Annotated in this window: 55 protein-coding genes, 5 tRNA genes, 1 rRNA gene and 2 other annotated features (1 of these 63 running past the window's edge); of the genes, 5 read left to right on the top strand and 56 right to left on the bottom strand. The window is 44.0% G+C overall.

Annotated elements, in window-relative coordinates; translation table 11 throughout:
- The 21 genes from fusA to ispD all read right to left on the bottom strand — a co-directional run.
- Window positions 1-486, bottom strand: the 5' portion of a protein-coding gene (gene fusA, locus BLT29_RS10245; protein WP_090776231.1) for an elongation factor G. The gene continues 1,593 nt to the left of window position 1, outside the view; only the first 486 of its 2,079 coding nucleotides appear in the window; it begins with the start codon at window positions 484-486; its stop codon lies beyond the left edge, outside the window.
- 43 nt (window positions 487-529) lie between these two features.
- Window positions 530-1,000, bottom strand: coding sequence for a 30S ribosomal protein S7 (gene rpsG / locus BLT29_RS10240; RefSeq protein ID WP_090776230.1), 471 nt, complete (start codon window positions 998-1,000; stop codon window positions 530-532).
- Window positions 1,001-1,041: 41 nt separating this feature from the next.
- Window positions 1,042-1,461 (bottom strand): 30S ribosomal protein S12, encoded by a 420-nt coding sequence (gene rpsL / locus BLT29_RS10235; protein WP_090776229.1) that lies wholly within the window; start codon window positions 1,459-1,461, stop codon window positions 1,042-1,044.
- A 391-nt stretch (window positions 1,462-1,852) separates the two neighbouring features.
- Complete coding sequence (gene rpoC / locus BLT29_RS10230; RefSeq protein WP_090776228.1) at window positions 1,853-5,473, bottom strand: DNA-directed RNA polymerase subunit beta'; 3,621 nt, start codon at window positions 5,471-5,473, stop codon at window positions 1,853-1,855.
- 101 nt (window positions 5,474-5,574) lie between these two features.
- On the bottom strand, window positions 5,575-9,108 hold the full coding sequence (gene rpoB, locus BLT29_RS10225; RefSeq protein ID WP_090776227.1) for a DNA-directed RNA polymerase subunit beta: 3,534 nt from the start codon (window positions 9,106-9,108) through the stop codon (window positions 5,575-5,577).
- 263 nt (window positions 9,109-9,371) lie between these two features.
- Window positions 9,372-9,992: a class I SAM-dependent methyltransferase gene (locus tag BLT29_RS10220; protein ID WP_090776226.1), complete on the bottom strand. Its 621-nt coding sequence runs from the start codon at window positions 9,990-9,992 to the stop codon at window positions 9,372-9,374.
- Window positions 9,993-10,072: 80 nt separating this feature from the next.
- Window positions 10,073-10,435, bottom strand: a complete 363-nt coding sequence (gene rplL / locus BLT29_RS10215; protein WP_090776225.1) for a 50S ribosomal protein L7/L12 — start codon at window positions 10,433-10,435, stop codon at window positions 10,073-10,075.
- Between the two features lie 57 nt (window positions 10,436-10,492).
- Window positions 10,493-10,993, bottom strand: a complete 501-nt coding sequence (rplJ, locus tag BLT29_RS10210) for a 50S ribosomal protein L10 (protein ID WP_090776224.1) — start codon at window positions 10,991-10,993, stop codon at window positions 10,493-10,495.
- A gap of 61 nt (window positions 10,994-11,054) precedes the next feature.
- Window positions 11,055-11,189, bottom strand: a sequence feature (ribosomal protein L10 leader region).
- 40 nt (window positions 11,190-11,229) lie between these two features.
- The gene (gene rplA / locus BLT29_RS10205; RefSeq protein ID WP_090776223.1) at window positions 11,230-11,925 is read right to left on the bottom strand and encodes a 50S ribosomal protein L1; all 696 of its coding nucleotides are present in this window, start codon (window positions 11,923-11,925) and stop codon (window positions 11,230-11,232) included.
- 102 nt (window positions 11,926-12,027) lie between these two features.
- The gene (rplK, locus tag BLT29_RS10200; RefSeq protein WP_090776222.1) at window positions 12,028-12,453 is read right to left on the bottom strand and encodes a 50S ribosomal protein L11; all 426 of its coding nucleotides are present in this window, start codon (window positions 12,451-12,453) and stop codon (window positions 12,028-12,030) included.
- 148 nt (window positions 12,454-12,601) lie between these two features.
- Entirely contained in the window at window positions 12,602-13,138 is a 537-nt protein-coding gene (nusG, locus tag BLT29_RS10195) for a transcription termination/antitermination protein NusG (RefSeq protein ID WP_090776221.1), read from the bottom strand.
- A 65-nt stretch (window positions 13,139-13,203) separates the two neighbouring features.
- Entirely contained in the window at window positions 13,204-13,404 is a 201-nt protein-coding gene (secE, locus tag BLT29_RS10190) for a preprotein translocase subunit SecE (protein ID WP_090776220.1), read from the bottom strand.
- Window positions 13,405-13,657: 253 nt separating this feature from the next.
- Entirely contained in the window at window positions 13,658-14,290 is a 633-nt protein-coding gene (gene sigH / locus BLT29_RS10185; protein WP_090776305.1) for an RNA polymerase sporulation sigma factor SigH, read from the bottom strand.
- A gap of 120 nt (window positions 14,291-14,410) precedes the next feature.
- Window positions 14,411-14,926 (bottom strand): NYN domain-containing protein, encoded by a 516-nt coding sequence (locus BLT29_RS10180; RefSeq protein WP_090776219.1) that lies wholly within the window; start codon window positions 14,924-14,926, stop codon window positions 14,411-14,413.
- On the bottom strand, window positions 14,923-15,675 hold the full coding sequence (rlmB, locus tag BLT29_RS10175) for a 23S rRNA (guanosine(2251)-2'-O)-methyltransferase RlmB (RefSeq protein ID WP_437182642.1): 753 nt from the start codon (window positions 15,673-15,675) through the stop codon (window positions 14,923-14,925). Before rlmB ends, BLT29_RS10180 begins: the two co-directional genes overlap by 4 nt.
- Window positions 15,676-15,812: 137 nt before the next feature.
- Window positions 15,813-16,217, bottom strand: a complete 405-nt coding sequence (locus tag BLT29_RS10170) for a Mini-ribonuclease 3 (protein ID WP_090776218.1) — start codon at window positions 16,215-16,217, stop codon at window positions 15,813-15,815.
- Window positions 16,214-17,617 (bottom strand): cysteine--tRNA ligase, encoded by a 1,404-nt coding sequence (cysS, locus tag BLT29_RS10165; protein ID WP_090776217.1) that lies wholly within the window; start codon window positions 17,615-17,617, stop codon window positions 16,214-16,216. The genes BLT29_RS10170 and cysS overlap by 4 nt, the downstream gene beginning before the upstream one ends.
- Window positions 17,614-18,318, bottom strand: a complete 705-nt coding sequence (gene cysE, locus BLT29_RS10160) for a serine O-acetyltransferase (protein ID WP_090776216.1) — start codon at window positions 18,316-18,318, stop codon at window positions 17,614-17,616. Before cysE ends, cysS begins: the two co-directional genes overlap by 4 nt.
- A 51-nt stretch (window positions 18,319-18,369) precedes the next feature.
- Window positions 18,370-18,598: a binding site (T-box leader), on the bottom strand.
- A gap of 14 nt (window positions 18,599-18,612) precedes the next feature.
- Window positions 18,613-20,070 (bottom strand): glutamate--tRNA ligase, encoded by a 1,458-nt coding sequence (gene gltX, locus BLT29_RS10155; protein WP_090776215.1) that lies wholly within the window; start codon window positions 20,068-20,070, stop codon window positions 18,613-18,615.
- A gap of 79 nt (window positions 20,071-20,149) precedes the next feature.
- Complete coding sequence (gene ispF / locus BLT29_RS10150) at window positions 20,150-20,635, bottom strand: 2-C-methyl-D-erythritol 2,4-cyclodiphosphate synthase (protein WP_090776214.1); 486 nt, start codon at window positions 20,633-20,635, stop codon at window positions 20,150-20,152.
- Complete coding sequence (gene ispD, locus BLT29_RS10145; RefSeq protein ID WP_090776213.1) at window positions 20,628-21,320, bottom strand: 2-C-methyl-D-erythritol 4-phosphate cytidylyltransferase; 693 nt, start codon at window positions 21,318-21,320, stop codon at window positions 20,628-20,630. Before ispD ends, ispF begins: the two co-directional genes overlap by 8 nt.
- A 221-nt stretch (window positions 21,321-21,541) precedes the next feature.
- On the opposite strand from ispD, the gene BLT29_RS10140 reads away from it, so the two are divergent.
- A complete protein-coding gene (locus BLT29_RS10140) occupies window positions 21,542-21,847 on the top strand; it encodes a hypothetical protein (RefSeq protein ID WP_090776212.1) in 306 nt (101 codons plus the stop codon).
- 103 nt (window positions 21,848-21,950) lie between these two features.
- Here BLT29_RS10140 and BLT29_RS10135 read toward each other — a convergent pair whose 3' ends face one another.
- Window positions 21,951-22,346, bottom strand: a complete 396-nt coding sequence (locus tag BLT29_RS10135; protein WP_090776211.1) for a type II toxin-antitoxin system death-on-curing family toxin — start codon at window positions 22,344-22,346, stop codon at window positions 21,951-21,953.
- Window positions 22,346-22,606: an AbrB/MazE/SpoVT family DNA-binding domain-containing protein gene (locus tag BLT29_RS10130; protein ID WP_245701223.1), complete on the bottom strand. Its 261-nt coding sequence runs from the start codon at window positions 22,604-22,606 to the stop codon at window positions 22,346-22,348. Before BLT29_RS10130 ends, BLT29_RS10135 begins: the two co-directional genes overlap by 1 nt.
- 227 nt (window positions 22,607-22,833) lie before the next feature.
- On the opposite strand from BLT29_RS10130, the gene BLT29_RS13395 reads away from it, so the two are divergent.
- Window positions 22,834-22,977 carry a hypothetical protein gene (locus tag BLT29_RS13395; RefSeq protein ID WP_176763889.1) on the top strand — a complete coding sequence of 48 codons (144 nt, stop codon included), beginning with the start codon at window positions 22,834-22,836 and terminating at the stop codon, window positions 22,975-22,977.
- Between the two features lie 77 nt (window positions 22,978-23,054).
- Here the strand turns inward: BLT29_RS13395 and BLT29_RS10125 are convergent, their stop codons facing one another.
- The 7 genes from BLT29_RS10125 to BLT29_RS10095 all read right to left on the bottom strand — a co-directional run bounded on the left by BLT29_RS10125 (window position 23,055) and on the right by BLT29_RS10095 (window position 31,530).
- On the bottom strand, window positions 23,055-24,152 hold the full coding sequence (locus BLT29_RS10125; RefSeq protein WP_090776210.1) for a PIN/TRAM domain-containing protein: 1,098 nt from the start codon (window positions 24,150-24,152) through the stop codon (window positions 23,055-23,057).
- A gap of 150 nt (window positions 24,153-24,302) precedes the next feature.
- The gene (disA, locus tag BLT29_RS10120; protein WP_090776209.1) at window positions 24,303-25,373 is read right to left on the bottom strand and encodes a DNA integrity scanning diadenylate cyclase DisA; all 1,071 of its coding nucleotides are present in this window, start codon (window positions 25,371-25,373) and stop codon (window positions 24,303-24,305) included.
- Window positions 25,374-25,378: 5 nt separating this feature from the next.
- Entirely contained in the window at window positions 25,379-26,749 is a 1,371-nt protein-coding gene (radA, locus tag BLT29_RS10115; protein ID WP_090776208.1) for a DNA repair protein RadA, read from the bottom strand.
- A 222-nt stretch (window positions 26,750-26,971) separates the two neighbouring features.
- The gene (locus BLT29_RS10110) at window positions 26,972-29,425 is read right to left on the bottom strand and encodes an ATP-dependent Clp protease ATP-binding subunit (protein WP_090776207.1); all 2,454 of its coding nucleotides are present in this window, start codon (window positions 29,423-29,425) and stop codon (window positions 26,972-26,974) included.
- 21 nt (window positions 29,426-29,446) lie between these two features.
- Window positions 29,447-30,508: a protein-arginine kinase McsB gene (mcsB, locus tag BLT29_RS10105; protein WP_090776206.1), complete on the bottom strand. Its 1,062-nt coding sequence runs from the start codon at window positions 30,506-30,508 to the stop codon at window positions 29,447-29,449.
- Entirely contained in the window at window positions 30,505-31,041 is a 537-nt protein-coding gene (gene mcsA / locus BLT29_RS10100) for a protein-arginine kinase activator protein McsA (protein WP_090776205.1), read from the bottom strand. The genes mcsB and mcsA overlap by 4 nt, the downstream gene beginning before the upstream one ends.
- 27 nt (window positions 31,042-31,068) lie before the next feature.
- Window positions 31,069-31,530 carry a CtsR family transcriptional regulator gene (locus tag BLT29_RS10095; RefSeq protein ID WP_090776302.1) on the bottom strand — a complete coding sequence of 154 codons (462 nt, stop codon included), beginning with the start codon at window positions 31,528-31,530 and terminating at the stop codon, window positions 31,069-31,071.
- Window positions 31,531-31,706: 176 nt separating this feature from the next.
- Here BLT29_RS10095 and BLT29_RS10090 point away from each other — a divergent pair, with 176 nt between their 5' ends.
- Window positions 31,707-32,081, top strand: coding sequence for a VOC family protein (locus BLT29_RS10090; RefSeq protein WP_090776204.1), 375 nt, complete (start codon window positions 31,707-31,709; stop codon window positions 32,079-32,081).
- Window positions 32,082-32,170: 89 nt separating this feature from the next.
- On the opposite strand, the gene rlmH is transcribed toward BLT29_RS10090, so the two are convergent.
- From rlmH to BLT29_RS10045, 9 genes are all read right to left on the bottom strand, one after another.
- Window positions 32,171-32,665 carry a 23S rRNA (pseudouridine(1915)-N(3))-methyltransferase RlmH gene (rlmH, locus tag BLT29_RS10085; RefSeq protein ID WP_437182639.1) on the bottom strand — a complete coding sequence of 165 codons (495 nt, stop codon included), beginning with the start codon at window positions 32,663-32,665 and terminating at the stop codon, window positions 32,171-32,173.
- A gap of 127 nt (window positions 32,666-32,792) precedes the next feature.
- Entirely contained in the window at window positions 32,793-32,954 is a 162-nt protein-coding gene (locus BLT29_RS10080; protein WP_090776203.1) for a CxxH/CxxC protein, read from the bottom strand.
- A gap of 115 nt (window positions 32,955-33,069) precedes the next feature.
- Window positions 33,070-34,281, bottom strand: coding sequence for a S1C family serine protease (locus tag BLT29_RS10075; RefSeq protein ID WP_090776202.1), 1,212 nt, complete (start codon window positions 34,279-34,281; stop codon window positions 33,070-33,072).
- A 204-nt stretch (window positions 34,282-34,485) separates the two neighbouring features.
- Window positions 34,486-35,280 carry an MBL fold metallo-hydrolase gene (locus tag BLT29_RS10070; RefSeq protein WP_090776201.1) on the bottom strand — a complete coding sequence of 265 codons (795 nt, stop codon included), beginning with the start codon at window positions 35,278-35,280 and terminating at the stop codon, window positions 34,486-34,488.
- Window positions 35,277-36,173 (bottom strand): two-component system regulatory protein YycI, encoded by an 897-nt coding sequence (locus BLT29_RS10065; RefSeq protein WP_090776200.1) that lies wholly within the window; start codon window positions 36,171-36,173, stop codon window positions 35,277-35,279. Before BLT29_RS10065 ends, BLT29_RS10070 begins: the two co-directional genes overlap by 4 nt.
- 11 nt (window positions 36,174-36,184) lie before the next feature.
- Window positions 36,185-37,474 (bottom strand): YycH family regulatory protein, encoded by a 1,290-nt coding sequence (locus BLT29_RS10060; RefSeq protein WP_090776199.1) that lies wholly within the window; start codon window positions 37,472-37,474, stop codon window positions 36,185-36,187.
- Complete coding sequence (walK, locus tag BLT29_RS10055) at window positions 37,471-39,288, bottom strand: cell wall metabolism sensor histidine kinase WalK (RefSeq protein ID WP_090776198.1); 1,818 nt, start codon at window positions 39,286-39,288, stop codon at window positions 37,471-37,473. The genes BLT29_RS10060 and walK overlap by 4 nt, the downstream gene beginning before the upstream one ends.
- A complete protein-coding gene (gene yycF / locus BLT29_RS10050; protein WP_090776197.1) occupies window positions 39,289-40,002 on the bottom strand; it encodes a response regulator YycF in 714 nt (237 codons plus the stop codon).
- Between the two features lie 179 nt (window positions 40,003-40,181).
- Complete coding sequence (locus BLT29_RS10045; RefSeq protein WP_090776196.1) at window positions 40,182-41,624, bottom strand: polysaccharide deacetylase family protein; 1,443 nt, start codon at window positions 41,622-41,624, stop codon at window positions 40,182-40,184.
- Window positions 41,625-41,852: 228 nt separating this feature from the next.
- On the opposite strand from BLT29_RS10045, the gene BLT29_RS10040 reads away from it, so the two are divergent.
- Window positions 41,853-42,908 carry a DUF2332 domain-containing protein gene (locus BLT29_RS10040; protein WP_090776195.1) on the top strand — a complete coding sequence of 352 codons (1,056 nt, stop codon included), beginning with the start codon at window positions 41,853-41,855 and terminating at the stop codon, window positions 42,906-42,908.
- 44 nt (window positions 42,909-42,952) lie between these two features.
- Here the strand turns inward: BLT29_RS10040 and BLT29_RS13915 are convergent, their stop codons facing one another.
- The 15 genes from BLT29_RS13915 to guaB form a co-directional block, all read right to left on the bottom strand.
- Window positions 42,953-43,081: a hypothetical protein gene (locus BLT29_RS13915; protein WP_281241414.1), complete on the bottom strand. Its 129-nt coding sequence runs from the start codon at window positions 43,079-43,081 to the stop codon at window positions 42,953-42,955.
- A gap of 131 nt (window positions 43,082-43,212) precedes the next feature.
- Window positions 43,213-43,285, bottom strand: a tRNA-Thr gene (locus BLT29_RS10035).
- Window positions 43,286-43,292: 7 nt separating this feature from the next.
- Window positions 43,293-43,368: transfer RNA gene (locus BLT29_RS10030), tRNA-Phe, on the bottom strand.
- 20 nt (window positions 43,369-43,388) lie between these two features.
- Window positions 43,389-43,465 (bottom strand) — tRNA-Asp (locus BLT29_RS10025).
- Window positions 43,466-43,501: 36 nt separating this feature from the next.
- Window positions 43,502-43,573: transfer RNA gene (locus tag BLT29_RS10020), tRNA-Glu, on the bottom strand.
- Window positions 43,574-43,585: 12 nt separating this feature from the next.
- A tRNA-Lys gene (locus tag BLT29_RS10015) sits at window positions 43,586-43,661 on the bottom strand.
- A 181-nt stretch (window positions 43,662-43,842) separates the two neighbouring features.
- Entirely contained in the window at window positions 43,843-45,129 is a 1,287-nt protein-coding gene (locus tag BLT29_RS10010; protein WP_090776194.1) for an adenylosuccinate synthase, read from the bottom strand.
- A gap of 276 nt (window positions 45,130-45,405) precedes the next feature.
- Window positions 45,406-48,447 (bottom strand): efflux RND transporter permease subunit, encoded by a 3,042-nt coding sequence (locus tag BLT29_RS10005; protein WP_141769883.1) that lies wholly within the window; start codon window positions 48,445-48,447, stop codon window positions 45,406-45,408.
- 224 nt (window positions 48,448-48,671) lie between these two features.
- Entirely contained in the window at window positions 48,672-49,487 is an 816-nt protein-coding gene (locus BLT29_RS10000; RefSeq protein WP_090776192.1) for an ABC transporter permease, read from the bottom strand.
- A complete protein-coding gene (locus BLT29_RS09995; RefSeq protein WP_090776300.1) occupies window positions 49,484-50,476 on the bottom strand; it encodes an ATP-binding cassette domain-containing protein in 993 nt (330 codons plus the stop codon). Before BLT29_RS09995 ends, BLT29_RS10000 begins: the two co-directional genes overlap by 4 nt.
- Before the next feature lie 86 nt (window positions 50,477-50,562).
- Window positions 50,563-51,144, bottom strand: coding sequence for a TetR/AcrR family transcriptional regulator (locus BLT29_RS09990; RefSeq protein WP_176763887.1), 582 nt, complete (start codon window positions 51,142-51,144; stop codon window positions 50,563-50,565).
- A gap of 99 nt (window positions 51,145-51,243) precedes the next feature.
- Window positions 51,244-51,831 (bottom strand): pyridoxal 5'-phosphate synthase glutaminase subunit PdxT, encoded by a 588-nt coding sequence (gene pdxT / locus BLT29_RS09985; RefSeq protein ID WP_090776190.1) that lies wholly within the window; start codon window positions 51,829-51,831, stop codon window positions 51,244-51,246.
- A 37-nt stretch (window positions 51,832-51,868) separates the two neighbouring features.
- Complete coding sequence (gene pdxS / locus BLT29_RS09980; RefSeq protein WP_090776189.1) at window positions 51,869-52,753, bottom strand: pyridoxal 5'-phosphate synthase lyase subunit PdxS; 885 nt, start codon at window positions 52,751-52,753, stop codon at window positions 51,869-51,871.
- 103 nt (window positions 52,754-52,856) lie between these two features.
- On the bottom strand, window positions 52,857-54,182 hold the full coding sequence (locus BLT29_RS09975) for a D-alanyl-D-alanine carboxypeptidase family protein (protein ID WP_245701221.1): 1,326 nt from the start codon (window positions 54,180-54,182) through the stop codon (window positions 52,857-52,859).
- Window positions 54,183-54,320: 138 nt separating this feature from the next.
- Window positions 54,321-55,778 (bottom strand): IMP dehydrogenase, encoded by a 1,458-nt coding sequence (gene guaB / locus BLT29_RS09970; RefSeq protein ID WP_090776188.1) that lies wholly within the window; start codon window positions 55,776-55,778, stop codon window positions 54,321-54,323.
- 133 nt (window positions 55,779-55,911) lie between these two features.
- Between guaB and BLT29_RS09965 the strand changes: the two genes are divergently transcribed.
- On the top strand, window positions 55,912-56,850 hold the full coding sequence (locus tag BLT29_RS09965; RefSeq protein ID WP_090776187.1) for a YaaC family protein: 939 nt from the start codon (window positions 55,912-55,914) through the stop codon (window positions 56,848-56,850).
- A 155-nt stretch (window positions 56,851-57,005) separates the two neighbouring features.
- Here the strand turns inward: BLT29_RS09965 and BLT29_RS09960 are convergent, their stop codons facing one another.
- Together BLT29_RS09960 and rrf are read right to left on the bottom strand one after the other, a co-directional pair.
- Window positions 57,006-57,512 (bottom strand): GNAT family N-acetyltransferase, encoded by a 507-nt coding sequence (locus tag BLT29_RS09960; RefSeq protein WP_245701219.1) that lies wholly within the window; start codon window positions 57,510-57,512, stop codon window positions 57,006-57,008.
- 69 nt (window positions 57,513-57,581) lie between these two features.
- A 5S ribosomal RNA gene (rrf, locus tag BLT29_RS09955) occupies window positions 57,582-57,671 on the bottom strand; the annotation flags it as partial.

Raw genomic sequence — 57,671 nt, 5'->3', positions numbered from 1 at the left:
AATCGGATGCGCATTGGCTTGCAGACGATCACGCAATGTACCAACTGAATACATGAAATCCGCACCAGTCTTGTCCATCTTATTGACGAACACAATTCTCGGTACTCCATATGTTGTCGCTTGACGCCAAACGGTTTCGGTTTGTGGTTCTACTCCTGATTGGGCATCAAGAACAGCAACGGCTCCGTCGAGTACGCGCAACGACCGTTCAACTTCGACGGTAAAGTCTACATGCCCAGGTGTATCAATGATGTTGATACGATGCTCTTTCCATTGGGCGGTTGTCGCAGCAGAGGTAATTGTAATCCCTCTCTCTTGCTCTTGCTCCATCCAGTCCATTTGGGATGCACCTTCGTGTGTTTCACCAATTTTGTGCACACGACCTGTGTAGAATAAAATCCGTTCTGTTGCAGTCGTTTTACCGGCATCAATGTGAGCCATGATGCCGATGTTACGCGTATCTTTCAAGGAGAATTCTCTTGCCATAGTGTCTCTCTCCTTTCTGATCTACAAAAATTGATATCTTAACTTACCAGCGATAATGCGCAAAAGCTTTGTTTGCTTCTGCCATCTTATGCGTATCTTCGCGTTTCTTCACTGAAGCACCTGTATTGTTTGCTGCATCAAGCACTTCACCCGCAAGACGTTCTTGCATTGTCTTCTCACCGCGAAGACGGGCATAGTTTACTAACCAACGTAGACCTAGTGTCGTACGACGATCAGATTTCACCTCAATTGGGACTTGATAGTTTGCACCACCAACACGACGGGCTTTCACTTCAAGTACAGGCATGATGTTTTTTAATGCTTGATCAAATACTTCCATCGGATCTTTCCCACTACGTTCTTTCACGAGATCAAACGCTTGGTACAAAATCGTTTGTGCTGTGCCACGCTTCCCATCAACCATCATGCGGTTAATAAGGCGGGTGACAAGCTTAGAATTATAAATCGGATCAGGCAGCACATCACGACGTGTAACTGGACCTTTACGAGGCATAACTCCCCCTCCTTTCAATATTCAATAAGTGTGGTTTTACTTTATTTCTTGTCTTTCGGTCTCTTTGTTCCATATTTAGAACGACCTTGCATCCGGTTTTGGACACCAGCTGTGTCAAGGGCACCACGTACAATGTGATAACGCACCCCTGGTAAGTCTTTCACACGTCCGCCACGGATTAATACGACACTGTGCTCTTGCAAATTATGCCCGATACCAGGAATATACGCCGTAACCTCAATGGCATTTGTCAAACGCACCCGCGCATACTTTCGAAGCGCTGAGTTCGGTTTCTTCGGTGTCATTGTACCTACACGCGTACATACCCCACGCTTTTGCGGAGAAGAAACGTTCGTTTGTGCTTTTTTGAAGCTATTATAGCCTTTATTTAAAGCTGGTGAGTCAGACTTTTTCACTTTATCAACGCGACCCTTACGGATAAGTTGATTAATTGTTGGCATTCTTTTCATCCTCCCTTCTTATGTGCTCCAAGACCACTTACCCAGGTGGTTCATTTATAGACAAACAGAGTGATGCCCCTACGTAGTTTGCAGCAGCAATTCATTTTTATCTATCAAACCGCCATGATCTACATAAACAACTTGACTAAGCCTCTTGCGTTCATGCATACAACGACCATCATCTCTATTCATTTGCTTATCTCTTCCGCACTTGTTTAAGCGTACTTTCTAAGCAACGATGAAAAAGACTTTGGTAAAAGCATGTACACACAACCTTTTATGCCCAAATGTTCTCCACTATGTTAGGCAGAACATATTAAAAAGCACACTCAAGTATCATATCATCACACTCAGGGCTATGTCAATAGCCCTGATGCGATGTTATAAAAAATTATTCTTGTGCAACCATCTCTTCTGGTTGTGTCTGCTCTTCATGATCTGCTCGTTCATCATAAGAAGAATGGATACCAAGGCGACGGTATCGGTCTAATCCTGTTCCTGCTGGAACAAGCTTTCCGATAATGACGTTTTCTTTTAACCCAAGCAACTCATCACGTTTTCCTTTGATTGCCGCATCGGTTAGGACACGTGTTGTCTCTTGGAATGAAGCTGCTGATAAGAAAGAATCTGTCTCAAGCGATGCCTTCGTAATCCCGAGCAATACTGGACGACCAGTAGCAGGTCGTTTATTTGTCAATAACACATCTTTATTGACATCGTTGAACTTCTGGATCTCAATTAATGAGCCTGGAAGTACACCTGTATCACCGGCATCCACAATACGAATCTTACGGAGCATTTGGCGCACCATCACTTCAACGTGTTTATCACCAATTTCTACCCCTTGCATCCGGTATACCTTCTGTACTTCGCGTAGCAAATACGCCTGTACGCCATCCATACCGGTCACTTTTAACAATTCTTTTGGATCAATTGACCCTTCTGTTAATGGCTGGCCAGGAACAACCTGATCGCCTACAGCAACTTTCACTCTTGCTCCATAAGGAATAGCATATTGTTTTGTCTCAAGCTCATTTTGAACGGTTACTTCACGCTTGTCACTGTCGTTGACATCAACCACTTCCCCTGTCACTTCAGTGATCACAGCCTGCCCCTTTGGATTTCTCGCTTCAAACAACTCTTGAATCCTCGGCAAACCTTGAGTAATATCATCGCCAGCTACCCCGCCTGTATGGAACGTTCGCATCGTTAGCTGCGTCCCCGGCTCACCAATCGATTGCGCAGCAATGATCCCAACTGCTTCGCCGACCTCAACATCACTGCCGGTTGCTAAATTACGACCGTAACACGCTTTACACACGCCATGACGTGTATTGCATGTAAATACAGAACGAATCGTTACCGCATCAACACCTGCATCGACAATTTCTTTTGCACTATCTTCATTCATTTGTTCATTACGACGCACGATGACGTCATTTGTCTCTGGATGATACACCGTCTTAAAGGCCACACGACCGACAAGGCGATCATATAATCCTTCAATTGTTTCTGTTCCTTCTGTGATTGCTGCGACTTCTAATCCTCGGTCTGTGCCACAATCATTTTCGCGAACAATGACATCTTGGGCAACGTCGACAAGACGACGCGTTAAGTAACCAGAATCAGCCGTCTTCAATGCTGTATCCGCTAATCCTTTCCGCGCACCGTGAGTAGAAATAAAGTATTCTAGCACGGTTAAACCTTCTCGGAAACTCGACTTAATCGGTAACTCAATGATTCGTCCAGATGGATTTGCCATGAGACCACGCATCCCCGCAAGTTGCGTAAAGTTAGACGCATTTCCCCGCGCTCCAGAATCACTCATCATAAAGATGGGGTTACGCACGTTCAGTGTACTCATGAGTTTGCTCTGAATAACGTCTTTTGCCTCACTCCAAATGGAAATGACACGGTCATAACGCTCCTCTTCGGTAATTAACCCTCGACGGAACTGCTTTGTGATCCGGTCTACCTTCTGTTCAGCGTCAGCTAAAATTTCCTTTTTCTCAGGTAAAACAACAATGTCTGAGATGCCTACCGTAATACCTGCTCTCGTCGAGTAAGCAAAACCTAAGTCTTTCATTTGATCAAGCATTTTCGATGTTGCCGTAATCTTGAACTTCTTGAATACTTCCGCGATGACATTCCCTAAGAACCCTTTTCTAAACGGTGGAATCATCTCACGTTCTTTAAAAAGTGCCTTTACATCTGTATCACTTGGCACCATATATTTGGCTGGCGTCTCCACTTCCAAATTCTTTTGTGTCGGCTCGTTAATATACGGAAACGTGTCTGGGAGGATCTCATTAAATAACAACTTCCCAACCGTTGTAAGCAACAACATAGCTTGTTGCTCATCCGTAAATGTTGACTTGTTTAATGAACGAACCGGTAGCGCGATACGCGTGTGCAAATGAACATAACCATTTTGGTATGCGGTAATTGCCTCATTCGCATCTTTGAAAATCGCTCCCTCGCCATCCGCATCTTTGTTCTCCATTGTCAAGTAATAGTTCCCTAGAACCATATCTTGTGATGGCGTCACGACTGGCTTACCATCTTTTGGATTTAAAATATTTTGTGCTGCAAGCATCAAAATACGCGCTTCTGCTTGCGCTTCTGCCGACAATGGCACGTGAACCGCCATTTGGTCACCATCAAAGTCAGCGTTGTATGCTGTACAAACAAGTGGGTGGAGCTTGATGGCACGCCCTTCGACTAAAATCGGCTCGAATGCCTGAATCCCTAGTCGGTGCAACGTCGGTGCGCGGTTTAACAATACTGGATGTTCGCGAATGACCTCTTCAAGCACATCCCATACTTCCGGCTGTACCCGTTCAACTTTGCGTTTGGCACTCTTAATGTTGTGCGCAAAACCTTTTGAAACAAGCTCTTTCATGACAAACGGCTTAAATAGCTCTAACGCCATCTCTTTTGGCAGTCCACATTGATACATTTTCAAATTCGGACCGACAACAATAACAGAACGTCCCGAGTAATCCACACGTTTCCCGAGCAAGTTTTGCCGAAAACGCCCTTGCTTTCCTTTCAACATGTGAGAAAGAGATTTAAGTGGACGATTTCCTGGCCCTGTTACCGGACGACCACGGCGACCGTTATCAATCAATGCATCGACCGCTTCTTGTAACATTCTCTTTTCATTTTGCACAATAATATTTGGTGCACCTAAATCGAGCAAACGTTTTAAGCGGTTGTTCCGGTTTATGACACGACGATACAAATCGTTTAAGTCAGAGGTTGCAAAGCGACCCCCATCAAGTTGCACCATCGGACGCAACTCAGGTGGAATGACCGGTAATACTTCAAGAATCATCCAAGATGGCTCATTTCCAGAGTTTCGAAATGCTTCAAGCACTTCTAATCTCTTAATGGCCCGTGTCCGGCGTTGACCTTGGGCTGTTTCGAGTTCATCTTTTAATTGACCGACTTCTTTCTCCAAATCAAGGCTAGCAAGTAATTTATAGATTGCCTCAGCACCCATGGAGGCCGTGAAAGAGCCACCATATTTTTCATAATAAGCACGGTACTCTTTTTCAGACAACAATTGTTTCTTCTCTAACGGTGTGTCGCCTGGTTCTGTTACAACATAAGAGGCAAAGTAGATGACTTCCTCCAACGAACGTGGTGACATGTCAAGAACGAGCCCCATCCGGCTCGGGATACCTTTGAAATACCAAATGTGTGATACAGGCGCGGCAAGTTCAATATGTCCCATCCGCTCACGTCGCACTTTCGCTCGCGTCACTTCTACACCACAACGGTCACAAACAACACCTTTATAGCGTACACGCTTGTATTTCCCACAATGACATTCCCAATCTTTTTGCGGACCGAAAATTCGCTCACAGAACAAACCGTCTTTTTCTGGCTTCAATGTGCGGTAGTTAATCGTTTCAGGTTTTTTTACTTCTCCACGTGACCAAGAACGAATCTTACTCGGCGACGCCAACCCGATTTTCATATACTCGAAATTATTTACATCGATCAAAGGGCCAACCTCCCTTATTGTGTAATCAACGTTCAGCGCCAGAACTAAAAAGAAAGTTGCGCTTCACATTCTGGCTGCTAATCCGTTGTATTTGGGCTCGTTCATTCACTCTTTTCAAGCGTTAAATTTAGTTTTTCAGTCGTCTGCTCATCTTCGTCGTCAAGCTCTCGCATCTCAATTTCCTCTTCATTGCTTGATAACATTTTGACATCCATACCAAGAGACTGAAGCTCTTTGATCAATACTTTAAATGACTCTGGAACACCCGGTTCAGGAACATTCTCACCTTTGACAATCGCCTCATACGTTTTTACACGCCCAACAACATCATCAGATTTGACTGTGAGAATTTCTTGCAAGGTATATGCTGCCCCGTACGCTTCTAGCGCCCACACTTCCATCTCTCCAAAACGCTGCCCGCCAAATTGTGCTTTTCCGCCTAATGGCTGCTGCGTAACAAGTGAGTATGGACCCGTAGACCGCGCATGCAACTTGTCATCAACCATGTGAGCCAGCTTAATCATATACATCACACCAACAGAAACACGGTTATCAAATGGTTCTCCGGTGCGTCCATCGTATAAAAGGGTCTTACCGTCACGGGCCATGCCTGCTTCTTCAAGCGTTTGCCATAAGTCATCACCGCTCGCACCATCAAAGACCGGCGAAGCCACGTGAATACCGAGCTTGCGCGCTGCCATCCCAAGATGTAGTTCCAACACTTGCCCAATGTTCATACGTGAAGGTACCCCTAATGGGTTCAACATGATGTCAATTGGTGTACCGTCTGGTAAAAATGGCATGTCTTCTTCTGGCAGTATCCGAGAAATAACCCCTTTATTTCCGTGACGCCCTGCCATTTTGTCCCCTTGGTTAATTTTACGCTTCTGGACAATATACACACGAACGAGCTGATTCACACCTGGTGGCAATTCATCTCCGTCTTCACGGTTAAAGATTTTCACGTCAAGGACGATCCCGTCACCACCATGCGGTGCTCTTAAAGATGTGTCGCGCACTTCACGTGCTTTCTCACCAAAAATGGCATGCAATAAACGCTCTTCTGCTGTCAATTCAGTCACACCTTTTGGCGTCACTTTCCCGACAAGGATATCACCATCCTTCACTTCCGCACCGACATAAATAATGCCACGCTCGTCAAGGTTTCTTAACGCATCCTCACCGACGTTTGGAATATCACGTGTAATTTCTTCAGGTCCAAGCTTTGTGTCCCGCGCATCCAACTCATATTCTTCAATGTGAATCGATGTATATACATCATCTTTGACAAGACGCTCACTTAAAATAATCGCATCTTCATAGTTGTAACCTTCCCACGTCATAAAGCCGACAAGCACGTTACGACCGAGCGCCATTTCACCTAACTCCATAGATGGACCGTCCGCAAGAATTTCGCGCTTTGTCACACGATCTCCCTCACGCACAATAGGACGTTGATTATAACTCGTCCCTTGATTTGAACGGACAAACTTTTGCAAGTTGTATTTATCCAAGTCGCCTTTTACTTCTTTCCCTCCAACTTCCTCTAAACGACGCACCCAAATTTCTCGGGCAGTTACACGCTCAACAATTCCTGGGTGCTTCGAAACAACCGCAGCCCCCGAGTCTTTTGCTGAAACATGTTCCATTCCTGTACCAACAAGTGGCGCTTCCGGTACAAGGAGGGGCACTGCTTGCCGCTGCATGTTCGCACCCATCAACGCACGGTTGGCATCGTCATTTTCGAGAAACGGGATACATGACGTCGCAGCCGACACAACTTGCTTCGGTGATACATCCATGTAGTCAACACGTTCTCGTGGAACAATGAGGTTTTCACTACGGAAACGGGAAACAATTTGTTCCTCTACAAAAGAACCATCTTCACTTAACTTGGCGTTTGCTTGCGCAACAACATATTGGTCTTCTTCATCTGCTGTTAAATAATCAATTCGTGCGGTGACTTTCCCTGTCTCAGGATCGACACGACGATATGGCGTTTCCATAAAACCAAACTCATTCACTTTCGCATAAGACGATAGTGAGTTGATTAAACCAATATTTGGTCCTTCTGGTGTTTCAATTGGACACATCCGACCATAGTGTGAATAATGAACATCACGCACTTCCATTCCAGCGCGTTCTCTCGTCAAACCACCCGGTCCAAGGGCAGATAGTCGCCGTTTATGTGTCAATTCTGCTAATGGATTCGTTTGATCCATAAACTGTGATAACTGCGAGCTACCGAAAAACTCTTTAATCGATGCAATGACAGGCCGAATATTGATCAACCCTTGTGGCGTAATGACATTTGGGTCTTGAATCGACATCCGCTCTCTCACGACACGTTCCATCCGCGACAAACCAATTCGAAATTGATTTTGCAATAATTCACCGACAGAACGGAGACGGCGATTCCCTAAATGATCAATATCATCTGTATCGCCAATACCGTGCAACAAGTTAAAGAAATAACTAATTGCGGCCACAATATCAGCCGGCGCAATATGCTTGACTTCACTTGAAACCATTCCATTACCGATAACAGAAATGTAGCGTTCTCCGTCTGAATCATCTGGAACGTACACATTAATAGACTGGATATCGACATCAGACTCTTCTAAAACACCACCTGACGTTCGGGCTGTACGGAAACCTAGACCTTTTTCTAAGTAAGGTAAAAGCTTATCCAACGTTCGGCGGTCCAAAAGTGTACCTTCTTCTGCGAGCACTTCTCCAGTTTCTGAGTCAACGAGCGTCTCTGCTAGGCGCTGGTTGAACAATCGATTCTTGATGTGAAGTTTTTTGTTTATTTTATAGCGGCCTACATTCGCTAGGTCATACCGCTTTGGATCAAAGAAACGAGATTCAAGCAAATTTTTTGCGTTTTCAACAGTCGGTGGTTCACCCGGACGGAGACGCTCATAGATTTCCAGTAATGCTTTATCCGTTGAGTCGGTGTTGTCTTTTTCGAGCGTATTTCGTAAATATTCATTTTCACCAAGCAAACTAATAATTTCTTGATTAGACCCGAAACCAAGCGCACGTAAAAGAACGGATACTGGGATTTTACGTGTCCGGTCAATACGTACGTACACAATATCTTTTGCATCCGTTTCAAGCTCTAGCCAAGCCCCACGATTCGGAATAACCGTTGCTGAAAAACCTTTTTTTCCGTTTTTGTCAATTTTTTCATTGTAATACACACTTGGTGAACGAACAAGCTGAGAAACGATGACACGTTCAGCACCGTTAATGATGAACGTCCCAGTTTCAGTCATTAATGGAAAATCTCCCATAAATACTTCTTGCTCTTTCACTTCGCCTGTTTCTTTATTAATTAAGCGCACTTTCACACGCAAAGGCGCAGCAAACGTGACGTCGCGTTCTTTTGATTCTTCAACTGGGTACTTTGGTTCTCCAAGACTATAATCAATAAATTCTAGCACTAAATTACCCGTAAAATCTTGGATCGGAGAAATATCACGAAACATCTCCCGCAAACCCTCATCAAGAAACCATTGGTAGGAAGCTGTTTGAATCTCAATCAAATTCGGCAGCTCTAACACTTCGTTAATACGCGCATAGCTTCTTCGCTGGCGGTGACGTCCATACTGAATGAGTTGACCTGTCAACTGATTCACCCCTTAAATCTCGCGTTATAGTATCTCACTTACAAACTGTACAAAGACAATTGCCACTATCACTTCTTAAAACAACAGGCAAGTGAACTTATAGACTGTACAAAGAAGAAAAAAAGCTTTATAGTATGAATAAGTACAGTCATTCACTTAGCATAACCAAAAATGAACCGTTTCAATCACCAGAGTTTCACGCTCATGAGTATCGAAACGGCAAATTGGGCAATCGTACGCATTAAAGAATAATATCATAACTTCTATGCGTTCGTCAAATCTTTTTTTGCACAAAAAAGAACGTATCCCTTATCTTTTGCTATCGTCTCTACTGATTCTTTCCCAAATAACACCTGTAACTTTTCCTTCGTCGAGGCGGCGCCTTGTTTTTTCTGGATAACCACCCAAAGCATCCCCCCCGTTAACAAACGGTCATGCGCCTCTTCATATATAGAAAACACCACTTTTTTTCCCGCCCGAATTGGAGGATTGGTGACGATCGCCGCGAAATCTCTCTTTATGACATCTTGTGCACCATCCACATGCCGAACAACAACATTGTCAATTTGATTTTGTTTCGCATTACGTGCTGCGAGCGCACACGCCCGTTCATTTACATCAATCATCTCTACCATTCTGCCTTGCTCCACTCGCGCGATTGCCAGCCCAATCGGTCCATACCCACAACCGACATCAAGGACATCGCCCGCAACATCAGGAGAAGAATATGATTCAATTAAAAACCGACTACCATAATCGACTTCCCTTTTCGAAAACACCCCTCGGTCTGTTGTAAACAAAAACGAATGTCCTCGCAACACGTATGACCACGTTTTTTCATCATGGTCTACACCTGGCGTACGTGTATAGTAATGATCACTCATGACCTACCATCCTCCATTATCAAAATCGGAAAAAAAGGCCCGTAACTTTCACGGACCTTTTTCGTGCAAATGGAAAGAAATTACTTCACTGCAACACTCGCGCCAGCTTCTTCAAGTTTCGCTTTCATCTCTTCAGCTTCTTCTTTAGATGCGCCTTCTTTTACTGGTGCTGGTGCGCCATCAACAAGTGCTTTTGCTTCTTTTAAGCCAAGACCTGTGATTTCGCGAACAATTTTAATGACACCAATTTTAGATGAGCCAGCAGACTCAAGTACAACATCAAATTCTGTTTGCTCTGCTGCACCTGCGTCTCCACCACCAGCTGCCACCGCTACAGGCGCTGCCGCTGTCACACCAAATTCCTCTTCAATTGCTTTTACAAGATCGTTCAATTCTAGAACGGTCATTTCTTTAATCGCTTCAATGATTTGCTCTCTGCTCATTGTTATAATCCTCCTCGTTTAATATCATCGATAAAACATGTCATACATTAAGCAAGATTATGCACCTTGCTCTTCTTTTTGATCAGCAACCGCTTTTGCTGCCAAGGCAACATTTCGCATTGGCGCTTGTAACACACTAAGAAGCATAGAAAGAAGTCCTTCGCGTGATGGAAGTTCAGCAAGAGCCTTCACTTCATCGACACCGACTACTTTCCCTTCGAACACACCTGCTTTAATTTCAAGCGCTTCGTTTTCTTTTGCAAAGTTGTTAATCACTTTCGCTGGGGCAACCGCATCTTCATTACTGAAAGCAATCGCTGTCGGACCAGTTAAATGGTCATCTAGCGCCGTCAGTTCCGTTTCCGCTGTCGCACGGCGCACAAGTGTGTTTTTATACACTTTGTACTCAACGCCTGCTTCGCGCAACTGTTTTCGTAGTTCAGTGACTGCTGCAACCGTTAATCCACGGTAATCAACAACAACAGTCGCTTTACTATCCCGTAACTTTGTCGCGATATCAGCAACCATTTGTTGCTTTTGCTCTAATACGCTGCTCATGAATACACCTCCTGTAAAATGATTTCACACCGCCTGTAAGCTTTGTACAGCTATGAGGGAATTAGCTAAATGAAAAGCCCTCGTTTTTCGACAACGAGGGCAGTATGACTCCTACTACGGAAATCTATTTGCTCACCTCGGCAGGATATTTAAACCTAAAGGCACCTGCTGTCTACGGTATGACTTTTAAATTCACAAGTAATAACTTAACATATTCACAGCATGCTTGTCAATCATTACTTTGAAAAAGAACTTGTGGCAACACGGACACCAGGGCCCATTGTTGAAGCAACTGCAATGTTACGTACGTACGTCCCTTTTGCAGCAGCCGGCTTCACTTTATGAAGTGTTTCAATGATCGTCTGGAAGTTTTCAAGCAACTGTGCTGGTTCAAATGACACTTTTCCAATTGGTACGTGAATATTCCCAGACTTGTCCACACGGTATTCGACTTTACCCGCTTTAATTTCCGCCACAGCTTTTGCAACATCAAATGTCACAGTGCCTGTTTTCGGATTCGGCATAAGCCCTTTTGGTCCAAGCACCCGACCGAGGCGTCCTACTTGTGCCATCATATCTGGCGTCGCAACGATCACATCAAAATCAAACCAACCTTGGTTAATTTTATTAATTAGGTCATCCTCGCCTACATAATCTGCACCAGCAGCTTCTGCTTCTTTCGCTTTCTCACCTTTTGCAAACACAAGCACGCGTTGTGTTTTCCCCGTACCGTGCGGTAGTACAACCGCACCGCGAATTTGTTGATCCGCTTTTTTCGGATCCACACCAAGACGTACAGCAACCTCCACTGTCTCATCAAACTTCGCTACTGCTGTTTTCTTTACAAGTTCAAGCGCTTCTTCTGCTTGATATACGCGATCACGGTCAATTAGCTTCACTGCATCAGCGTATTTTTTCCCTTTTTTAGCCATTTTATTTCCTCCTCGTATGTGGTAATAACGGCGAGACCTCCCACTGTTTGAAAGGCTGTACTCCCAAAAAAAGAGCACAACCTCTCAGCAAACAAACCAACATTAGTCCTCGATCACAATACCCATGCTACGTGCAGTTCCTTCAACCATACGCATTGCCGCTTCTACTGAAGCAGCGTTCAAATCTGGCATTTTTGTTTCAGCGATTTCGCGTACTTTATCGCGTTTGACCGTCGCAACTTTTGTGCGATTCGGTTCGCCAGAGCCTGATTCAATTCCTGCTGCTTTTTTGAGTAAAACTGCAGCTGGTGGCGTTTTTGTGATGAATGTAAACGAGCGGTCCTCAAACACAGTAATTTCTACTGGAATGATTAAGCCTGCTTGGTCAGATGTACGAGCATTAAACTCTTTACAGAATCCCATAATATTCACACCTGCTTGACCAAGTGCTGGCCCAACTGGTGGTGCCGGATTGGCTTTACCTGCAGGAATTTGTAGTTTAACCATTTTGATTACCTTTTTAGCCACGTGACACACCTCCTTAAGTCCGTGATGTGGTTACCGGGAATGAGCTCATCCCCTCCCACTCAAAAAGACGGATGCAATCGCACCCGACTGGATAGCAACATACTAAACATAGAAATTCTATCATCAAATTCTTAAAGAAGCAAGCTTTTTATGAAATCTTTTCGACTTGAGTGAACTCAAGTTCGACCGGTGTTTCGCGTCCAAACATGTTTACGTGCACTTTTAGCTTCTGGCGATCTGGCTGTATTTCTTCAATTGTGCCAACGAAATTAGCAAACGGCCCAGTTTTTACCTTCACAGACTCTTTCAATTCGAAATCAACTTCCATAGTTGCTTCCATGACGCCCATTTGTTTTAAAATGCGCTCCACTTCATCCGGCATCAATGGAGTTGGCTTCGAACCCGCACCGGCTGACCCAACAAAACCCGTCACCCCTGGTGTGTTTCGCACGACATACCAAGAGTCGTCAGTCATGATCATTTCCACAAGCACGTAACCAGGGAACACTTTCTTCATCACTTGCTTCGTTTTCCCATTTTTCATCTCTGACTCTTCTTCTACCGGGACAAGCACACGAAAAATGTGATCAGCCATTTCCATCGTTTCAACGCGTTTTTCCAAGTTCATTTTCACTTTATTTTCATAGCCAGAATACGTGTGTACCACAAACCAACTTTTTTCCATTATTCAGGACGGATGTCCTTCCCTCCTTTTTCATTCGCACAAGCTGCCGCAGTGTTGGCTTTTTATTAAGGTGACTTCACCACTACAGCACGTAACGATGCAATCCCTAAATCAACAACATAAAAGAACGCGACCATAAAAGCAAGTGTAATCAGTACCACCCACGTATAACGCGTTAATTCCTTTTTTGTCGGCCATGTTACACGCTTTAGTTCACGTCCCACATTTCCTAAAAATGCAATCGGATTTTTTTTCTGATTTGTCATCTTGTTCCCTACACCCCCAGCGTGGCACATCATTGAAAAGTTAAACCTTATATTTATTGTCAATCCATCATCACAAATCAAAGTCTAGTAAAAGACGGTTGTACAAAAAATAAACCCACTTCTAACACTTGCATATCGTGGGTTCATTTTACAGCTCAAAAAACGGTTTGACTCTATTATAAATGTAAGTAGGAAGGAAAGTCAAACATTTTCCACAGAAGTGCTCGAGACCTTTATGACCAACCTACCTACATTAAAACACAACTTTTTTTAACTCAACATAACGTCCCAGCTTTTGTTTTATCCGCTGCAATGCATTGTCAATCGACTTGACACGGCGATTCAAATTAGCAGAAATTTCTTGGTATGTCCAGCCTTCCAAATACAAGGTTAGCACTTGACGTTCTAACTCACTTAAAATCTCGCCCATTTTCTTCTCGATGTAGTCAAGCTCTTCTTTATTGATAATCAACGCTTCTGGGTTGATCATCTCTTGATCACAGACAATGTCTAGCAGTGTTCGTTCAGATTCTTCTTCGTATAGCGGCTTGTCCAATGAAACATACGTATTCAAAGGCACGTGTTTTTGTCGGGTTGCACTTTTAATAGCAGTAATAATTTGCCTCTTGATACACAATTCGGCAAAAGCTTTGAAAGAGGACAGCTTGTCCCCATTAAAATCACGCACAGCTTTATATAAACCAATCATTCCTTCTTGAACAATATCCTCATAGTCACCGCCAGCTAAAAAATAAGCACGTGCCTTCGCTTGGACAAAATGACGATATTTACTCAATAAGTGTTCCAGTGCCAACGTATTCCCTGATCGAACTGCAAAGATGACGCGATCATCTTCCCACTTGTCAAATTCTCTCTCAGTCACCATGCTTTTCTGTTCTGCTAACCCTATACTCAACCTGATCACCCCTCGCGTTCGCACCGCTCTAATGTTGTGAAAAGTTGTACACATTGATTATATCGTACTCACACTGCATTGGTCAACCGTTCATTTCCCTTCTCGACGCCATCTCTCAAAAACTTCGGCAACTTCTGTTGATAACTGAATCTTCGACGATTGCTGTGTTCGCTGCTTTTTTTCAATGGTTTTGTCGATTCCTTTCATCACCAACTTCATTTCCCGTTGTAACTCGTGAGCAGACTTACGCAAGGCACCACTACCGAAAATGACAGACTGCTCAGCAAAGTCTGATGTCGCAACATAAATGCGTCGATCAATACGTTTCATTGTCGTCACGAGCTTCTCGATGCGCTCATCCGCCGTTTCCTTTTTCCTTGTATAAATAACATGGACACGGTGATGTAATGCATGCTTGCCTACACCACCTACTTGATGTGCATCAAACACAATATGCACTTCATGTCCCATATAAGCTGCATATTCAGCCATCATGTCGACAAGCCGGTCCCTTGCGAGTGAAAAATCCTGTTTACTAAGTGACTGCAGCTCTGCCCATGCACCAATGATGTTGTATCCGTCGACAAGCAAAATATCATGTGTCATGAATCACTTACACGCTCACGCTGGCGATATATTTCATACATGAGCAGCGCTGCCGCAACAGATGCATTCAAAGAAGTCACACGACCATTCATCGGAATGCGCAAAAGAAAGTCACACTTTTCCTTCACGAGTCGCCCCATCCCTTTCCCTTCACTCCCAATGACGAGACCAATGGCTCCTTGGTCATATGTCACCTCATTATAGTGGTCTGAGCCGCTTGCATCTGTACCAAAAAACCACAAACCCCGTTCCTTTAGCTCGTCCATTGTCCGTGCCAAGTTCGTCACTTGTACGACCGGAATGTACTCAATTGCCCCTGTTGACGCTTTGGCAACCGTTTCCGTCAACCCGACTGCACGCCGTTTTGGGATAATGATCCCGTGCACACCTGCGGCATCTGCTGTACGCATGATTGAACCGAGATTGTGCGGGTCTTCAATGCCGTCTAAAAGAAGGAAAAATGGTGCTTCATTCGCTGCTTGTGCTCGATCAAACAGCATATCAATTGTGGCATAGTCGTATGGTTTCACCGCCGCAACGACCCCTTGATGATTGCTATGCCCGATCCATTCATCCAATTGTTGCTTTTTTATCGGCTGTATAGGTACTTCATTTTCTTGTGCCAGTGACTGCACTGTTTGCATTTGCCCTTTTTGTGAATGTTCACCGATCCACACTTGATACACTTTCCTCCCTGACTGCATTGCTTCAATGACAGGGTTTTTTCCCGCGATAAGAGTGTGCGCCACTTGTAATGGCGTCACTTGCGGTTTTCTAGCTTGTGGTGTCACAGTCTTTTTTCGCGTGCCTTGCCGCTTTTCTCGCTTCGGTGATTGCGGTGCAGTAGATGTACGCCGAACATGCTGCTTGTTTGATTGCTTCATCGTCATCTACCCTCCTTTTTCGCTCCGAGCACCATCGCCCGTTGCAACAGTTGCTGCAGACGGTCGTGTGCATCGGTAACATATAAATAACCTAATAACGCTTCAAACCCGGTCGCATAGCCGTATGTCTGCACATCTGTATACTTTGGTACAGTATGTGATTTTGCATTGCGCCCTCGCCGCACAATTTGCTTTTCTTCATCCGTCAACACGTCTTCCGCTTCTAATGCCCGTAAAATCGCCGCTTGTGCCTTCGCTGACACATACGTCGTCGCCTCCTGGTGCAATCGGTTCGGGCGCACCTTTCCTTGCGTAAGCAACGTATAACGTACGTGCTTCTCAAATACTGCATCACCCATATAAGCGAGCGCGAGCCCGTTTAACTGACGGAGTTCTCGCTGACTCATGTTGTGTCTCCTCGCTTCCACCGCACACCTTGAGGGGTATCTTCCAAAATAATATGCTTTTCCTTCAATTGATCACGAATCTCGTCTGCACGCTGGAAGTCACGCTGCTTACGTGCCTCGTTTCGCTCTGCAATCAATGCTTCTACTTCATCATCTAACAAAGTGGCTGTGCTTTGCAACGATAATCCTAACACTGTACTTATTTCGTCAAAAAGTGACAAGAATGCTTGCAACACGATTGTTGATGTTTGTTGCTCACGAGCATACACATTTGCTTCTTTTGCCAAGTCAAATAAGACACTGATCCCATTCGCACTATTAAAGTCATCATCCATCTCAGCAATAAATTGTTTCTTATACCCTTCAATCTTCTCCAACCATGGGCCTGTCATACCTGCATCGGCCGTCTGTGCGAGACGATGCACTAGACTCGCCACCGCTGTTCGGATTCGTTCTAACCCTGCCTTCGCGCTCACAAGCAGCTCGTCACTAAAATTAATTGGCGTACGATAATGGGCACTCAACATAAAGAAGCGAATTACTTCTGGATCGTGCCGCGCCATTAAATCACGTGCCAATACAAAGTTCCCAAGCGACTTTGACATCTTCTCATTGTCGATATTGACAAAGCCGTTATGCAACCAGTAGTTCGCGATTGTTTTACCTGTCAATGCTTCCGATTGGGCAATTTCATTTTCATGGTGCGGGAATGTTAAATCTTTCCCACCGGCATGAATGTCAATTGTTTCTCCTAATGTCTTTTTAATCATCGCCGAACATTCAATGTGCCAACCCGGTCGCCCTTCTCCCCATGGACTAGACCAAGAGATCTCCCCTTGTTTAGCAGCTTTCCATAAAACAAAATCAAGCGGGTCCTCTTTATTCTCATCCACCTCAATCCGTGTGCCACTACGCAAATCATCTAGTGATTGTCCTGACAACTTGCCGTATTCACGAAAACGACGTGTCCGGTAGTACACATCTCCACCCGCTTCATAAGCAAAACCTTTGTCAACAAGCGCCACGATAAACGCGATAATGTCATCCATCGTCTCTGTCACCCGCGGATGCGCATTTGCTGGCTGTACCCCTAAAGCTTTGACATCTTCTTCGTAAGCAGCGATAAAACGTTCCGCCACTTCACCGACGTCTTCTCCTGCCTCTTGGGCAGCACGAATAATTTTATCATCGACATCCGTAAAATTCGTAACAAATATCACTTCATACCCACGATAAGCAAGGTAACGCCTCACCATGTCATATACGATCGGTGGCCTAGCATTACCGATATGAATGTAGTTATATACAGTCGGTCCGCAGCAATACATCCGTACTTTTCCTTCTTCGATCGGCTTAAACATTTCCTTTTTTCTTGTTAAACTGTTGAATACTTTTATCATATGTCCCCACGCCCTTTCTCTGCTTTACCCGCATCATTTGCTCTCACTGCTAACGCCGACCGCAACTGGGTACACTCTTCTCTTAACCGCTCCAACTCGCGCTCCACTTCACGCATCGTATCCGCAACCGGGTCAGGCAACGCATGATGATCAAGTGCATGTGCAGACGCCACTTTCTTCCCATGCTGAGCGACAATTCTTCCGGGAATGCCCACCACTGTAGAGTGAGGTGGCACTTCTTTTAATACAACGGAACCTGCGCCAATTCTAGCATGCTCTCCAATGGTAAAAGACCCTAATACTTTCGCACCACTGGCAATGAGGGCGCCATCTTTCACGGTCGGGTGACGCTTGCCTTTCTCCTTCCCTGTCCCCCCGAGTGTCACTCCTTGAAAGATCGTCACATTATTACCAATTTCACATGTTTCACCAATGACAACCCCCATACCGTGGTCAATGAACACACGCTGACCAATGGTCGCCCCAGGATGAATTTCAATACCAGTAAAGAAACGAACGAGCTGCGACAACAATCGAGCGAGGAAGCGCAACTTCCATTTCCATAAACGGTGGGCAATCCGATGGCCCCAAATGGCGTGCACACCTGAATACGTAAAAATAACTTCTATTCGATTGCGGGCAGCTGGGTCTTGCTCAAAGACAACATCAATGTCATTTAATAACGTTCGCATAAATCCCATGCTTTCCCTCCATTCTAACGAAAAACGCCTCTGCACCAATATACGTATCGGTACAGAGGCGTAGTCACACACGGTTCCACTCTGCTTCCTGTACCCATTTCTTCCAGTTTCCTGAGTACAGCTTTTGTCAAGTAACGGTGACGACCGCTTTTTTCTACTTCATTCGAAAAAAGACTCCAGGGGGCATTTCAACAAGCATTCCTTTAGTTGCTTCCAGCCATAGGCAACCTTCTCTAGTAAAGAAATCGACTCGTCTACTTGTCCCTTTCAACGCTTTTTGCTTTATGATATGTTCTATTCACTCGCAATGTGCAACCGTGTTAGCACGGTTTCTTTGCCAAGCAATTCAATTGTGTCACCAAGTTCAGGTCCATGGGTGACACCACTAACGGCAACCCTAATTGGCATAAACAATTTCTTCCCCTTTTGTCCCGTTGCTTTTTGTGTTGCTTTGATCGCTTTTTTTATCTCTGGTGCCGTAAACGACTCAACTTCCTGCAAGGCAGCCGCAAACCCCTTTAACACTTCACTTACTTGTTCTTCTGCAAGTACAGTGCGTGCTTCTTCATCGTAAGTGATTTCTGTTTGGAAAAAGATCGTTGTCAAATCGACAATTTCTGCCCCATACTGCATTTGCTCTTGATACAAACCAATCAAGCGACGCACCCACGCAAGCTGCGCGTCATTTCCATCACGATTGATGCGCCTGCTTTTCACTAAATGTGGCAATGCAAGATCAACAACTGTATCTAAGTCAGCGGCTTTCATGTACTGATTGTTCATCCACGCAAGTTTATCCGTATCAAATACCGCTGGCGCTTTAGACACACGGTCAAATGAAAATTGTTCTCCCAGTGATGCGAGCGAGAAAATCTCTTCTTCTCCAACCGGAGACCAGCCGAGCAACGCCAAGAAGTTCACGAGCGCCTCAGGCATATACCCTTGTGATTGATACTGTTCAACAAACTGCATCAATGACTCATCCCGCTTACTCATTTTTTGCCGGTCCGCATTTAAAATGAGCGACGCGTGCGCAAACGTCGGCACATCCCAGCCAAATGCTTCATACAGTAAAATTTGCCGCGGTGTATTCGATAAATGCTCCTCACCGCGGATGACGTGCGAGATTTTCATTAAATAGTCATCCACCACAACAGCAAAATTATACATGGGCACACCGTCACGACGGGCAATGACAAAGTCGCCAATGCCGTCGGTCTCAAACGACACTTCCCCGCGAACACTGTCGGTAAACGTGATCGTTTGTCCCGCCGGCACGCGAAAGCGTACAACCGGCTTTAACCCTTTGGCTTCATATACCGCACGCTCATCTGCTGTTAAATCGCGGTCTCTACCACTATATTTCGGCATTTCTCCACGCGCTTTTTGAGCCTCGCGTTCTGCTTCCAACTCTTCTTCCGTCATATAACAGTAATAAGCTTTGTTTTCTGCAAGCAGTATGTCGATATGTTTTTTATACGTGTCTAAACGTGCCATTGAACGATACGGACCATAGCCACCATCCTTGTCGGGACCTTCATCCCAATCAAGACCAAGCCACCTTAAACTCTCCATTAACTTTTCAGTCGCAGCATCAATGTTCCGCGCCTGATCTGTATCTTCTATTCTAAGAATGAATGTACCACCTGTACGTTTTGCCAGTAAATAATTAAATAACGCCGACCGCGCACCACCTATATGTAAATGCCCTGTCGGACTCGGCGCAAATCTTACGCGTACTTCTTTAGTCATCGTTTCCGCTCCCCGTCTTCCATCATTGTCCCCTTATCATACCACGTTCTCGCGTAGACAACAAAGGGGTATGCTTGACTTACAGCGTGTCACTTCTTACAAGCAAAATAACCGCTTGACACGCCATGCCTTCTTTACGCCCAACAAATCCAAGCTTCTCTGTCGTCGTTGCCTTCACACCAACGTTCGTGATGTCTGTTTCAAGCAATGTAGCAATTTGTGCCCGCATCGCGTCGATATATGGCGCAAGTTTTGGCGCTTGTGCCATCACTGTACAATCAACATTGCCGAGCTCATACCCTGACGCGCGCACCATCTGCCACACATGGCGCAACAACATTTTTGAATCGGCATCTTTATAAGCTGGGTCATCATCTGGGAAATGCTTCCCTAAGTCCCCTGCCCCCAGTGCGCCGAGTGCCGCGTCCGTAATTGTATGTAATAATACATCGGCATCAGAATGTCCAAGTAAACCGAACTCATACGGAATCGTGATTCCGCCTAAAATGAGCGGGCGTCCCTCCACAAGCTGATGGACATCAAAGCCTTGACCAATTCTAATCATCATTGTGACCTCTTTCTGTTAATATCGCTTCAGCAACCTTCACGTCTGCCGGTGTTGTGACTTTCATGTTTAGATCATCACTCGGAACAATCGCCACCTCACGTCCGAGGCGCTCCACTAAACTCGCATCATCTGTGCCTACATAACAGGCAGCACGCGCTTCGTCGTGCGCTTGCCGAATGAGTGGAAGCTGGAAAGCTTGCGGTGTTTGTGCAGCCCACAACGGCGCGCGCTCAATTGTCTCTTCAATCACACCACTTTTCACACGCTTAATCGTATCTTTCACCGGTACAGCAGCGATGGCTGCGCCTGTCTCCACGGCAGCATTGACCAAACCTCGCAATACGGCTTGCCTTGTAAATGGGCGTGCGCCATCATGAATGAGCACGAGCGCTGTCTTTGCCACTTGCAGCCCAGCATACACACTATCTTGGCGCTCTGCACCGCCCGTAATGATACACTGCACACGCGGGACATCATACTGCTCTACAAGTGCAGCAAGCTGTTCTCTTTCCTCCTCACGAGCAACGATAATCATATTTGCACATGCTTCGTCACGTGCAAATAAACGTAATGTATGGATGATCATCGGCACCCCTGCCAACGTCAATAATTGCTTATTAAAGCCAAGCCCTAGCCGCTTTCCCTGTCCAGCAGCGAGGACAATGGCTGTGTATGTATGCATGATGGATTCTCCTTGTTTTTCATTGCTAGCTTCTATCTTAACATGAGAAGAGACCGAGAGAAAGCACATGAAACTGACAAACACTAAACAAAACATTAAAAGATTCAACCGGTCTGCTCCAAATCCATTCTTTTGTTCGATAGCGGGATGTTAATCATAGAATGGATGACCATAACCTATAATGAAAATGAGAGATATATTTCATCGTAGGAGGCGATATTTTGTTACCCACTGACCTTAGCCCACTTTGGCTGTTTGTGTTCGTCTTTCTCATCTCGGCGATTTATACGACTGTCGAACGCTCCCTCCACAAGGGGGAGAAGATCACCTTTAAAGCCGAATGGCTTGTACCATTACTCGTGATCCCGTTCACAATTGCGGCTTGTTATATTGTAATGATATTTTTTACTGTTCCTTGGTTTGTGCTTACCGCATGGCCGATTTTACTGATCATGCTTGCGATTGGTTTGGGGAGGCTGATTCCGAAGTTGGTGTTTTATCTTTGCTCGTTGACCACTCAACAGTAAGCAGACCCACCACATAGAGCCCTTAAACTGAGCAGTAGGTCTGGTCTTGCTCAGACTTCGTCATACATCAGTTGCAATACCACACTTCTCAATTCTTTTACACTCACCCCTCTGTATTCTTACTATGAGCTTCAATCACACCAACCATTTCCGAAAAATGGTATTGATGATTGACAACATCGACGACAAAGTCCTCCGCTTTCTTGGCGTCCATGCGAAATCGAAAGCCATTGTACGCAAGAAATTGAACGAGCGATACAAACGCTGTCCGCTTATTACCGTTATAAAATGGATGATTGCCCACCAAAGATTCAAAGAGTGCGCCAGCTTTCTCAAAAATTCCCTCATAAGCATCTTCACCAAACGCAGACTGCTTCGGGCGATGGATCGCTGATTGCAGCAATTCAGGAGACTTCACACCCGATTGTTCATTTGGACTATACTTCTCCATGATAAATAAATGAATCGCAATGACCTCTTGTTCCGTTAAATAACGCATTAGCGATCAACCAAACCCTTGATGGTTTCGTCATACTCTGCAACGGTTTTTTGTAGCACGTCAAAGAAATCAGCACTTAATCCTGTTGGTCGCTGGATTTTTTCGCTCTTGCGCAAAACCACAGTACCATCTGAATGTTTTTCAATTGAAATGTGATCCCCTGGCGCAATGTTAAGGTGTTCTAACACATCTGGCGGAAACGTCATTCCGATACTGCTACCAATTTTCGTTACTTTTCTTTCCATCTCTTTCACCACCATTTGTTTTCCTCCTTCCAGTATATGCAAAGAACCTAAACATTATAATTGTAATAATAATTATACGTGTGTCTCTCAATAAAAACAAGATCACTTCTCACGCGCAGTCAAGTGTGATGACACACGCTTACTTGCATTCGATCCAAAAGTTGTCGAACACTTTCTACTGACGCTCAATCTTCACATCTGTTACACTGCTCTTATATCCGTTCATTTGGAGGGAAACATATGTGCAAACAGCGATTCATTCCCAGGACGTCACGACGATGAATGCAAAAAGGCTCGTTCTACTCATTATCACCAGTGCACTGGCCACCGGCTTCATCGGCTATGTCATTTTTATGTACTTACTCAAAGTCATACCACTGAATTGACCGCCTTGAAAATTTCGTCCCAAACGACTAGAAACCCTCTCGCCCACGCGAAAGGGTTTTTCAAGTCAATCATTTTTTCACAACGCTTCTTCCAACGACGCCGGCTTGGCAAAGATCATCCGTCCTGCGCTCGTTTGCAACACACTCGTCACAACAACTGCGATCTTTTTGTGCATAAACTCACGTCCGCCTTCAACAACGATCATTGTGCCGTCATCTAAATAAGCAACGCCTTGATGATGTTCTTTCCCATCTTTAATGACGAGCACTTGCAATTGTTCACCTGGTAACACCACTGGCTTCACTGCATTAGCAAGGTCATTGATGTTAAGCACTTGCACACCTTGCAAATCACATACTTTATTCAAATTAAAGTCGTTTGTCACAACCATCCCTGAAGTCAGTTTCGCTAGCTTCACCAGTTTACTATCCACTTCTTGAATCTCTTCAAAGTCACCATCGTAGATTTCCACATCAATAGGCAGTTCTTTTTGGATTTTGTTTAAAATGTCTAGCCCACGTCGTCCGCGATTTCGTCTGAGTGAGTCGGATGAATCTGCGATGTGTTGCAATTCTTCCAACACAAAGCCGGGTATGACAAGTGTCCCTTCGAGAAAACCAGTTTGACAAATATCAGCAATACGTCCATCAATGATGACACTTGTATCTAAAATCTTCAGTTGCTTACCACTATGTTTGTATCCGAGATCTTCTTTCTTTTTTTCTTTCCCTTTTAAAGAACGCACTGTTAGGACCAACTGCATTAACTCGTCTCTCTTTTTAAAACCGATTTGAAAACCAAGATAGCCCATGAGAATCGTTAAAAAGATTGGCACAACATTGCTAACGAACTCCCAACCCAATTGTGTGAGCGGGGATCCTAGTAAATGACCTGTAATTAAACCGACTGTCAATCCTAATGAACCAGACAATACATCGACAATCGGAGCCTTCACAACCGTTTCCTCTATCAGACGAAAGAAATTAACAATAAGATCAGACACAAAAATGGATACAGCATATAACACAAACGCACCTAGTGTCGCACCGACATACGGCTCAAACAACCAGTCTGGTCCATTCACCGACATCATTTGAAACAGCTCGGGGATAAACAAAAACCCTAATGTCGCACCGGCAACAACAAAAAAGATCCGGACAATCCACTTAAGCATCACGTACACCTCCTCTTCCTCACTATTATAGACAACGTTTCTGAAATCCAACCTAGTAACCTTCATTTTATAGCAGAAAAATATGCGATGGGCATCGCCTGTTACGACAGGACTTCCAGAATGAGTACAATGACAGGGAATGCGCCTCTTTTAAATATGTCGATCCACAAATAATTGCTCTTGAATACGGTTTAGTCCGTCGCGAATCATTTTTGCTCGTGCCGCACCAATACCTTCAACATCATCTAATTGCTCCGTCGTAGCCACCATAATATGTGCCAGGTGTTCATACTCATCAATGACATTTTCTATGATCTGTGCGGGCAAACGTGGAATCCTATTTAATACACGGTAACCACGCGGTGAAATGTCTTGTTCTTGCAGATTCGTTTGTCGACCATAACCGAGTGCTTTCATAATTGCAGGCTCGTCCAGCAAATCTTCATTTAGCAGTGTCGTTAAATCTTCTAATGTCTTGTGGACATCTTGTGTACGCTCTTTTACATAATCCTTTAACAAATAAAGCGCCTCTTGTTCTGTGTTTGAAACAAGTTCCTTTAATTGCATGGTAATGAGCCGACCTTCATCACCCAGCTCCAAAATATAGTTTTGAATTTCACGCTTGATTCGGAGTACCATTTGAATACGATGAATAATTTGTACAACATCGCTAAACGTCACCAATTGCTCAAACTCCAGTGCACCTAAATTCGTAATTCCTTGATCAAGCACCGCTTTATACTTTTCTAACGTTTGGATGGCTTGGTTTGCTTTCGTTAAAATGACCCCAATGTCTTTTAGTGCATAACGATAATCGCCTTGGTAAAGGGTAATCACATTTCGGCGTTGAGAAATTGAAATTGTTAAATTGCCTGTTTGCTTTGCCACACGTTCAGCTGAACGATGTCGGATTCCAGTCTCATTGGATTCTATATTATTGTTTGGCACAAGCTGTGTGTTGGCATACAAAATCCGTTTGCCATCCTCACTTAAAATAATTGCCCCATCCATTTTCGCCAGTTCATATAAATAAGCTGGAGAAAAGTCACTGTTAATAAAGAAACCCCCGTCCACAATATTCATCATCTCATTATTGTACCCGAGTACAATTAACCCACCTGTGTTTGCCCTAAGTACATTATCAATCCCAGCGCGAAGTGGTGTGCCAGGCGCGACAAGCTTCAATAAGTTTTGGATAAATATTGTTTTCCGCTCTTCCATATAACCTACCTCCCTAATGCGACAGCTAGTGCTGTCTCTAGCGTAGCCACACCAATGACTTCAATGCTTCTTGGTACTGTATAGCCGCCGATATTTTTTTCTGGAATTAAAATTCGATTGAAACCGAGTTTGGCTGCTTCTTGAATCCGTTGTTCAATCCGAGACACACGTCGAATCTCTCCAGTCAATCCGACCTCACCAACAGCAACATCTAACGGGCTCACCACACGATCGCGAAAACTCGATGCAATGCTTAAACAAACAGCCAAATCAATGGCCGGCTCGTCTAACTTCACACCCCCCGCGACTTTTAAATAAGCATCTTGGTTTTGCAGTAACATACCAAGACGTTTCTCCAATACAGCCATTAAAAGCGACACCCGGTGATGGTCAAGTCCCGTCGCCATACGACGTGGGTTTCCGAATCCCATCGGTGCAATCAGCGCTTGTAATTCTACTAAAACGGGTCGCGTTCCTTCCATTGAAGCCACAACAACGGAGCCAGCTGCACCTTCCGAACGCTCAGCTAAAAAAATTTCCGAAGGGTTTTTTACTTCTTCTAACCCTAACTCTTTCATTTCAAAAATGCCCATCTCATTGGTCGAACCAAACCGGTTCTTTACTGCCCGCAAAATGCGATACGTATGATGGCGTTCCCCTTCAAAATATAAAACAGAGTCAACCATGTGCTCTAACAACCTTGGACCAGCAATGGCACCTTGCTTTGTCACGTGACCTACAATAAAAATGGCGATCCCACGTGTTTTAGCCATCCGCATAAACGCAGCTGTACATTCGCGTACTTGCGCCACACTCCCTGGTGCGGATGTGATCTCATCTCGATAAACCGTTTGAATTGAATCAATGACCACAAGTGTGGGACTCACTTCATCTAATGCCTGCTCAATGCGTGTCACATCTGTCTCCGCTAACACATACAGTTCATTTGACGAGAGACCTAAACGATCGGCCCGTAATTTTGTTTGTTTGACCGATTCTTCACCAGAAATGTATAGCACACGTGCTTTTCGCTCGGCTAATTTTGCCGACAGCTGTAATAAGAGCGTCGACTTTCCAATCCCAGGATCACCGCCAACGAGCACAAGCGATCCTGGCACAATGCCGCCACCAAGCACACGGTCTAGTTCGACCATCATTGTTGAAATACGAGCCTCTTTTTCCCTTTCAACAGCAGTAATAGGTTGGGCTTTTTGTACTGTATGTTGTGAGGTGACATAACTACGATGGTTTTTTGATGGGGCCTGTATTTCTTCCACCATTGTATTCCAACTCATACAGCCAGGGCATTTCCCTAACCATTTTGGGGTTTCATAACCACAATCTTGACATGAGAAGGTTGTTTTTACTTTTGCCATCTTCCAGTCCCTCGCTTCCCTTTGAATTTCAATGTATATCGGGCATGCGTAGCTACACTGGAAGTCCATTCACCAATTTTTGTCTATCACGCAGCAACACATCGCTCTATATAAATGTACAGTTTTCTCCATTTCCTCTAGTGTACCAGAAAATTGGTTTTAAAAAAAAGAAGCTGCCTACAAAGTAAGGCAACTTCTTAGCAGGCGTACCGCACATGTCGTCTATACGCTCGTTTTTTCCATCATTTTCACTGCTAACTTGTCGTCTTCTACATAAATGAGCGCTTTTTGTCCTTTTATAATCGTGCCCTTTAACAATTCTTCTGACAAGCGGTCCTCAACTTCACGCTGCAATGCACGACGGAGTGGACGGGCACCATAATCTGCATCAAAACCAAGCTCGACAATTTTGTCCTTCGCCTCATCTGTCAGGTCAAAGTCAATGCCCTGCTCTCGCAAGCGGGTCCGCAATGTCTCGGTCATCATCTCCATAATTTCCCTCACATGTTTCTTCTCGAGCGAATGGAATACAATGATCTCATCAATCCGGTTTAAAAACTCTGGACGGAAACTGTTTTTCAACTCTGTCATGACGCGGTCTTTCATATCTTTATATTCGCGTCCTTCTGTTTCTGTTGTAAAACCGAGGTATTTATTGCGCTTCAGTTGTGATGCCCCTACGTTTGAAGTCATAATGACAACCGTGTTGCGGAAATCAACGGTGCGCCCCTTGGAATCCGTCAGACGCCCATCTTCCAATACTTGTAACAACATATTAAAGACATCTGGATGGGCTTTTTCAATCTCATCTAACAAAATGACCGAATATGGCTTCCGACGAATTTTCTCCGTCAGTTGCCCACCTTCTTCGTGCCCGACATAACCGGGTGGCGAACCAACAAGACGACTCGTTGCATGCTTCTCCATATACTCAGACATGTCGACGCGCACAACCGCATCTTCATCACCAAACAGCGTTTCTGCCACCGCACGCGCAAGCTCTGTCTTTCCAACGCCTGTAGGACCAAGGAAAATAAAGGAGCCAATTGGTCGTTTCGGATCTTTTAAACCTGCACGGGCACGGCGTACTGCTTTAGAAATAGATTTTACTGCTTCCTCTTGCCCGACAACACGGTCATGTAAGATGGACTCCATCCGTAGTAATCGCTCTGTTTCTTCTTCAGCAAGCTTAGAGACAGGGATTCCCGTCCAGCTCGCCACAACTTGAGCAATATCATCTGGCACAACCTCGGTGTTCTCTTGACCTTTCTTTTTCTTCCATTCATTCTTCATTTCGTCTAACTCTTCTCGCAACCGTTGTTCCGAGTCTCGCAACGACGCCGCTTTCTCAAATTCTTGGCTTTGCACAGACGCATCTTTTTCTTTTCGTGTTTCTTCTAGCTTCAATTCGAGTTCCTTTAAATTTGGCGGCGCTGTGTAAGAACGCAGTCTCACTTTCGACGCAGCTTCATCAACAAGGTCAATCGCTTTATCTGGTAAAAAGCGGTCTGAAATGTAGCGGTCTGATAGTTTCACCGCCTCTTCAATGGCTTCGTCTGTAATTGTGACACGGTGGTGCGCCTCGTAGCGGTCACGCAACCCATGCAAAATCTGGATGGACTCATCTACAGTCGGCTCAGCTACTTGGATCGGTTGGAAACGTCGCTCAAGCGCCGCGTCTTTTTCAATATAACGACGATACTCATCAATTGTTGTTGCCCCAATACATTGCAACTCCCCACGCGCAAGAGACGGTTTTAAAATGTTGGAGGCATCAATTGCGCCTTCCGCACCACCTGCACCAATCAACGTGTGTAACTCATCAATGAATAAAATGACGTTTCCTGCTTGCCGAATCTCTTCCATCACTTTTTTCAAGCGATCCTCAAACTCACCGCGATACTTTGTACCAGCGACAACTGTCCCCATGTCGAGTGTCATCACCCGCTTGTTCCGTAATGTTTCTGGTACTTCATTTGCCACAATCGCTTGTGCCAGCCCTTCCGCAATGGCTGTTTTTCCGACACCAGGCTCACCGATTAGCACAGGGTTATTTTTGGTTCTGCGACTGAGCACTTGAATGACACGCTCAATTTCTTTGCTACGACCAATGACTGGATCGAGCGTTTCTTCACGCGCTGTCGCCGTTAAGTCACGTGCCAATCCGTCCAGTGTCGGTGTGTTCGCATTCGTTGCCACGCCGTTTGATTGTGAAGAAGAACCGCCTTCATTACTACCAAGTAGTTGCAGCACTTGCTGACGCGCTTTATTCAAGCTTACACCCAAATTATTTAATACGCGTGCAGCCACCCCTTCTCCTTCGCGAATGAGTCCTAATAAAATATGCTCTGTTCCAACGTAAGAATGACCAAGTTTACGTGCTTCATCCATTGAAAGCTCTGTGACTTTTTTTGCTCTCGGCGTATAATGAGCTGTTCCACCCGCAGTTTGCTTTGATTCCTGCCCCTTGCCGACGAGCGCCTCTACTTCACGCTGCAGTTTCTCAGAGCCAAGACCTAATTGTTGTAACGCTTTTGCAGCAATGCCATCTCCTTCACGGATAAGACCTAATAAAATATGCTCTGTTCCAACGTTAGAATGATTTAAACGTACCGCTTCTTCTTGTGATAACGCTAATACCTTTTGTGCACGTTCTGTAAATCGTCCAAACATCATTTCTACCACCCCCACAGTTTTTTAAGAAAGTTTTAACCGTTCACGAATAAGCGTAGCGCGTTTTTCATCTCTTTGCTCTGGTGTAAGCACCATCTGTGCATATTGCTGTAAAAATCCAGGTTGCGTTAAAATGACAAGTTCATTCAACATGTCAAGTGATATACGATCAATTAAACCTAAAGACACACCTAGACGCACATCCGACAAGCGACGAGTCGCCTCTTTTGAATCAATCATATAACTATGCGTCAAAATGCCTAGAGAACGCATCACCCTGTCTGACAACTTCAACTGTGAATGTTGCCAAAGTGCCTCCCGTGCTTCACGTTCTTGTTTAATTAATTGCTTTACAACACCTTGTAAGTCTGTGATCATATCACTTTCTGTTTTTCCTAGCGTCAGTTGATTCGATATTTGAAAGAGGTTACCTAAAGCTTCGCTACCCTCCCCGTAAATTCCTCTAACAACAAGACCAAATCGGTTAATTGCCGGCAAAATTTGTTGTAAATGCTGTGTCATCGCGAGCGCCGGTAAATGAACCATCACAGACGCACGCAATCCCGTACCAACGTTTGTAGGGCAACTTGTTAAATAGCCATATTGCTCATCAAAGGCGTACGTCATATGCGATTCTAGCCAGTCGTCCATTGCATTTGCTGCCTGAAAACTTTGTTCCAGAGAAAAACCAGGTGACATGCATTGAATACGCAAGTGGTCTTCTTCATTGACCATCACACTCAACGATTCATCTGCACTTAAAAGGACGAGACCATGATGGGACCGTTCCGCCAAATGTGGACTAATGAGATGTTTTTCAACAAGCATACGCTTCTCATTTGCTTCAAGCTCATCCATTGCAATGATCTGTGCCCCTGTCAATGTCCCTTCTTCGCTCGTTTGAAACACTTCTTGTACGTGCTTCACTACAGCAGCAGCCTCTTCCTCCGAGGCAAGTAAAGGGAACGAATAGTCTTGAATATTGCGTGCTAATCGAATACGGCTACTTAGCACAATGTCATCATCGGTGCCTGCCACTTTCATCCACGGGCTAAGTGCATGTGCTAAAAATCGCTCTACACTCATGATGACTCCTCCTCTCGCGCCTGTTCCATTTGAAGCGTTAATTGTTTAATTTCATCACGCACACGCGCCGCTTCTTCAAATTCTTCACGTGCCACAAGGCTTGCAAGGTGCGTGCGCAATCCAGTAATTTCACGTTCAATTTGCAATGACTTCCCAATGCGGCGCGGAATCTTGCCTTGATGCCGTTCATTTCCAGTCTGCACGCGTTTAAACACAGCTGGCAATTTATCAGCAAACGCTTCATAGCAACGAGCACAACCAAATCGACCGACATTACGAAATTGATCATAACTCATGCCGCACTGTCTGCACGCTGTTTTTGTCTGGAATTGTCTACGCTCCGCTTGGTTGCTTCCTTCCGAATGAAATAAATCGGAAAATAAATGATGAACGGAGAAATGATCCCCTCCGAGCAATCCATCTCCTTTCCCTTGGGCGCATTGCTCACATAAATGTATTTCCGTCTTTTCCCCTTGAATCACCTTTTTAAAATGTAATGTCGCTTGTCGCTCTTGACATTCTTGACACATCATATCGCTCGCCCCCTCATGTGAACGGTGTTATTCATACATTAGCACTTGCAGCATTGCCTTTAATAGGTTGGCACGAATGTGATCACGGTGCGCAACAGAAAGTTTAAAATGTGTGCGATCAAGCGCACTTAACATCATATTCGCTTCCCGCCTCGTAATTGCTTTTTCTTCAAGTAAACGCACAACAATATTTTCAGCCGTCTGCTGGTCAATCTTTTCTCCAACGAGCTGACTTAAATGGTCGAATAAAGCCACATCGTCATGTGCCTCTACTTTTTGAATGCGAATGTATCCGCCACCGCCACGTTTACTCTCAACCATATAACCCTTTTCCACGGTAAAACGAGTACGAATAACATAATTAATTTGGGAAGGAACACATTGGAATTGCTTTGCTAGCTCGCTGCGCTTAATTTCCAACAGTGAATCTCCACTGCGCGTGAGCATGGTTTTTAAATAATGCTCAATGAGATCCGTAATATTACGCAACATTCCACCTCCCCTTCTTTGACTTTGACTATCTTTGACTATTATTATAGACGGTCTCCAAAAAAAATTCAACCTCTACCCTCTTACTTTATTATCGCCCGCAAAAAAAGTTCTAGACACATAATTGATTGTAATCTTTAGTCAATGTTATGCTGTATGGAAAGGAGCTGATCTTCATGAACATTGGACAAATTGGCGTCCCGGTCTCGAACTTAGCACGTGCACGGGATTTTTACACCAACACACTTTCATTACCACTATTATTCGAAACAGACACCATGGCATTTCTTCGATGTGGCGACCTCCGCCTCATGCTCACGTTACCGGAAAAAGAAGCATTTGCACATGCCAGTTCTGTGCTTTACTTTCACATCGAAAGTATTCACGATGCATATACTCGCCTGACCAAGCAAGGGGTTTCTTTTGTTGATGAACCGCACATTGTTGCAAAAATAGGCGACACTGCCACCTGGATGACATTTTTTCAAGACACCGAAGGCAATACACTTGCACTAATGAGTGAAGAAGGTTGGAATGAAAGCGACGAATAAAAAACTTAATTTGAAGAGCACAACGAATATCTCGCTGTGCTCTATCATTTACTATTTTCCTCATGAGCGCTGCCCAATACCCGCTCCTTCTATTTGTGATAAGGCTCACCCCGCATGATCCGAAAACTACGATACACTTGTTCCAGCAACATGAGTCGCATCAACTGGTGAGGAAATGTCAATTTTGAAAACGACAATTGCTCATCTGCACGCTGGAGACAAGCATCGGACAATCCAAGGGACCCACCAATTAAAAACACCATTTTACTTTTCCCATGCAATGCTAACTTTGACATGTTCTCTGCTAATTGCTCACTCGTTTTCATTTTCCCTTCAATCGCAAGCGCAATGACATAAGCATCAGGCGCAATGTTTGCAAGTAACCGTACCCCTTCTTTTTCTTTCACTTGCACCATCTCAGCTTGAGACAAATGTTCAGGCGCTTTTTCGTCAGATACTTCCATCTCACGAATCTTAGCATATGCACCAAGCCGCTTCTTATATTCTTCAATACCCACTCGTAAGTATTTATCCTTCAACTTCCCGACAGCCAAAACTGTGATATCCACCTGTTGACAACTCATCCTTCCTTCTCTCTTTTTGTAAGAACTCTGTGGATAACGTAAAAGATATGCACATTTAACTCATAGATTAACCCTTATTATACATGGATTTAGAATTTGTCCACATAGGTTATCAACATATCCACAATTATTTTTTCAATACCTTATAGGTCGCAACATCAGCACAATACATACACGTTAACGGCATCTCTTCACTTTGTTCAAGTTTTTCCATTATTGGTGCGCATTCATATGTATCGACTGCAACATCAAGCGCTAGTTCCACATGTTCTTGACATGCATACAACACAGTCACTTGCCCCCTTATCAAAGCTCTTAGCATCTGTCAAACATTTTAACATAGAAATGACCCGTTGCGATACTCACATTGCGTGCATCAACGGGGCATTTCTTATTTATCTCTATTACACATCTTGCTGCTCAATGAGCGTAGCTTCAACTGTTTCTTTCTTTCCTTCACGATAGAAAGTCAACGTCACTTTGTCACCAATAGACTTTTCTGCGTACAAAATTTTTCGGAGCTCTTGACCACTCTGTACCGCTTCTCCTTCAACTTCTACAATAACGTCTCGCTCTTTCAAACCCGCTTTGTCAGCAGAAGAATTTGGCGCAACCCCAATGACAACAATACCGCCTGTTACATCTTCTGGAAGTTTAAATGTTTCCTGCCAATACGAACTCGGAATTTCATTCAATGCGCGCAACGTAATGCCTAGCGCCGGCCGCCTTACCTCTCCATGCTCTTCCAAATCAGCTAAGATTGGTTGTACAATGGCAGACGGAATGGCAAAACCTAATCCTTCCGCATCCCCGTCAATCTTCATTGAGTTGATACCAATGACTTCTCCATTCATATTAATGAGTGGCCCCCCGCTGTTCCCGGGATTAATCGCGGCATCGGTTTGTAGTACCTCTGCATTCCAATCAATTTGTCCATTACCATTTAGGTCTACAGGAATACTCCGTTCCTTTGCACTAATAATCCCTTGCGTCACACTACCAGCAAACTCAAGCCCAAGTGGATTGCCAATGGCAATCGCTGGCTCACCTACTTGAAGGTCATCAGAGTTGCCAAACTTCGCGACTGTATCTACATGCTTTCCCTCAATTTCTAAAACTGCCAAATCCATTAACTGGTCTTCACCCACAACCCGTGCCGGTACACGCTTACCGTCGGTTAGAGCAACCTCTACTTCAGAAGCTCCTGCAATTACGTGTTGATTCGTCACTACAAACGCGTTGTCGCCAGCCTTCTTATAAATCACACCCGAACCTGTTCCTTGTTCACTACTGGCCTCTGAACCAAACATACCTGCCTCTTGTAAGTTGATCACACCGACTACCGCATCAGAAACCTTGCTCACAATTTCCGTCACCGCAGAACGAATGTCTACATTAATCACATCACCAGAACCAGATTCAATCGTTGTCTCTGGTAACTGAGATGACTGTTTCTCATCGTTCATGCCTAATCCTAAACTAGACATCACCGGGGAAGCAATGAGCACAAGCGCCCCACCAATGATCGCCCCACCAAAGGCCGATAAACCAGACAACCGTTTTACTGGTCTCTGCCGAGAAGTTTGTCTTTCATCATGTTCATCATAATAACCCATGTATGACAACCCCTTTCTTACATGCTGTTTGTCTAAAGTAACTGTCGGCTACTTAAACCAACCTTCATCACATTCATCACATTTTCATTTTTCCATTCTTCATGCACCTATTATACCTCGATATAAGCCGTTGTGCACAATCGTGGGTACATTTAGACGATTTTTTATGAAAACCCATATTCTGTTCGCCAATAAAATCTCTGCTTACACAATAGACAAAGGTGTCGATTTAAAAGGGTCTGTTTCAAATAAATGAATGGTTTCGCCAACACGGTGCCCTTCTTGTGACAGTGTTTGTTCAACCGTCATTCGTGCCAACTCTTTCATGTTATTATCCAAGCTTAAATGTGCCAAGTAAACACTGGACGTCTCCGTATCAATGACTTCATTTAAAGCTACTGCCGCATCTTCATTAGACACGTGCCCAACGTCACTTAAAATACGGCGTTTCACATTCCATGGGTAACGTCCGACACGTAACATGTTTAAATCATGATTTGCTTCAAACACATATGTATGGGCACCTGCAATCGTTTTTTTTATCCGCTCGCTTACATAGCCCATATCTGTCGCAAGCACCAGCTTCCTTCCACCATGACGAAAAATATAAAACATCGGATCGGCCGCATCGTGAGAAACAGGAAACGATTCAACTTCTAAATCGCAAAAGTCACGTACCTCCCCCTGCGCAAAAAGGTACTGCTGCTCTCCCGATAACTGTCCAAGCGCTTTCGACATTGCCTGCCACGTTTTCTCATTCGCATAGATTGGTAGTTGGTATTTTCGCGCAAACACCCCAACACCTTTAATATGATCTTGATGTTCGTGAGTGACTAAAATAGCATCTAACGTCGCTGGATCACGGTCAATCTCAGCAAATAGTGCATTCATCTTTTTTCCTGTCAATCCCGCATCAATTAATAAACGCGTCTGTGATGTTTCCACGTACATCGCATTGCCCGTACTACCACTCGCTAGCACGCTAAAGCGCAGACTCATCGGTTCCCCCCCTCTCTATATTCATCTACTCGATCAAACGGATTTATTTTACCTTCTTCCACTTGTTCCAATTCTCCGCCTATCGTGCTTTCCAATGGCCATTGATAAACAACACCAGATATTGCATCTACTAAGTACGTTTCATTGCGCTTCTTTCCACCGCTTTCTCTTTCGATTTCTACTGTCCAAGCAGGGATAAAATACTCTGTCTCTGAAAATCGCTCTGTCCTCATCTGATAATAACTCAATTCAATATGCGTAACATGATCGTTTCTCCGTAAATGTTGCTTGTCCAATAGCACTTCAAGCGCCTGCAAATACTTGAGTGCATCACGACCACCTACAGTAATGTCAAAGTCATAATAGCGCTGCACGTACCCGGTCACTTGATTATTATCATTCAAATACAATTCAAGCGGTGCTCCTTCAGGTACAACGGTACGTTGTTGTTTAAATTTCTGATCAAAGTATATAGAATCTTCATCTTTACTGGAAAATGTATAACTAAGCCCTTTGTAAATATACGTGCTTAAAAAAGCTGTATAGCCATTCTCTTCATCTGACGTAATGTCAATAGGTGAGTCAAAGGTCGATTCAATCCACCAATTGTCTGCTATCCTGTTAGCTTTTTGAGCGACCAATGACTTTACATCATCTTCTGTAAATGGTTCCCATGTTCCTTTTAAAACAGAACCAGACTCGCGCATATTCCCAATCTCTTCTGGCACATCCGCTACTTTAATATTGTTTTCTTTTAAGCGCGTCTCAATATTATCTGGATCAAACACACCAATTTGACTACGACCCACTTTGTCCATCAATTGCCATGCTAAAAAAACATTTAAGCAAAAGAATGTCACAATAAAAATCGATTTCGTCCGTGTCCAGTTCATGTATTTGCCTCCTAATCCCACAAGAAACGATGCCAAACGCCATCATCGTCTTTATAAAACCACCTCGGCTCAAAAATGAGACGATCAGCCTCCACACTCAGTTTCACGTCATACCCTAATTTTAAATCAGTTACAGTCACTTTTTGGCGATCTAACTCCGTAAGCACATCCACACCTGGTGACATTAATGGCTTACTTATTTGTATCGACTGACCGAGTCTAATTAGCGGGCGCTCATACCTTCTAACACTTGTCCCTTCACGCTTTATCCACATCTTCATTGGTGGCTCTTTCATCCCAGGATATGGAAAAATAGGATACCCATTATCGTACAAATAAAACTCAACTTCACCACCATACGTGTTCATCGTCCAATGACCAACCATATATTGATCTGTCCAACCACCAAAAAGATTAATAAAAGACACACTTGATTCTAAAATATGAGTGTCAGGCTCTCCATCTGACTCTACGGATAATTGATAATCATACTCTAAAAAATTTTGGACTGCATCAACAGTCACTGTACGTCGACCGTCAGTTGAGATTCTATTCCCGTTTACATTCCCTTTTGTGATCACGCCGTCTTCCAAGAACAGTTTCGTCATCCCGTCCGCGGACAACCGATCTATATACCTTTCATACCGATCCATCTCGATCGCTTCAGCGGTCACATACCAGCGAGGTGAGAATGTGTCTTCTTGAACGTCTCCTCCTCCAATTTCTGCACGTACTTCGCTCTTTTCATCCACCGCTAAATACGCTTCAAAATGTGCCCGACTCATCTCTATACTAACTGTATGGACCTCATCCTCGTTGTCGCTAGTAAACTGCATCAAAACAGCATCTTTCTCTTCATCCTCATATAAGAATAAACGATCCAATACTTTCTCTTTCACAAAGCCAATTTCTTCTTCTACGTTTGACTGTTCAAACAACATTGTCACTGGAACTGACACAGGAAAAATGACTTCAATTCCCTCTGAGGGCATCTCATCCACATTCTCCGCCATTTCTACCCATTTACTTTTTTTGATATCGCTCAATAAATTTTCAGATTTTTCTTTGCTGTTTATCAAATAATACTGAGACGGTCCGCTGTGAATGACCATTTGCGACGGACGCAACAAATCAACGATCTTTCTTTGGTCTCCTAAACGCACATGGTCTGCACCTTTATCCTCTTTCCCCATGTCTAAGTCGTCAATTTTTGGTTGGAATATCCACAGCTGGTAAGTTAACCAACCACTAAGCACCACCAATGAGATGAGGACTAGTGTTTTGAGTCGTTCGTACCTCATCCTCTCCCTCCTTTAAACGTATAGGGCAATGTAATATACACGGTTGTCCCTTTTTGATACTCACTCGATATCCATATCTCCCCATCGTGTGCCTGAATATATTCTTGTGCAATCGCCAAACCAAGTCCTGTCCCACCGACATTCCGTGCACGTGCCTTATCAACACGATAGAAACGATCAAATACTTTTTCTTGTGCTTCTTTTGGAATACCTAACCCTTGGTCAGAAATGCTTATTTGTGCCTGCTTTCCTCGCTGCAACAACGTCACAACAACATTTCCTCCTTTAGGAGAGTATTTCATCGCGTTTGAAATAACATTGTCAAGCACTTGCGTGACTTTATCGGCGTCCATCCGCACATATAACGGTTGCCGAGCTATACGTCGGACAAACGTAATGTTCTCATCCTTAACAATCATGTCAAATCGATCAATCACGCCATGCAAAAAAGCACCTAATTCTACGGAGCTGAGCGTGAGACGATAATCTTTTGCATCAATTTTCGATAGTTGTAATAAATCATTGACTAAACGAATCATGCGCTCCGTCTCATTTTGTGTTACCTCTAAGAAACGTGGTGCAATTTCCTCATCACTTAGCGCACCATCTGCTAACGCTTCTAAATAACTTTTAAGCGTTGTTAATGGTGTACGTAACTCGTGAGAAACATTTGCAACAAACTCACGTCGTTCACGCTCAATTTTCTCTTTCTCTGTGACATCATGTAAAACAGCAATAAAGCCATTGATTGGACCTTCTTCTTCTTGAATGGTAGAAAAATTGGCTTCAATCATAAATGATTCCTCGTCAGTACTAAAGTCCAATAAAATAGGCTTATCTCGGTGATATAAATCAACGAGACGGTGTGTATTCTCCAAACGAAGTACACTCATAATTGGTTTCCTCAATACGTGTTTGAGCGATACACCAAGCAACTCCTCCGCCCGGCGATTCAATAAAATAATCGAGCCACTCTGATCAGTTGCAATCACACCATCTGTCATATGACTTAATACAGAACGCAAACGTTTTTGCTCACGGTCCCGCATAAGCGTCGTGACATGTAATTTACTTGTCAATTCATTAAAAGAAGCAGCGAGCTCACCAATTTCATCTGTACTGTACACACGAACTTGTCTGGAAAAATCCCCTCTCCCCATCCGTAAAGCTTGCTTACGAATATCCATAATCGGCAACGTGATCGTTCGTGCCAACAAAACAATGAGCGCGGATGTAATGATCAGTGCGATGACGGTTCCCGACACGAAAATGCGGTTGATATCTTGCACTTGTTCATACACATGCTCCACTGGTGCTTCAATATAAACTGCACCTATCACTTCACCTTTACCCGCACGTACATCCATTGCTTGAACTAAATAACGCCTCTTATCTTTTGGCTTGAGACGAAGTGAGAACTCTGGAAAAGGTCTGGCATCTAACGCCCGCTTAATAATCGGTTTGTTTGTTTTTTGACCTATGAACTTTGCATCATCGTCAAATGAACTGGCCAATATCGTATTATCTTTACTAATCACTTGTGCACGCACAGGAGCATCACTTTCAGCAGGAAAAATATTTTTCAACATGATCTCTAGTTCTGCGTTATCCGAATCCAATAAGTATTCGGCCGCAGTCATCTGTGCCATTTTTGCACGGTCTTTTAACACCGTCGTATAATTGCCGACTAATCTATTTTCTAATTCACGTAAAAAATACACACTCACAATCATCATCGCAATGACAATCAGCAACACATAAATTACAATAAGTTTGAAACGAATCGACTTAAAAAAACCAACCTTTTGTTCCATTTATTCCTGCTCCTGGCTTTCTGGCGTCGCCAAATAATAGCCCACCCCACGCCGTGTCATAATACATGTCGGATAACTCGGGTTATCCTCAACTTTTTCTCGCAAACGTCGCACTGTAACATCAACAGTACGCACATCGCCGAAATAGTCATACCCCCACACAGCCTGCAGTAAATGCTCGCGCGTGAGCACCTGTCCTAAATGTTGCGCCAAATAATGAATCAACGCAAACTCACGATGCGTCAAGTCAAGCGCCTCTCCCCGCTTCTTCACCTGATATGCCTCTGGAGAAATGGTTAAATCACCAATCATGATGGCTGTTTGATTTGTGTCTGACTCTTCTTCTGTTACTTGTTGTCTGCGTAGATTAGCCTTTACACGTGCCAATAATTCCCTCGTACTAAATGGTTTTGTTACATAATCATCTGCACCTAATTCTAAGCCGAGCACTTTATCGATCTCTGAATCTTTTGCTGTTAACATGATGATCGGTACATCATGCTGCTTGCGCACTTCACGACATACTTCAATCCCATCTTTGAACGGCAACATAATATCGAGCAAAATAAGGTCGGGCAGGCGCTCCTCCACCTGCGCGAGTGCTTCATTTCCATCATACGCGCACGTAACATGAAAACCCTCTTTTTCCAAGTTAAATTTTAATATATCTGCAATTGGTTTTTCGTCATCTACAACAAGAATATGTTTGTCCATTAAGAAGCCTCCTCTTCAACGTGGAAAACAATTAAAACAGCGTGAAACGCGTTTAAAAACTTGAAACCTCCGCTTCGTCTCTTCCAGTGTAACATACATAGAAAACAGAAACAGACATGGTTACCTCCATTCTAAGCGAAAAAGCACGTTGGGACAACTTTTACCCAACGTGCATGTTTTCATTTTTTGTTTGTATACGGGCCTACATTGGCATTGTCTTGCAGCGATAACAGTTCGGATACAGTGACAAATTCGTATCCTTCTTCCTCAAGCACCGACATCACATCCGGTAATGCTTCCGCTGTAGATGGATGAATGTCATGCATTAAGATGATCGCCCCATTATGAACGTGATTTAACACTTCTTGCTTCACCGCTGCCGCATTGCGACTCTTCCAGTCAAGTGAATCAACAGACCAATTAATAACCGGTAGTTGCTGCGTCTCTGCGACTGAAAGTAACGCCTCATTATATGCCCCATAAGGAGGACGCATCGTTTTCGGCTGGAGACCTGTGGCTTTTTCAATTTCAGCGCTCGTTTTTTCTAGTTCATCTGCTATTTTCGCAGACGATAATTTTGTCATATCCAGGTGATTAACCGAATGATTTCCTAATTCATGCCCTTGGAGTGCCACTTCATTTGCCAAGTCTGGATATACTGACACTTGCGTCGCAATCATATAAAATGTCGCCCGTGCATCAAACTGCTGTAATGTCTCAAGCACAGACGGCGTCACATTTGGATGTGGACCATCGTCAAAGGTAAGCGCGACATACTTGCCCTCGGGATCGAGTACCGCCTGCTCTTGCTCAACAGCCTTTTTTCGCTCTTGTTTTTCCTCGGCTAAATACAATTGGTCAGCAATATCATCTTTTAAGTAGAGCACAATCTCTTCTGTTGGAATCTCAACATGAATCGCCCCAGCTGCCCCTGCGGCGACGGCATAGGAATCAAAGTAAAGTGAAAATGTATCATGATCGAGTGCCCACTTCCACGTTGACGGCTCGGCTAACACCGTTTCTAGGTCATCATAAAATACTTGAAAATAGTCCTCTTCCTTTTTTTGCAATTGCGCTTTCACAAGTTCATGGATATGCTTACGCACCTCATCATCAATGTCCATGACATCTTCAATATGAAGGATACGATCACCTTTAATATCAATAATAAACGTCTGCATAAATTCTTGCCCGTTCGCGCCACCAACGTATTGGTAAGAATGAAACACAAGACTATAAATATCATCTGTTACCTTGTTAATATTTACATTAATATTTAAATGGGCGGGCTCTAGCTTTAAAGCTTCCGCGTTCTGTTTAACAGTGTCAAGAAATTCTTGTTCTTGGACATCAATCCAAGTATGGACTTCCTTATTGATTTTCTCGCTTTCCGTCTTTGGCTTACTGATGGAAGATGTGTATCGTTCCCCTTGCGTTGTCACCGTCGTAATATCTAAGCCCGGATAAGCACTTTTTTCAACCTTTTCTTTCTCTACGGCCTTCGTGACCGGCACAACTGCCTGCTTTGTCGTATGATCGAATGGTCCTACAGTGAATACTGCAACACTTTTCACTACTAGAATCACGAACAACACTGCTAACACATACACTTTCCGCCTCATCTGATCCAAGTCCCTTCCACTCCAATTCCAAGCGATTTTAATGGCGGTACACGTCAACGTTTTACCCCAAAAAAATTACTTTAGAACTCTCATTGTACACACGCTCACAAGTAAGCGCAATGGGGTAAGGAATAATCCAAAATCTCCGAATTAGTCCATCAAATGACCTTGCACCTCTCTACATATGTTACAATGAAAGCGATTACAATTATGGAAGGAGCGATACGAATGGATATCAACCTACTATCAAAACGGTTCATTGTCTTTGCCAACACAGAAGGTGTTTCATCCAGCCCATTATATGCGTCCTTAAGCCGTGAGATTGCGAAAGATCATGAACTACTCACGCTGTGTATGCACGTACAGACGGGGCAACCTGTCGCCAATTTACTCTTTGCTGCTGTTCAGTATACATTAAAGAAGTATCCGGATGATGCGCTTTATCAATACTACCCAAGCTTTGTCCAAAACCCAAAAGCGCCAGAAAGTGCCTTCCCTGCTTTTAAAACATTTTGCTTAAAATACGAGGAAGCAATTCGCCCCCTACTTGAGACAAAACTTGTCCAAACAAATGAAGTAAGGCGCTGCGTTTACTTATACCCAACATTTTCTTACATTTACCAAAAGACCAAAAAGCCCCTTGCGCTCATTGAAATTGGCACAAGCGCTGGCTTGCAACTATTTTGGGATCGCTACCATTATGCTTATCCTTCCATCGGTCACGTTGGCAATACTACATCCTCTGTTCATCTTTCTGCCGATGTACACAAAGGAGATCTGACCTCATTGATAAGTCAAGACACCCCACCTGTCACGACACGTATCGGCTTAGACTTGCATATCAATGACCCGGCAAATGACGAAGATACTGCGTGGCTATGGGCACTTATTTGGCCCGAGCACCATGAACGTCGCCAGTTGTTTGAACAAGCTGTTGCTTACGTCAACAGCCACCGCCATGAGCTCCAACTCATTGAAGGAGACGGTGTCGCCCTGTTAGCTGATGTTGCAGCAACGATACCACAAGATACAACACTTTGTGTGTTCCATACGCATGTAGCCAATCAAATGCCAAAAGAGACGAGACAACAGCTCCTTGATACCATTACACACATCGGGCAAACACGTGATACTTTCCACGTTTATAACAATATCTTTGATGATGCCTTGCGTCTCGATGCCATCATCTCCGGACAGACGTACAGTGAAAAGATTGCCGACACAGACGCACATGGGCGTTTCTTTTCCTGGTATGGTGGGGAAACAGTGAATGCTTACGCATAACAAAAAGCACGTCTTGTGATCGTTCGACAAGACGTGCTGCTCCATCAAGCTTTCGGTGTTTCATTTCTCTCTTCAATCGTGCCTTGTTCATAAGATGCACGTAATTGTGCCTGCGTTAGTTCTTCGCCCATTTCTTCGTTGAAATGCAACTGCTTTTCTTCTTTCTCTTTCATTTTTCAAGCCCTCCTTATTTGGGGATAAGGATAAGATGCCCATTCAAAGAAGTCGGCATGCGATCTGGGCTCAATACAAGCAAAAAAGCGAGCCACCACCTATGTGGTCCACTCGCTTTCTTTTCTGTCAATGCCGGCCAGAGGACTTGAACCCCCAACCTACTGATTACAAGTCAGTTGCTCTACCAATTGAGCTAGGCCGGCTTATACATGGTGGCTCGGGACGGAATCGAACCGCCGACACACGGATTTTCAGTCCGTTGCTCTACCGACTGAGCTACCGAGCCTTATGTATTTGTTATAAAAATGGCGGTCCGGACGGGACTCGAACCCGCGACCTCCTGCGTGACAGGCAGGCATTCTAACCAACTGAACTACCGGACCATATGAGGCTAAATATAACCTCTTTACTCAAAAAAGTGACCCGTACGGGATTCGAACCCGTGTTACCGCCGTGAAAGGGCGGTGTCTTAACCGCTTGACCAACGGGCCACAAAAGTAAAATGGTGAGTCATGAAGGATTCGAACCTTCGACCCTCTGATTAAAAGTCAGATGCTCTACCAACTGAGCTAATGACTCAAACATTATCATCGACGCACAAAACGCTCAGGCGACAAAATTTATATTACCACAGCTTAAAAGCTGTTGCAACCCTTTTATGAAAAATATCTCCGATAAATGACTTTTCTCGACGAGATCAACGATTGGAAAGCGAAGATGCAAACAATTCCCCCTCCGCTTCCAATGCATCATTCTTCTCTTAAGAAAAAATATCCTTTACCAAATTCGTTTGATCACGGTCCGGTCCAACCGAAAACACGCTGAGTGGCACACCCACGAGCTCACAAACACGCTCGACATAGCGGCGGGCATTTTCCGGTAACTCATTTAATGTTTTCACACCAGTAATATCTTCATGCCAACCAGGTAACGCTTCATACACCGGTTCACACAAAGCAAGCACATTCAAACTCGCTGGAAATGCGTCTAAAATTTCTCCTTTATAACGATAACTTGTACAAATATAAAGCGTTTCAATGCCTGTTAAGACATCAATTGAGTTTAATGACAGGTCGGTGATCCCACTCACACGCCGTGCATGACGAACAACGACGGCATCAAACCATCCAACACGTCGTGGGCGCCCTGTTGTTGTACCATATTCTCGACCTATTTCACGAATACGATCACCAATCTCATTCGTTAGTTCTGTCGGGAACGGCCCATCCCCTACACGGGTCGTATATGCTTTTGACACACCCACAACATGATCAATTTTAGCTGGTCCTACACCTGATCCAATTGTCACACCACCAGCCACAGGGTTTGACGACGTCACAAATGGATATGTTCCTTGATCCAAATCAAGCATCACCCCTTGTGCTCCTTCAAACAGTACACGCGCACCCGCATCAAGTGCATCGTTTAATACAACCGAAGTGTCCGTCACATAATGCGCAATCTGCTCCCCATAGGCAACATATTCTTCAACAATCTCATTCGCATCAAATCCTTCTGTTTCATAATACTTCTCAAACAGGCGATTTTTCTCCGCGAGTACCGCTTCTACTTTCGTTCGGAACGTATCTTTTTCTAACAAGTCCGCAATACGAATACCAATTCGTGCTGCTTTATCCATATAAGCAGGGCCAATCCCTTTTTTTGTCGTCCCAATTTTATTTGCACCTTTTCTTTCTTCCTCAACAACATCTAATTTAATGTGATAGGGAAGAATCACATGCGCCCTGTTACTAACCCGCAAGTGATCGGTTGAAACCCCTCTTTCATGTAAATAAGCAAGTTCTTCCACAAGTGCCTTCGGATCAATAACCATCCCATTCCCGATGACACACGTTTTTTCTGGATAAAAAATCCCTGAAGGAATGAGATGCAACTGATATTTTTCTCCACCAAACACAATTGTATGTCCCGCATTATTTCCACCTTGATACCGGGCAACAACATTTGATTTCTCCGATAAATAGTCCGTAATCTTTCCTTTTCCTTCATCGCCCCACTGTGTACCTACTACCACTACTGAAGACATCTATATACCTCCACTCTATGTCGCAATCCATCGTCAGTATAACAGCTCACCTACAAGACGTCAATAAAAATACGAACAAAGTATCATTTATATATTTAAATGTTCGATTTTTTTCTGTGTTGCCGATCTTTCACCATACTAACCTCAGGGTTTCCTAAGTCACCTTTCAAAATACACGATCCTAGTGAACGATGTGTTTTTGGGAAGCATAAAAAACTGCCCAAAAAGTCATTACACATGACTTTTTGAACAGCTTACACATCATTCTATTTAAGACTAAACAAGATTATTTCCCTGTTTCTTTCCTGTGAATAACTGCTTTATCCACGAAACAATCGTGTCGACAACTAAATACACAGCTGGGATGAGCAAGAGCGTAATGAGTGTCCCAAACAACAACCCAGAAATGATCGCAATTGCGAGGGGCGCTTGATAACTACTTGATCCACCTATCGCCAGCGCAAGTGGTAACATCCCTCCCGCGGTCGTGAGCGTCGTCATAAAGATTGGACGCAAGCGGTCTACACCAGCTTGTACGAGTGCTTCGTGACGCGACATACCGTCTTCACGTAACTGGTTAATGCGTGTCACAAGTAATATGGCATTGTTTAAGATGATCCCAACTAAGATCACCATCCCGATTCCAGACAAAATGTTTAATTCTTGCTGGAATATAAACAGCCCTAAAAGCACACCTGTAATTGACACTGGGATCACCGACATCACCATCAGCGGTTGAATCATACTATTAAATTGCACTGCCATCACTACGAAAGCCAAGAAAACCGCTACACCTAGAATCATGAGTATATCTTGTTCCGCTTGCTCTAATTCTTCTAGGTCACCACCTTGTATGACTTCATAACCATCTGGTACATCGATCGCAGAAACCGCTTCATTTGTGAGCGCACGCACCGCCCCTAAATCCATTGCCATTACTGGGTACTCACCACTTACCGTTAACGTTCTTTCACCATCTTCATGAGCAATTTGTTGCGGTGCAGTCTTTTCTTCAAGACTGACAAAGTCAGATAATGGACGCAGCCCTTCTGGTGTCATCCACTCCGTCTCTTCCAACTGTTTTTTTGTTTCAATTTTCTCTGCTGGCGCTAAATAAACCGACACTTCTTCACCTTGCTCACTCTGTATCATGCCAATTGGCTGCTTATCAAACAGTAAACGGATCGCCTCACGCGCTTCTGATGGGACCATCCCCGCGCCTTCAAGCGCTTTTTCGTCTACATTGACATGGAAAGTTTGGACTTGTTTTTCCATCGAATGACCTACATTGCGCAGGTCATCATTTTTTTCTAGCTCAGCAACTAACTCATCTCCAACTTTTGTCAATGTCTCTAGCGATTCTCCTTGTATCGTAACAGACAATGCGCCGCTACCAGTCATATCGCCACCACCCATTAGATCGCCAACAGAAACAATCGGGTGCTTTTCTTCTAAAGACTCAAACCGTTTGACGGTTTCTTCGTAAACCCCGTCATATGTCGCTTCAGGTGGCAATGTGATCATCACTTGTAGCATCTCATTCGATACTGCTATGATCAAATTTTCATCAATACCCTCAACGTTTTTCATTAGTTCGTTCATCGCTTCAGCCGTTTTTTCTCGCTCTGATGCCGAGACGCCATCTTCAAGTGTCACCATCACTTGTACTTCACGTCCGCCCTCCGTCGGAAAGAGACCTTTTGGAATCACAAAGATAAGTACTAAAGAAACGATAAACATGATAAAGAACGAGATGATCACGACAATGCTGCGCCACATGCGCCCCGTAACCCAGCCAGATAACGCCGCATATACAACTTGCGCTTTCGTCCGATGTTGTTTATGCTTAACTGATTTTTTTAACCATAAATTCGATAGCACAGGAATCACCGTAAAAGAGATGACAACTGAACTAATGAGTGCAATGGCAATGACCAATCCCAGTACAAGAATAATTCCCCACATCGGTCCACCAACAATGGCAATTGGAATGAAGACAACCACTGTCGTCAATGTCGATGCCACAACCGCTGAGGCAACTTCTCTTGTCCCATCGATCACCGCTTTTCTACGTGAAACACCATTTTGCATTTGCTTGAAAATCGACTCTAAAATGACAATCGCTGCATCGACCATCATACCAATTCCGAGACCTAGCCCCATTAAGGACAGCATATTGATCGTGTATCCCATTGGCCACATTAGCCCCACCGTTAGCAAAATGGATGTTGGAATCGCGATCGCCATAATGAGTGTTGCCCGTACATGCCGTAAGAACAAAAGCAAAATGACAAGTGCGAGTGCACCACCGATTAAAACATTCATCCAGACATTATCAATTGAATCGGTAATAAAATCCCCCGCTGCAATCATTTCCGTTAATTGCGCTTCACCGAGCACATCCTCATCTTGAATCTTTTTTAACTCTTTTCGTGCTGCCTCAGCAAGTGAAACATCTGTCGCACTCTCAGACGGAGCAAGCTGAATCGATAAATAATTGGTGTCACCGTTATACCACACCATTGCCGCCCCGTCATCCAAACCCTCTGCCGAGAACGTTACTAAATCGCCTAAAGGTTCGATGCCATTATTCGTCCGAATTTTAATCTCTTTTAAAGTCTCTTCATTGGTGATTTCTTCTTCCCACCGTATTTGTACCTGCTCATCACCAGCGTTGATTGAACCTAGTACGCCGCCTATGTTTTCTTCTTCTAGTCGTTGCGCAATTGAAAGTGGCTCAACCCCTTTTTCTCGTAACTTTGTGTCATCCCACTTTAATGTGATTTCACGGTTCACCGCGCCTGATACCGTCACTGAGCCTACTTCATCTAACGCTTCAAATCGTGGTTTAATCATTTGACGTGCTTTTTGTGAGAGCTCGTCAAGATTTTCCCCGTAAAAGTTTAAAAAATAGCTGTCTCCTGTGCCCATAGCAGAATACGTAATAGATTCGGTCACTTTTGCATGATCACTTTCAACACTTTTCACAACCTGTTCCAATGCTGGATATGCGTCATCAACCGTGCCTTCTTTAAATACTACTGACAATTCTATGAGCCCATCTGATGTTGTTGAATAATACGTATCAACGTCATCCAAACTGTCTATTTGCTGTTCTAATTCTTTCGTAACCTCTTCTAACTCCAGTGCACTCATACTTCCTGCATACAACGTGACGCCTGCTTGATCAATACTCATCTCCGGCATTAATTCCATATCAAGCTTCGATGCCCCCCAAGCGCCAAATACAATCGTTGCAATAACGGCTAAAGCAACGACAAGATTTCTCTTCAATAGTCCATTTAATAACCATTTCATTCGTTTTTCACACTCCTGCTTTTTAAATAATAACGTATGTTTCAACTTCTTCTAAACACTTGAACCTCCTTATACCTAGTGTAATAGCTCAATAGTACACGATATCCCCCCTCTTGACAAGCACTATTACGATAAAGTTTCAAAAAAATGAGCGAAAAGGAGATCTCTCCCGCTATCGCTCATCTTTTTCAACATCTACTTTGACAAAACTTGTAGGATATTCATTATTTTTTCTTCCGATACAAAGCCATCGTAATCGGCGCAAAAATTGCTGTGAACGCCACAGAAATGATGCATGTTAACCAAATATCATTTGCGACGTCTACACCATGCATCAATCCACGGATTGCACTCACTAAAATAGAAATCGGGTTCCACTCCACAAAGCCTTGCAACCAAGATGGGAGTGTATTAGGATCAATAAATGCATTACTCATAAAAGTAAGCGGAAACATCACCATCATACTGACACCCATCAATGACCGTTCTGACCTCATAATGAGCCCCAACATCGTCCATATCCATGACAAACTGACGGAAAAAATGATTAACAAGCCGACAGCTGTGAGCACACCGATGAAGCCCCCCTCTGGTCGGAAGCCTAACACAAGACCGAGTGACACCATAATCGTTGAGGCAACTGTATAGCGAACCGCATCAACAAGCATTGCACCCACAAGAACTGACGGGAGCCATACAGGTAGCGTGCGGAAACGATCAAACACTCCTTTTGTGACATCCTTATTTAAATCGATACCCGTGTACATTGTAATCATAACGACCGTCATCGCTAAAATACCAGGCAAAAGGTACTGCAAATATTCCCCTGGTGATCCAGCGATAGCCCCGCCAAACAGATACGTATACATCAATAAAAAGATGACGGGGAAAGCGGTAATATCAAACAATTGCTCCGGCACATGCTTAATTTTTAATAACGCCCGCCCAGCAAATGTCCATGAAGCTGTTAGTGCATTGGGTGGCGTTGGTCGCGCCGATGACGTGAATACGTTCATCATGTCTTTTTTCTTCTGATTCATGAAGTTGCCCCCTCTTCATCCGCATCTTTTACACCGGTTTCATGACCGACGAGTGCTAAAAACACTTCATCCAAGCTCGGCTGTCCAAAGGAGAAGTCCGCCACTTTTACACCACTTTGTGTCAATTGTAGTAACGCTTGCGCTACTTTTTCTGGATCAGAAATGCGTGCTGACAACATCGCTTGGTCAGAAGGAAGATGAACGTCGCAGTTGAGCGCCCGTTTTAGTGCTTCTTGTGCACGCACGCGATCATCACGATGTTGCAGCCGAATGTGCAACATCCCTGTTCCAACCGAAGCCTTCAGTTCTCCACTTGTTCCTTCAGCAATAATTTTTCCATGGTCAATCACAGCAATGCGGTCTGCCAATTGGTCTGCTTCATCCAAATATTGCGTAGTTAATAGCACCGTTGTCCCATTGTCCACTAATGCTTGAACAATCTCCCACACTTGCTTCCGGCTTTGTGGGTCCAGTCCAGTTGTCGGCTCATCCAAAAATAGTAACTGTGGTGCAACCACAAGACTTGCAGCAATATCAATGCGCCGACGCATCCCGCCAGAATACGTTTTTACTTGCTTTTTCGCTGCTTCTGTCAAATCAAATGCCTCTAACAACTCATGAGCCCGTGCCTTTGCTTCTCTCCCCTTATAACCCATTAATTTTGAGATCATCTTCAAGTTTTCTAATCCAGTAATCTCTTCATCTACTGAAGCGAACTGCCCTGTTAAGCTAACGCGCTTACGAACGGCCGCAGTTTCTCTCATCAAGTCATGACCAAAAATACGTACATCTCCCGCATCTGGCTTTAAAAGGGTCGCCAGCATGCGTACCGTCGTTGTTTTGCCGGCGCCATTTGGTCCTAAAAACCCGTAAACAGAGCCCTTTTTCACTCGTAAATCAATGCCATCGACTGCTCGCTTTTCACCAAACGTTTTCACAAGACCGCTAGCTTCAATCGCCCACTCTGCACTGCGTTTTTCACCATTCATTTCTTCAACACCTTTCACTCGTATATTTCTATGACAACCCTCATATTTATGTGGAAATACTTTTTTCTCAAACATTCCGGTGCTATTTATCCACGAGCAAGCACCCCCTCTAAAAAGTATTTCACACCTTTACGATAGAAAGGTTTTAATTCACGCCCTTCATAATACAACGTTCCGAGCCCATCCAATAAACCGCCAAAAATGACCGCCAACTCCTCAGGTGACTCACCTTTGATTTGCCCTTCTGCTATCGCTTCAGCAAAAATGCTTGCATAGATTTCCCGATGCTGCTTCCCGGCTTTCTTCATCATCTCACTCACCATCGACATATCAGAATGGCGCAAAAAGAATTCTTCTGATACTTGAACTAACGGGTGTTGAAAGTCTTCTGCATAATGTATGGCAACACCGTACAATTTCTCTATAAATGATTGATAATCCTTTTCTTTTTCATACCATTGTGTTGTCCACTCATCCCAATGCTGGAAAAGTACTTCCGTAAACAGATCGATCTTATTCTTGAAATGATAATAAATACTCCCTTTACTCACACCACTAAAATGAACAAGCTCTTCCATCGATGTTGCGGCATAACCTTTTTGAATAAATAGCTGACGCGCTTGTGCTAAAATATATTGCTTCTTTTTTTGTCCTTTATCTGTCCTCATCATGGCACCCCTAAAAACCGACTGTTCGGTTTAATTTTAAACCTTACAGCATAAAAAGTCAACCACCTCTTTTAATATGCAAAAACACAGCAGGTTGCCCTACTGCGCTCTAACGTCATGCTTTTTACACATGTCTATAAAAAATTGGTGCAAGCGGTGGTCATTTGTTAACTCTGGATGGAAAGAGCATGCAAGAAACGACCCTTGACGAACCGCAACCATTTCTTCGTTAAACATAGCTAGCACTTCCACATCGTCACCAACTCTTTTCACAAGTGGCGCACGAATGAACACGGCCCGTACATCATTGGCAATGCCCTTCACAGAAACATCTGCTTCAAAACTTTCTCGTTGACGACCAAACGCATTGCGCTCTACAGTCATATCCATATAACCAAGGTGACCATCTTTTTGCTCCGTCAGCTCGCGCGCCATTAAAATCATCCCTGCACACGTACCAAAAACGGGCTTTCCTGCTGCACCGAACTGCACAAGTGGTTCAAAAAACGAATATTTGTCAATAAGCTTACGCATGGTCGTTGATTCTCCACCAGGTAAGATCAAACCATCTACGTCTGCTAGCTGCTCTGGACGCTTCACTTCGACTGCACACGCCCCACTCACTTCGATCATACGAATATGTTCTTTCACTGCTCCTTGCAGCGCAAGCACACCAATTGTGACCATTTTATGTCTTCCCCTTTATTTTAAATGCATCTGCAGCTTACCAGCCACGATCTTGCATGCGCTCTCCTGCTGTCAACGTTGAGATTTCAATTCCTTTCATTGCTGTACCGAGATTTTTTGATAGTGACGCAATTAACTCGTAATCGCTATAGTGTGTTGTCGCTTCAACAATTGCTCGCGCAAATTTTTCCGGGTTATCAGATTTAAAAATACCCGAGCCAACAAAGACACCGTCTGCACCAAGCTGCATCATCAGTGCAGCATCCGCTGGCGTTGCTACACCGCCCGCTGCAAAGTTGACAACGGGTAACTTACCCATCTCTTTAATTTCTAACAACAACTCATATGGCGCGCCTAGTTCTTTTGCCATCGTCATTAGTTCATCTGTCGCCATATTTGCTACTTGCTTAATTTGCGCTTGCATTTGCCGCATATGCCGAACTGCTTCAACAATGTTCCCTGTCCCAGGCTCACCTTTCGTACGAATCATTGAAGCGCCCTCACCGATTCGTCGTGTCGCTTCTCCTAAGTCTCTCGCACCACAGACAAAAGGTACAGTAAAATCGCGTTTATTTAAGTGATATACTTCATCAGCAGGTGTGAGCACTTCACTCTCATCAATGTAGTCTACACCCATAGACTCTAATACACGCGCCTCAACAATATGACCGATACGTGCTTTCGCCATGACTGGAATCGTGACCGCTTCCATTACTTCTTCAACAATGGTTGGGTCAGCCATGCGAGCGACACCACCAGCTGCACGAATATCTGAAGGCACTCGCTCAAGCGCCATGACTGCAACTGCACCCGCTTCCTCAGCAATTTTTGCCTGTTCGGCATTGACAACATCCATGATGACGCCGCCTTTTTGCATTTCTGCCATGCCTCGTTTCACTCTATCTGTTCCGGTCTGATTCATGGTTTTCCCCCCTCATTTTCTATCCTCATTTAGTATACCTTAAAATAAGCAAAGATTGTATGATAATCATCAAAAAGAGGGGTTGGCCCCCTCCTTTCATTCCTTAACTAAACAGTCCCCCGACCCAATCCGTTAGGCCCGTCCACAATCCAGAGAAAAATCCACCTATTCCACGCATCGTTAACGTAAACCATCCTGCTTTCTCGACTTCATTTGCAGTTACCAGGTCCACTTGCAATTCATCCCCATCAATATACGATGTTGGCTCCGATAATGAGATCTTTAACGTTCCGACCTTTTCACCCTTTTTTAGCGGTGCAACAAGACGCCCCTCATCATCTAATTTATCTTCATCTAACTTAATCTCCGTTGTGTAAGACGCATCTTGTTGACGGCTGAAAAGCAAAGACACATCATCTTTCGTGACAACTTGAACTTCCTTTTCTTTCCCCACAGCAACCTCAATCAAACCTTTATCAGGTTGTGCACCTTTTTCTAACAGTATTTCTTGATCAAAATGGTTGAAACCATAATCTAAAAGTTTGGCTGTTTCATTAAAACGATCTGCGCGCGTGTCCGTGCCCATCACTACTGTAATTAAGCGCGTGTCACCTCGCTTTGCTGTGGCAGTAAAGTTATTGCCTGCAGCAGATGTATACCCGGTCTTCAAGCCATCAATCCCACTGTACTCATGATCTGCACCAGGTAACATTTCATTCCAATTTGGCATATCAACCTTTTCATCTGGACCTGCATTAAACTCGGCAAACGGAATACTTGCTGTCTCTAGCACTTCTGGATAATCACGTAATAAGTAATACGCTAATTTTGCAACAGACCTTGCTGAGAGAGAGGTCTCACCATTTGGTTCCGTTCCTTCTGGCCGTAAATCTCCTAAATCTGCATTATTTAATCCACTTGCATTAACAAACTCGTACTTTTCTAAGCCAAGCTCTGCAGCTTTTTCGTTCATTAAGCCTACAAAACTTTTTTCAGAACCTGCCACGTGTGTTGCAAGCGCCATGGTTGACGCATTGGCCGAATAAATGGCCATCGACTCATATAAATCCTTTACCGTATAAGCATAATCTTGCCTTAAAGGAACGTTAGACAGCGCTCGCTTATGGGACAACGTCGCCAATTCAGCGGAAATGGCCACTTCATCATCCCATGCAATTTTCCCTTCCTTGATGGCTTCTAAAATTAAGTACTCACTCATTAACTTTGTCATACTTGCAATTGGTAGCTGCTCATCACTTCCTTGTTCAAACAAAACTTGACCACTGTTTGCATCGATGATAATCGCAGCAGCCCCGTCCACTTTTATCGGTTCTGCTGCCGCCACCTTCGAACCGAAAACCGTTATCAACACAAGCAAACTGAGAAAAATACGACTCAGCGTCCGTGTCGACTGTTTCACTTGTCCCACACTGTCACCTCCACAAATTTTACCACCTGTGCTATTTTACCATGCCCCTACAACATCTGGAAGTTAAAATTAAAACATCTAGCCTCGTCTTCACACCTAACCCCCAGTATATCGAGAAAGCCTCGTCTCCTGTGAACTTTACAACGAATAGTTTGGTGCTTCCTTAGTAATCTGCACATTGTGAGGATGACTCTCGCGCAAGCCCGCTCCAGTGATTCGAACAAATTTTGCTCGTTCACGTAAGTGTTCAAGGGTCTCTGTGCCGCAGTAACCCATACCAGCTCGCAAACCTCCAACTAGCTGATGAATCGTATCTTTAAGCGTCCCTTTGTATGCTGTCCGTCCTTCAATACCTTCAGGAACCAATTTTTGATTATTTTCCTGGAAATAACGGTCTTTACTCCCCTTCTCCATTGCCCCTAGAGAGCCCATGCCTCTATACACTTTGTATTGTCGTCCTTGGTAAATTTCCGTTTCTCCCGGACTTTCCTCTACACCAGCTAGCAAGCTGCCAAGCATGACCGCATGGCCGCCTGCAGCCAATGCTTTGACGATGTCACCAGAGTATTTAATTCCCCCATCAGCAATAATTGGCACACCGTGTTTTCGCGCCTCTGATGCACAATCATATACGGCCGTCACTTGTGGTACACCAATGCCTGCCACAATGCGCGTTGTGCAGATCGACCCTGGACCAATCCCAACTTTTACGACACTCGCTCCTGCTTCAATAAGCGCACGTGTTGCCTCTGCTGTCGCTACATTCCCAGCAATAATGGTCAAGTCAGGATAACGATTGCGTACTGCACGTACTTTGTCTAGCACGCCTTTAGAGTGTCCATGTGCTGTATCAATAACAATGGCATCTGCACCAGCTTTTACCACCGCCTCAATCCGCGCATCCGCATCAGCAGATACACCAATTGCAGCTCCAACAACTAACCGCCCTTGACTATCTTTTGCCGAATTTGGAAACTCAATGACCTTTTCAATATCCTTGATCGTAATTAACCCTTTTAACATGCCTTGATCGTCTGTTAAAGGTAATTTTTCAATCCTATGTTGTTGCAAAATTTCAGCCGCCTGTGCAAGCGTCGTACCGACTGGTGCTGTCACCAAGCCTTCTTTTGTCATGACATCATCAATTCGCATACCGTAGTCTTCAATAAAGCGTAAATCCCGATTTGTAATAATCCCTACAAGTTTTTGGGACTCGTCCACAATTGGCACCCCAGAAATGCGATATTTTGCCATCAAATGTTCGGCATCATACACCTGACGGTCAGGCGTTAAAAAGAAAGGATCGGTAATGACCCCACTTTCCGAACGCTTCACTTTATCAATCTGGTCTGCTTGTTCATCAATGGACATATTTTTGTGAATAATACCCATGCCACCTTCACGAGCAACAGCAATCGCCATTTCGGATTCAGTGACCGTATCCATTCCCGCACTCATAACAGGGATGTTCAATGTGACATGATCACTCAACCGCGTCTTGACCGAAACATCCCGTGGCAATACATTCGACTCGGCAGGTACTAACAATACATCGTCAAACGTCAAACCTTCTTTTTCAAATTTACGCTCCCACATTCTTCTCATCATCGCCCTTCAAAAGACCAAAAATAATTACTTAGTAGCTTATCAATTGGGCAAACTACTGTCAAGGCACGGATCTAAATCGTTTTTTTCAGAATTCACTTCCTAAACAAGCGAGGGATGCTTCATGGAACATATGACCTTATTCGAATCCGCTCCTTACACACGAGCATACTTGGCGAAAAGATATGAATCATTATCCGTCATAGACGTAAATAAAATGAGCTACAAAAACTGCTATACCTTTATGTATCAGTTGAAACATGGAAAACTTTACTTATCTCAAGCACATACCGCACCGATTGATATACAACCTATGTTACTATTTTACGGTCTAACCCAGCTCATTAAAGCGTGTATACTCACAGTCGATCCATTTTATCCAACAACAACCGCCGTTCTTGCGCATGGGGTCACGACGAGAAAACGCAAAAAACAGGACTACGCTTTTCTCGACGACGAAGTTAAAATTCAACACCGTGGTCTATACAAACACATGTTAAATACAATGTTCCACATGAAACATTTTCCTATTGACAAGTACACCATGAAAATCTTACTAAAACAACTACCAGCCATGCAACCTTTATTTCAGTCTTTGCGATCTGAAGATATTTATTTTATAGGTAAGCACCTTAACGAATCAACCATTGTGTTTGATTCTAACGTGCTTGATCAATATCACATGACTGCCACACGAATGACGAATTACTTACATGATACGGGGCTTAAAAACGACTCACTGCATACGTATGAAAAGCGAGGAGACCTCTTTCTAACCATTTCCACAGGAAACTTCTCTGTAGAAAAATTAACCTCACTCCGCTTCACACAAACACACACGCCTGTCTTACACCGGAATAGAGCTGATTGCTTATTGCTACCTGAGTTAGCGGTATATTATTTGGTCCTTTATAATTTGAGCATGATTTGCCGCTACGAGACAGAATGGTGGGGTGAACGATTGCATACAATGGACAGTGATGATATTCCTTTCATCAAAAGCTTCTTGAGACAAGCCCAAGAGAGGATTCCGCAATTGATTAGTGCTGAACTTGACACATAGCCCTATTTCTCGAGGGAATGCACAAACACCAATTCCTTTTGTCTAAAAAAACAATTTGTGAAAATCGGGTATATTAAGCTGCTTCCAAAATTGACAACCGCACTCAGTCCGAAATTGTGACATAATTAAGACCGTTGGGTTTCCATGCGTACTGATTACAATCTTTCCTCTCCTATCTTTAAATGAAAAATATACTGTAATCCTTTTGGGCCGATTACTCGCTTGCCTGTGTCTATAAAACCTCCTCTTTTATACACCTTTTGTGCACCTGTATTGCGCTTGTTTACTGCTAATACAATCTCGTTTTTCAATGGAAAGTGGCATTGCACAAACAATGCTAGTTTTTTAATTGACTGCACAGCAAATCCTTTTCCTTGTTCAGGTAAATTAATAAGATAGGCGCGCAAGAGAACTGCCTGCTCATTATCACTATACACCTTAACTGCTTCTCCTATAGACATAACAAAAAATCCTACTGCATGCCCTAAATATGTCACAACAACAGGGAAACGGTCTTTATCTTCTAAACACTTCTTTAAAGACTCTCCAGGCAGTTCTGTAAACTCAAGCTGTTGCTCCGGCAAATAAAATGCTTCAAGTTCATTTCTGAATTTCCCCTCATACAAACATAGTGTTATCTCGTTTTCATTTAATAGATTCATATGAGTTCCTCCTTGTTTTTCAGCTCAAAAAAGCACACCCAGTGGGATGTGCTTTTAAACTAACTATCAACCCGGCACCGATCTACGCTCGCAGGGGGAAGCCCCCAACTACTATCGACGCAAAAGAGCTTAACGACCGTGTTCGGCATGGGAACGGGT

Source organism: Shouchella lonarensis, from assembly GCF_900096965.1.
Taxonomy (GTDB): Bacteria; Bacillota; Bacilli; order Bacillales; family Bacillaceae_D; genus Shouchella; species Shouchella lonarensis.
Note: the sequence above shows the minus strand (reverse complement) of the source record. Positions and strands in the feature narration are given on the sequence as shown.

Bases quoted from the DNA above. Each gene is read 5' to 3' on its own strand.
- BLT29_RS09965 (WP_090776187.1), top strand. From the start codon at position 55,912: ATGGAACATATGACCTTATTCGAATCCGCTCCTTACACACGAGCATAC.
- BLT29_RS09990 (WP_176763887.1), bottom strand. From the start codon at position 51,144: ATGAGGACAGATAAAGGACAAAAAAAGAAGCAATATATTTTAGCACAA.
- BLT29_RS10135 (WP_090776211.1), bottom strand. From the start codon at position 22,346: ATGCGTTATTTAACGGAACAAGAGGTCATTGCGATTCATTTATTTATC.
- pdxS (WP_090776189.1), bottom strand. From the start codon at position 52,753: ATGAATCAGACCGGAACAGATAGAGTGAAACGAGGCATGGCAGAAATG.
- cysE (WP_090776216.1), bottom strand. From the start codon at position 18,318: ATGGGATTTATGCGAACGTTATTAAATGACATTGATGTTGTCTTTGAG.
- disA (WP_090776209.1), bottom strand. From the start codon at position 25,373: ATGGAAGAGCGGAAAACAATATTTATCCAAAACTTATTGAAGCTTGTC.
- BLT29_RS10075 (WP_090776202.1), bottom strand. From the start codon at position 34,281: ATGGGTTATTATGATGAACATGATGAAAGACAAACTTCTCGGCAGAGA.
- BLT29_RS10110 (WP_090776207.1), bottom strand. From the start codon at position 29,425: ATGATGTTTGGACGATTTACAGAACGTGCACAAAAGGTATTAGCGTTA.
- BLT29_RS10000 (WP_090776192.1), bottom strand. From the start codon at position 49,487: ATGAATCAGAAGAAAAAAGACATGATGAACGTATTCACGTCATCGGCG.
- BLT29_RS10090 (WP_090776204.1), top strand. From the start codon at position 31,707: ATGAACATTGGACAAATTGGCGTCCCGGTCTCGAACTTAGCACGTGCA.
- walK (WP_090776198.1), bottom strand. From the start codon at position 39,288: ATGGAACAAAAGGTTGGTTTTTTTAAGTCGATTCGTTTCAAACTTATT.
- mcsB (WP_090776206.1), bottom strand. From the start codon at position 30,508: ATGAGTGTAGAGCGATTTTTAGCACATGCACTTAGCCCGTGGATGAAA.
- radA (WP_090776208.1), bottom strand. From the start codon at position 26,749: ATGGCAAAAGTAAAAACAACCTTCTCATGTCAAGATTGTGGTTATGAA.
- BLT29_RS10220 (WP_090776226.1), bottom strand. From the start codon at position 9,992: ATGAGTGATCATTACTATACACGTACGCCAGGTGTAGACCATGATGAA.
- rlmH (WP_437182639.1), bottom strand. From the start codon at position 32,665: ATGAGTTGTCAACAGGTGGATATCACAGTTTTGGCTGTCGGGAAGTTG.
- rplL (WP_090776225.1), bottom strand. From the start codon at position 10,435: ATGAGCAGAGAGCAAATCATTGAAGCGATTAAAGAAATGACCGTTCTA.
- pdxT (WP_090776190.1), bottom strand. From the start codon at position 51,831: ATGGTCACAATTGGTGTGCTTGCGCTGCAAGGAGCAGTGAAAGAACAT.
- gltX (WP_090776215.1), bottom strand. From the start codon at position 20,070: ATGACTAAAGAAGTACGCGTAAGATTTGCGCCGAGTCCGACAGGGCAT.
- cysS (WP_090776217.1), bottom strand. From the start codon at position 17,617: ATGATAAAAGTATTCAACAGTTTAACAAGAAAAAAGGAAATGTTTAAG.
- nusG (WP_090776221.1), bottom strand. From the start codon at position 13,138: ATGGAAAAAAGTTGGTTTGTGGTACACACGTATTCTGGCTATGAAAAT.
- BLT29_RS10170 (WP_090776218.1), bottom strand. From the start codon at position 16,217: ATGAGTCAGCGAGAACTCCGTCAGTTAAACGGGCTCGCGCTCGCTTAT.
- BLT29_RS10125 (WP_090776210.1), bottom strand. From the start codon at position 24,152: ATGCTTAAGTGGATTGTCCGGATCTTTTTTGTTGTTGCCGGTGCGACA.
- BLT29_RS10065 (WP_090776200.1), bottom strand. From the start codon at position 36,173: ATGAACTGGACACGGACGAAATCGATTTTTATTGTGACATTCTTTTGC.
- guaB (WP_090776188.1), bottom strand. From the start codon at position 55,778: ATGTGGGAGCGTAAATTTGAAAAAGAAGGTTTGACGTTTGACGATGTA.
- mcsA (WP_090776205.1), bottom strand. From the start codon at position 31,041: ATGATGTGTCAAGAATGTCAAGAGCGACAAGCGACATTACATTTTAAA.
- sigH (WP_090776305.1), bottom strand. From the start codon at position 14,290: ATGGTGACTGAGAGAGAATTTGACAAGTGGGAAGATGATCGCGTCATC.
- rplJ (WP_090776224.1), bottom strand. From the start codon at position 10,993: ATGAGCAGCGTATTAGAGCAAAAGCAACAAATGGTTGCTGATATCGCG.
- BLT29_RS10045 (WP_090776196.1), bottom strand. From the start codon at position 41,624: ATGAGGCGGAAAGTGTATGTGTTAGCAGTGTTGTTCGTGATTCTAGTA.
- BLT29_RS10180 (WP_090776219.1), bottom strand. From the start codon at position 14,926: ATGACACATGATATTTTGCTTGTCGACGGATACAACATCATTGGTGCA.
- BLT29_RS10040 (WP_090776195.1), top strand. From the start codon at position 41,853: ATGGATATCAACCTACTATCAAAACGGTTCATTGTCTTTGCCAACACA.
- BLT29_RS10005 (WP_141769883.1), bottom strand. From the start codon at position 48,447: ATGAAATGGTTATTAAATGGACTATTGAAGAGAAATCTTGTCGTTGCT.
- ispF (WP_090776214.1), bottom strand. From the start codon at position 20,635: ATGATTAGAATTGGTCAAGGCTTTGATGTCCATCAGCTTGTGGAGGGA.
- secE (WP_090776220.1), bottom strand. From the start codon at position 13,404: ATGACAAATCAGAAAAAAAATCCGATTGCATTTTTAGGAAATGTGGGA.
- BLT29_RS10060 (WP_090776199.1), bottom strand. From the start codon at position 37,474: ATGAGGTACGAACGACTCAAAACACTAGTCCTCATCTCATTGGTGGTG.
- BLT29_RS13915 (WP_281241414.1), bottom strand. From the start codon at position 43,081: ATGAAAGAGAAAGAAGAAAAGCAGTTGCATTTCAACGAAGAAATGGGC.
- BLT29_RS09995 (WP_090776300.1), bottom strand. From the start codon at position 50,476: ATGAATGGTGAAAAACGCAGTGCAGAGTGGGCGATTGAAGCTAGCGGT.
- rpsL (WP_090776229.1), bottom strand. From the start codon at position 1,461: ATGCCAACAATTAATCAACTTATCCGTAAGGGTCGCGTTGATAAAGTG.
- BLT29_RS10130 (WP_245701223.1), bottom strand. From the start codon at position 22,606: ATGGTGGTGAAAGAGATGGAAAGAAAAGTAACGAAAATTGGTAGCAGT.
- BLT29_RS10070 (WP_090776201.1), bottom strand. From the start codon at position 35,280: ATGAGTCTGCGCTTTAGCGTGCTAGCGAGTGGTAGTACGGGCAATGCG.
- BLT29_RS09960 (WP_245701219.1), bottom strand. From the start codon at position 57,512: ATGAATCTATTAAATGAAAACGAGATAACACTATGTTTGTATGAGGGG.
- rpsG (WP_090776230.1), bottom strand. From the start codon at position 1,000: ATGCCTCGTAAAGGTCCAGTTACACGTCGTGATGTGCTGCCTGATCCG.
- yycF (WP_090776197.1), bottom strand. From the start codon at position 40,002: ATGGACAAACATATTCTTGTTGTAGATGACGAAAAACCAATTGCAGAT.
- BLT29_RS10010 (WP_090776194.1), bottom strand. From the start codon at position 45,129: ATGTCTTCAGTAGTGGTAGTAGGTACACAGTGGGGCGATGAAGGAAAA.
- rplA (WP_090776223.1), bottom strand. From the start codon at position 11,925: ATGGCTAAAAAAGGGAAAAAATACGCTGATGCAGTGAAGCTAATTGAC.
- ispD (WP_090776213.1), bottom strand. From the start codon at position 21,320: ATGCATACATACACAGCCATTGTCCTCGCTGCTGGACAGGGAAAGCGG.